The sequence below is a fragment of the Dechloromonas sp. ZS-1 genome (genome assembly GCF_039649255.1).
Classification (GTDB): Bacteria; Pseudomonadota; Gammaproteobacteria; order Burkholderiales; family Rhodocyclaceae; genus Azonexus.
In genome coordinates this window covers 504,055-556,143 of sequence record NZ_JBDIYD010000001.1, presented here as the reverse complement: position 1 = coordinate 556,143, position 52,089 = coordinate 504,055, and the positions used below count along the sequence as shown (strand labels likewise).

Annotated in this window: 55 protein-coding genes, 1 tRNA gene, 1 pseudogene and 1 riboswitch (1 of these 58 only partly in view); of the genes and pseudogenes, 37 read left to right on the top strand and 20 right to left on the bottom strand. The window is 61.8% G+C overall.

Going from position 1 to position 52,089, the window contains the following annotated elements; genetic code table 11:
• Nucleotides 1-78, bottom strand: a pseudogene (locus tag AACO21_RS02805) (electron transfer flavoprotein subunit beta/FixA family protein); the annotation flags it as partial.
• A 204-nt stretch (nucleotides 79-282) separates the two neighbouring features.
• On the opposite strand from AACO21_RS02805, the gene AACO21_RS02800 reads away from it, so the two are divergent.
• Entirely contained in the window at nucleotides 283-2,307 is a 2,025-nt protein-coding gene (locus AACO21_RS02800) for a PAS-domain containing protein (protein ID WP_346190958.1), read from the top strand.
• Nucleotides 2,304-3,038, top strand: a complete 735-nt coding sequence (locus tag AACO21_RS02795; RefSeq protein ID WP_346190957.1) for a response regulator transcription factor — start codon at nucleotides 2,304-2,306, stop codon at nucleotides 3,036-3,038. The genes AACO21_RS02800 and AACO21_RS02795 overlap by 4 nt, the downstream gene beginning before the upstream one ends.
• Nucleotides 3,039-3,050: 12 nt before the next feature.
• Here the strand turns inward: AACO21_RS02795 and AACO21_RS02790 are convergent, their stop codons facing one another.
• The 14 genes from AACO21_RS02790 to AACO21_RS02725 form a co-directional block, all read right to left on the bottom strand.
• Nucleotides 3,051-3,947: an AEC family transporter gene (locus tag AACO21_RS02790; RefSeq protein WP_346190956.1), complete on the bottom strand. Its 897-nt coding sequence runs from the start codon at nucleotides 3,945-3,947 to the stop codon at nucleotides 3,051-3,053.
• Between the two features lie 81 nt (nucleotides 3,948-4,028).
• On the bottom strand, nucleotides 4,029-5,360 hold the full coding sequence (gene hslU, locus AACO21_RS02785; protein WP_346190970.1) for an ATP-dependent protease ATPase subunit HslU: 1,332 nt from the start codon (nucleotides 5,358-5,360) through the stop codon (nucleotides 4,029-4,031).
• Nucleotides 5,361-5,371: 11 nt separating this feature from the next.
• Nucleotides 5,372-5,908 (bottom strand): ATP-dependent protease subunit HslV, encoded by a 537-nt coding sequence (hslV, locus tag AACO21_RS02780; RefSeq protein ID WP_346190955.1) that lies wholly within the window; start codon nucleotides 5,906-5,908, stop codon nucleotides 5,372-5,374.
• Nucleotides 5,909-5,916: 8 nt separating this feature from the next.
• Entirely contained in the window at nucleotides 5,917-6,999 is a 1,083-nt protein-coding gene (locus tag AACO21_RS02775; RefSeq protein WP_346190954.1) for an STAS domain-containing protein, read from the bottom strand.
• Between the two features lie 119 nt (nucleotides 7,000-7,118).
• Nucleotides 7,119-9,209 (bottom strand): TonB-dependent receptor, encoded by a 2,091-nt coding sequence (locus AACO21_RS02770; RefSeq protein ID WP_346190953.1) that lies wholly within the window; start codon nucleotides 9,207-9,209, stop codon nucleotides 7,119-7,121.
• 70 nt (nucleotides 9,210-9,279) lie between these two features.
• Nucleotides 9,280-9,582: a hypothetical protein gene (locus tag AACO21_RS02765; protein WP_346190952.1), complete on the bottom strand. Its 303-nt coding sequence runs from the start codon at nucleotides 9,580-9,582 to the stop codon at nucleotides 9,280-9,282.
• A gap of 5 nt (nucleotides 9,583-9,587) precedes the next feature.
• Nucleotides 9,588-10,781 carry a class I SAM-dependent rRNA methyltransferase gene (locus AACO21_RS02760; RefSeq protein WP_346190951.1) on the bottom strand — a complete coding sequence of 398 codons (1,194 nt, stop codon included), beginning with the start codon at nucleotides 10,779-10,781 and terminating at the stop codon, nucleotides 9,588-9,590.
• Nucleotides 10,782-10,850: 69 nt separating this feature from the next.
• On the bottom strand, nucleotides 10,851-11,003 hold the full coding sequence (locus tag AACO21_RS02755) for a hypothetical protein (protein ID WP_346190950.1): 153 nt from the start codon (nucleotides 11,001-11,003) through the stop codon (nucleotides 10,851-10,853).
• 176 nt (nucleotides 11,004-11,179) lie between these two features.
• Nucleotides 11,180-12,085, bottom strand: coding sequence for a tyrosine recombinase XerC (gene xerC, locus AACO21_RS02750; RefSeq protein WP_346190949.1), 906 nt, complete (start codon nucleotides 12,083-12,085; stop codon nucleotides 11,180-11,182).
• A complete protein-coding gene (locus tag AACO21_RS02745; protein ID WP_346190948.1) occupies nucleotides 12,082-12,753 on the bottom strand; it encodes a DUF484 family protein in 672 nt (223 codons plus the stop codon). The genes xerC and AACO21_RS02745 overlap by 4 nt, the downstream gene beginning before the upstream one ends.
• On the bottom strand, nucleotides 12,750-13,580 hold the full coding sequence (dapF, locus tag AACO21_RS02740; RefSeq protein ID WP_346190947.1) for a diaminopimelate epimerase: 831 nt from the start codon (nucleotides 13,578-13,580) through the stop codon (nucleotides 12,750-12,752). The genes AACO21_RS02745 and dapF overlap by 4 nt, the downstream gene beginning before the upstream one ends.
• Nucleotides 13,581-13,640: 60 nt before the next feature.
• On the bottom strand, nucleotides 13,641-14,147 hold the full coding sequence (locus tag AACO21_RS02735) for an N-acetyltransferase (protein ID WP_346190946.1): 507 nt from the start codon (nucleotides 14,145-14,147) through the stop codon (nucleotides 13,641-13,643).
• A complete protein-coding gene (locus AACO21_RS02730) occupies nucleotides 14,144-15,022 on the bottom strand; it encodes a lysophospholipid acyltransferase family protein (protein WP_346190945.1) in 879 nt (292 codons plus the stop codon). The genes AACO21_RS02735 and AACO21_RS02730 overlap by 4 nt, the downstream gene beginning before the upstream one ends.
• Nucleotides 15,016-15,867 (bottom strand): lysophospholipid acyltransferase family protein, encoded by an 852-nt coding sequence (locus AACO21_RS02725; RefSeq protein ID WP_346190944.1) that lies wholly within the window; start codon nucleotides 15,865-15,867, stop codon nucleotides 15,016-15,018. The genes AACO21_RS02730 and AACO21_RS02725 overlap by 7 nt, the downstream gene beginning before the upstream one ends.
• Before the next feature lie 158 nt (nucleotides 15,868-16,025).
• On the opposite strand from AACO21_RS02725, the gene metK reads away from it, so the two are divergent.
• The 5 genes from metK (at nucleotide 16,026) to metF (ending at nucleotide 21,737) form a co-directional block, all read left to right on the top strand.
• Nucleotides 16,026-17,189: a methionine adenosyltransferase gene (metK, locus tag AACO21_RS02720; protein WP_346190943.1), complete on the top strand. Its 1,164-nt coding sequence runs from the start codon at nucleotides 16,026-16,028 to the stop codon at nucleotides 17,187-17,189.
• Between the two features lie 75 nt (nucleotides 17,190-17,264).
• Complete coding sequence (locus AACO21_RS02715) at nucleotides 17,265-18,491, top strand: HD-GYP domain-containing protein (protein ID WP_346190942.1); 1,227 nt, start codon at nucleotides 17,265-17,267, stop codon at nucleotides 18,489-18,491.
• A 33-nt stretch (nucleotides 18,492-18,524) separates the two neighbouring features.
• A riboswitch (S-adenosyl-L-homocysteine riboswitch) is annotated at nucleotides 18,525-18,588 on the top strand.
• 77 nt (nucleotides 18,589-18,665) lie between these two features.
• On the top strand, nucleotides 18,666-20,066 hold the full coding sequence (gene ahcY / locus AACO21_RS02710; RefSeq protein ID WP_346190941.1) for an adenosylhomocysteinase: 1,401 nt from the start codon (nucleotides 18,666-18,668) through the stop codon (nucleotides 20,064-20,066).
• 22 nt (nucleotides 20,067-20,088) lie between these two features.
• Nucleotides 20,089-20,916 (top strand): TlyA family RNA methyltransferase, encoded by an 828-nt coding sequence (locus AACO21_RS02705; RefSeq protein ID WP_346190940.1) that lies wholly within the window; start codon nucleotides 20,089-20,091, stop codon nucleotides 20,914-20,916.
• On the top strand, nucleotides 20,913-21,737 hold the full coding sequence (gene metF / locus AACO21_RS02700) for a methylenetetrahydrofolate reductase [NAD(P)H] (RefSeq protein WP_346190939.1): 825 nt from the start codon (nucleotides 20,913-20,915) through the stop codon (nucleotides 21,735-21,737). Before AACO21_RS02705 ends, metF begins: the two co-directional genes overlap by 4 nt.
• A gap of 101 nt (nucleotides 21,738-21,838) precedes the next feature.
• Here the strand turns inward: metF and AACO21_RS02695 are convergent, their stop codons facing one another.
• Nucleotides 21,839-22,663 carry a mechanosensitive ion channel family protein gene (locus AACO21_RS02695; RefSeq protein ID WP_346190938.1) on the bottom strand — a complete coding sequence of 275 codons (825 nt, stop codon included), beginning with the start codon at nucleotides 22,661-22,663 and terminating at the stop codon, nucleotides 21,839-21,841.
• Between the two features lie 172 nt (nucleotides 22,664-22,835).
• On the opposite strand from AACO21_RS02695, the gene AACO21_RS02690 reads away from it, so the two are divergent.
• The 4 genes from AACO21_RS02690 (at nucleotide 22,836) to AACO21_RS02675 (ending at nucleotide 26,880) form a co-directional block, all read left to right on the top strand.
• Nucleotides 22,836-22,911, top strand: a tRNA-Lys gene (locus AACO21_RS02690).
• 441 nt (nucleotides 22,912-23,352) lie between these two features.
• Entirely contained in the window at nucleotides 23,353-24,996 is a 1,644-nt protein-coding gene (locus AACO21_RS02685) for a tetrathionate reductase family octaheme c-type cytochrome (protein WP_346190937.1), read from the top strand.
• Nucleotides 24,993-25,601 (top strand): cytochrome b/b6 domain-containing protein, encoded by a 609-nt coding sequence (locus tag AACO21_RS02680; RefSeq protein ID WP_346190936.1) that lies wholly within the window; start codon nucleotides 24,993-24,995, stop codon nucleotides 25,599-25,601. Before AACO21_RS02685 ends, AACO21_RS02680 begins: the two co-directional genes overlap by 4 nt.
• A 151-nt stretch (nucleotides 25,602-25,752) precedes the next feature.
• On the top strand, nucleotides 25,753-26,880 hold the full coding sequence (locus tag AACO21_RS02675; protein WP_346190935.1) for an NrdH-redoxin: 1,128 nt from the start codon (nucleotides 25,753-25,755) through the stop codon (nucleotides 26,878-26,880).
• 14 nt (nucleotides 26,881-26,894) lie between these two features.
• Here the strand turns inward: AACO21_RS02675 and AACO21_RS02670 are convergent, their stop codons facing one another.
• Entirely contained in the window at nucleotides 26,895-28,217 is a 1,323-nt protein-coding gene (locus tag AACO21_RS02670) for a sigma-54-dependent Fis family transcriptional regulator (RefSeq protein WP_346190934.1), read from the bottom strand.
• A gap of 112 nt (nucleotides 28,218-28,329) precedes the next feature.
• Between AACO21_RS02670 and cydP the strand changes: the two genes are divergently transcribed.
• From cydP to AACO21_RS02615, 11 genes are read left to right on the top strand one after another with little or no spacing between them, the layout of a single operon-like run.
• A complete protein-coding gene (gene cydP, locus AACO21_RS02665) occupies nucleotides 28,330-28,605 on the top strand; it encodes a cytochrome oxidase putative small subunit CydP (RefSeq protein ID WP_346190933.1) in 276 nt (91 codons plus the stop codon).
• Nucleotides 28,595-30,151: a cytochrome ubiquinol oxidase subunit I gene (locus AACO21_RS02660; protein ID WP_346190932.1), complete on the top strand. Its 1,557-nt coding sequence runs from the start codon at nucleotides 28,595-28,597 to the stop codon at nucleotides 30,149-30,151. The genes cydP and AACO21_RS02660 overlap by 11 nt, the downstream gene beginning before the upstream one ends.
• Before the next feature lie 9 nt (nucleotides 30,152-30,160).
• Nucleotides 30,161-30,628, top strand: a complete 468-nt coding sequence (locus tag AACO21_RS02655) for a hypothetical protein (RefSeq protein ID WP_346190931.1) — start codon at nucleotides 30,161-30,163, stop codon at nucleotides 30,626-30,628.
• A gap of 16 nt (nucleotides 30,629-30,644) precedes the next feature.
• Nucleotides 30,645-31,784: a cytochrome d ubiquinol oxidase subunit II gene (cydB, locus tag AACO21_RS02650; RefSeq protein WP_346190930.1), complete on the top strand. Its 1,140-nt coding sequence runs from the start codon at nucleotides 30,645-30,647 to the stop codon at nucleotides 31,782-31,784.
• 10 nt (nucleotides 31,785-31,794) lie between these two features.
• A complete protein-coding gene (gene petA / locus AACO21_RS02645; RefSeq protein WP_346190929.1) occupies nucleotides 31,795-32,415 on the top strand; it encodes a ubiquinol-cytochrome c reductase iron-sulfur subunit in 621 nt (206 codons plus the stop codon).
• Between the two features lie 12 nt (nucleotides 32,416-32,427).
• Entirely contained in the window at nucleotides 32,428-32,553 is a 126-nt protein-coding gene (gene cydX / locus AACO21_RS02640) for a cytochrome bd-I oxidase subunit CydX (RefSeq protein ID WP_346190928.1), read from the top strand.
• Complete coding sequence (locus AACO21_RS02635; RefSeq protein ID WP_346190927.1) at nucleotides 32,516-32,848, top strand: cyd operon YbgE family protein; 333 nt, start codon at nucleotides 32,516-32,518, stop codon at nucleotides 32,846-32,848. Before cydX ends, AACO21_RS02635 begins: the two co-directional genes overlap by 38 nt.
• Before the next feature lie 9 nt (nucleotides 32,849-32,857).
• Nucleotides 32,858-33,220: a NifB/NifX family molybdenum-iron cluster-binding protein gene (locus AACO21_RS02630; protein ID WP_346190926.1), complete on the top strand. Its 363-nt coding sequence runs from the start codon at nucleotides 32,858-32,860 to the stop codon at nucleotides 33,218-33,220.
• Entirely contained in the window at nucleotides 33,204-33,689 is a 486-nt protein-coding gene (locus AACO21_RS02625) for a DUF2141 domain-containing protein (protein ID WP_346190925.1), read from the top strand. Before AACO21_RS02630 ends, AACO21_RS02625 begins: the two co-directional genes overlap by 17 nt.
• Nucleotides 33,690-33,742: 53 nt before the next feature.
• Complete coding sequence (locus AACO21_RS02620; RefSeq protein WP_346190924.1) at nucleotides 33,743-34,159, top strand: hypothetical protein; 417 nt, start codon at nucleotides 33,743-33,745, stop codon at nucleotides 34,157-34,159.
• 11 nt (nucleotides 34,160-34,170) lie between these two features.
• Nucleotides 34,171-34,563 carry a DUF6858 family protein gene (locus AACO21_RS02615; RefSeq protein ID WP_346190923.1) on the top strand — a complete coding sequence of 131 codons (393 nt, stop codon included), beginning with the start codon at nucleotides 34,171-34,173 and terminating at the stop codon, nucleotides 34,561-34,563.
• Nucleotides 34,564-35,136: 573 nt separating this feature from the next.
• On the opposite strand, the gene AACO21_RS02610 is transcribed toward AACO21_RS02615, so the two are convergent.
• Nucleotides 35,137-35,760: a LysE family translocator gene (locus tag AACO21_RS02610; RefSeq protein WP_346190922.1), complete on the bottom strand. Its 624-nt coding sequence runs from the start codon at nucleotides 35,758-35,760 to the stop codon at nucleotides 35,137-35,139.
• Nucleotides 35,761-35,868: 108 nt separating this feature from the next.
• Between AACO21_RS02610 and AACO21_RS02605 the strand changes: the two genes are divergently transcribed.
• Nucleotides 35,869-36,360, top strand: coding sequence for an Lrp/AsnC family transcriptional regulator (locus AACO21_RS02605; protein ID WP_346190921.1), 492 nt, complete (start codon nucleotides 35,869-35,871; stop codon nucleotides 36,358-36,360).
• A gap of 119 nt (nucleotides 36,361-36,479) precedes the next feature.
• Here the strand turns inward: AACO21_RS02605 and AACO21_RS02600 are convergent, their stop codons facing one another.
• Entirely contained in the window at nucleotides 36,480-37,451 is a 972-nt protein-coding gene (locus AACO21_RS02600; RefSeq protein ID WP_346190920.1) for a bile acid:sodium symporter, read from the bottom strand.
• Between the two features lie 97 nt (nucleotides 37,452-37,548).
• Between AACO21_RS02600 and AACO21_RS02595 the strand changes: the two genes are divergently transcribed.
• The 9 genes from AACO21_RS02595 to AACO21_RS02555 all read left to right on the top strand — a co-directional run bounded on the left by AACO21_RS02595 (nucleotide 37,549) and on the right by AACO21_RS02555 (nucleotide 45,191).
• Nucleotides 37,549-38,766, top strand: coding sequence for an efflux RND transporter periplasmic adaptor subunit (locus AACO21_RS02595; protein WP_346190919.1), 1,218 nt, complete (start codon nucleotides 37,549-37,551; stop codon nucleotides 38,764-38,766).
• Nucleotides 38,763-40,001 (top strand): ABC transporter permease, encoded by a 1,239-nt coding sequence (locus AACO21_RS02590; RefSeq protein ID WP_346190918.1) that lies wholly within the window; start codon nucleotides 38,763-38,765, stop codon nucleotides 39,999-40,001. The genes AACO21_RS02595 and AACO21_RS02590 overlap by 4 nt, the downstream gene beginning before the upstream one ends.
• Nucleotides 39,994-40,725 (top strand): ABC transporter ATP-binding protein, encoded by a 732-nt coding sequence (locus tag AACO21_RS02585; RefSeq protein WP_346190917.1) that lies wholly within the window; start codon nucleotides 39,994-39,996, stop codon nucleotides 40,723-40,725. Before AACO21_RS02590 ends, AACO21_RS02585 begins: the two co-directional genes overlap by 8 nt.
• 591 nt (nucleotides 40,726-41,316) lie before the next feature.
• Entirely contained in the window at nucleotides 41,317-41,916 is a 600-nt protein-coding gene (locus AACO21_RS02580; RefSeq protein ID WP_346190969.1) for a JAB domain-containing protein, read from the top strand.
• Between the two features lie 94 nt (nucleotides 41,917-42,010).
• A complete protein-coding gene (locus tag AACO21_RS02575) occupies nucleotides 42,011-42,589 on the top strand; it encodes a hypothetical protein (protein ID WP_346190916.1) in 579 nt (192 codons plus the stop codon).
• The gene (locus AACO21_RS02570; RefSeq protein WP_346190915.1) at nucleotides 42,573-42,971 is read left to right on the top strand and encodes a hypothetical protein; all 399 of its coding nucleotides are present in this window, start codon (nucleotides 42,573-42,575) and stop codon (nucleotides 42,969-42,971) included. The genes AACO21_RS02575 and AACO21_RS02570 overlap by 17 nt, the downstream gene beginning before the upstream one ends.
• A gap of 88 nt (nucleotides 42,972-43,059) precedes the next feature.
• Nucleotides 43,060-43,401, top strand: a complete 342-nt coding sequence (locus AACO21_RS02565) for a hypothetical protein (protein ID WP_346190914.1) — start codon at nucleotides 43,060-43,062, stop codon at nucleotides 43,399-43,401.
• 3 nt (nucleotides 43,402-43,404) lie between these two features.
• The gene (locus AACO21_RS02560) at nucleotides 43,405-43,770 is read left to right on the top strand and encodes a hypothetical protein (protein WP_346190913.1); all 366 of its coding nucleotides are present in this window, start codon (nucleotides 43,405-43,407) and stop codon (nucleotides 43,768-43,770) included.
• Nucleotides 43,771-43,964: 194 nt separating this feature from the next.
• Nucleotides 43,965-45,191: a tyrosine-type recombinase/integrase gene (locus tag AACO21_RS02555; RefSeq protein ID WP_346190912.1), complete on the top strand. Its 1,227-nt coding sequence runs from the start codon at nucleotides 43,965-43,967 to the stop codon at nucleotides 45,189-45,191.
• A gap of 121 nt (nucleotides 45,192-45,312) precedes the next feature.
• On the opposite strand, the gene AACO21_RS02550 is transcribed toward AACO21_RS02555, so the two are convergent.
• On the bottom strand, nucleotides 45,313-45,678 hold the full coding sequence (locus tag AACO21_RS02550) for a hypothetical protein (RefSeq protein WP_346190911.1): 366 nt from the start codon (nucleotides 45,676-45,678) through the stop codon (nucleotides 45,313-45,315).
• A gap of 337 nt (nucleotides 45,679-46,015) precedes the next feature.
• Between AACO21_RS02550 and AACO21_RS02545 the strand changes: the two genes are divergently transcribed.
• From AACO21_RS02545 to AACO21_RS02525, 5 genes are all read left to right on the top strand, one after another.
• Nucleotides 46,016-46,948 (top strand): hypothetical protein, encoded by a 933-nt coding sequence (locus tag AACO21_RS02545; protein ID WP_346190910.1) that lies wholly within the window; start codon nucleotides 46,016-46,018, stop codon nucleotides 46,946-46,948.
• Between the two features lie 128 nt (nucleotides 46,949-47,076).
• A complete protein-coding gene (locus tag AACO21_RS02540) occupies nucleotides 47,077-48,429 on the top strand; it encodes a tyrosine-type recombinase/integrase (RefSeq protein ID WP_346190909.1) in 1,353 nt (450 codons plus the stop codon).
• A 154-nt stretch (nucleotides 48,430-48,583) separates the two neighbouring features.
• A complete protein-coding gene (locus AACO21_RS02535) occupies nucleotides 48,584-48,841 on the top strand; it encodes a hypothetical protein (protein ID WP_346190908.1) in 258 nt (85 codons plus the stop codon).
• 55 nt (nucleotides 48,842-48,896) lie between these two features.
• Nucleotides 48,897-51,656: a DNA polymerase gene (locus AACO21_RS02530; RefSeq protein ID WP_346190907.1), complete on the top strand. Its 2,760-nt coding sequence runs from the start codon at nucleotides 48,897-48,899 to the stop codon at nucleotides 51,654-51,656.
• A 273-nt stretch (nucleotides 51,657-51,929) separates the two neighbouring features.
• A protein-coding gene (locus AACO21_RS02525) for an ImmA/IrrE family metallo-endopeptidase (RefSeq protein WP_346190906.1) crosses the window boundary here: on the top strand, nucleotides 51,930-52,089 show its start. The gene runs 989 nt beyond the window's last position; 160 of the gene's 1,149 nt are visible here — the first part of the coding sequence; its start codon is at nucleotides 51,930-51,932; its stop codon lies beyond the right edge, outside the window.

The window sequence follows — 52,089 nt, the reverse complement described above, 5'->3', positions numbered from 1 at the left end:
GACGCCCGTCCCGTCCGCCTTCACGCGAACCTTTACGTTGTAATCCACTACCCGTTTCACGGGAACGAGAATCTTCATTACTCCGTCTCCTGCTGCTGAAATTTGAAAACAGGCCCCACCGGCGCTAAGCGCGGCAGGGCCCGGACCACGTGCTGTTCTCTTTTCGATGGTCTTTTTTTGTGTGACGAAGCATCGCAGAACACCCTTGCATAACTATGCATCGAATGTAACGAATCGTTACACACTCGAAGGCATTGATTCGACTGCACTAAAATCGCCGCCATGGACCTCTCCCCGATCATCGACGCTCCCCTTGCCGAACTCGCCCAGCGCCATGAGATGCTGCAGGCCGGTCTCGATCTGCTGGACCAGGGCATCACGGTGTTCGACGGCGATCTGCGTCTGGTCGCCTGGAACCGCCCCTTCCTGACGCTGCTCGATTTTCCCGAGCAGTTGGCCTATGTCGGCGCCCCCTTCGAGAGCTTCATCCGCTACAACGCCGGACGCGGTGAATACGGCCCAGGCGATGCCGAAGAGCAGATTCGTGAGCGCGTCCAGGCGGCCCGGCATTTCACGGCCCATGTCACCGAGCGACAGCGTCCGAACGGGCGCGTCCTGCTGCTGCGCGGCGAACCCTTGCTGCACAAGGGCTTCGTGACGCTCTACAGCGACATCACCGAACAGCGTTACATTGAACAACTGACCGAGCATCAGAACATCCAGCTCGAAGAGCGCGTGCGGCGACGCACGGCCCAGCTGGAAAACGCTAACGCCAACCTGCGCCGCGCCAGCGAGGAAAACGCCCGCATTGCCGCCGCCTTGCGGCGCAACGAAGCGCGTCTGCACCTGATCAACGACACCATCCCCATCCTGATCGGCTACGTGGACAAGAACGAGGTCTACCAGTACGCCAACAAGGGCTATGCCGACTGGTTCTCACGGCACGAAGGCGTCATCGGGCGTCGGGTCATCGACGTGATCGGGCAGCATGTCTATAGCCAGGTCCGCGACTCGATCCGCAAGGCGCTTTCCGGCCAGCAAGTCAGCTATGAATACCAGATGGAGCGCGACGGACGGACCGTCTTCGCGCGCAGCACGCTGGTTCCGGAAAACTCCCCGGAAGGCGAAACCCTGGGCTTCTTCGTCTTCGCCATTGAAACCACCGAACAGCGACGCATGCAGTCGGCCCTGGTTCAGGCGCAGAAAATGGAGGCCGTCGGGCAGTTGACCGGCGGTCTGGCCCACGACTTCAATAATCTGCTCACGGTCATCATCGGCAACCTGGCCGCCTTGCAGGATCATCGCGGCACGGACCCCGGCCTCAACGAATTCATCGAACCCGCCCTGCAGTCGGCCCGCCGGGGTGTCCAGCTGATCAAGCGCCTGCTCACGTTCTCACGCCAGCAGCCGCTGGCACCGGAAGCCGTCGACCTGAGCCGTCTGGTCAGCGGGCTGACCAAGCTCCTGCGCCGCTCGCTGCCCGAAAACATCCAGGTCAGCACCGACCTGCCCGGGCATGTGCATGCCTTGGCCGACCCCGGACAGCTTGAAAGCGCCATCCTCAATTTCGCGCTCAACGCCCGGGATGCGATGACCGAAGGCGGCTTCCTGCACATCACGGCGCGCGCCGTCGAACTGACCAGCGATGCCGCGCCCTTTGAAGTCGCCCCCGGCGCCTACGCCATGATCGAAGTTGCTGACAACGGCTGCGGCATGGATGCCGCCACCCTGGCCCGCGCCAGCGAACCCTTCTTCACGACCAAGCGACTGGGCCTGGGCACCGGACTGGGCCTCTCCATGGCCTACGGCTTTGCCCGGCAATCCGGCGGCGGCATCATGATCCAGAGCCAGCCCGGCCAGGGCACCACGGTCCAGATGGTGCTGCCGCTGACCCATCCCGAAGAGGATGAAGCCCTGCCACTCGACGAGGTGCCCGCGCTCGCTGCCGGCGAACTGGTGCTGCTGGTCGAGGATGATCCGAATGTCCGGCGCGTCGTCCGGCAGCAACTGGTCGATCTCGGCTACCCGGTTATCGAAGCGGAGAATGGCTCGCAGGGCCTGGAGATGATCGAACACATCCCCGACATCGCCATTCTGGTCAGCGACATCCTGATGCCGGGCGGCATCAATGGCCGCCAGCTGGCCGGCGCCGCCCGCACGCGCTACCCGCACATGCGCATCGTCCTGATGAGCGGCTATGCCGACGATGATGCCGAACCCAAGGGCGACCTACCCGTCCTCGCCAAGCCTTTCGTGCGCCAGGATCTGGCCCGCGCCCTGCAAAACACGCTTCAGGAAGCTTCATGAAAAAGACTGCCGACCCCGACAGCCAGAAACTGATTGCCATCGTCGAGGACGACCCCGATATCGCCCGCATCATCGAACAGATTTTCTCCGACTTTGGCTTCCGGACCGTCTGGTGTCGCAGCGCGGGCGATCTGCTGCGCCGTCTGCGCAGCTTGCAACCGGATCTCTGCATCATCGACCTCGGCCTGCCCGACATGGATGGCCTCGATGTCATGCAGCGCGTGCGCGGCCAGTCTGCCTGCGGCATTGTCATCCTGACCGGGCGTGCCCATGTCAGCGACCGGGTCATGGGGCTCGAACTGGGGGCCGACGACTACATCCTCAAACCCTTTGAACCACGAGAACTCGTGGCCCGCGTGCGCAGCATCCTGCGCCGGCGCGAATCAGCCCTGAGTCAGGGCGTGCGCGATGTCGCCCAATTCGGCGGCTGGCGCTTCAATCTCGGCAACAACACGCTGGTCACGCCGGGCGGCGAAGAACATCTGCTCAGCACGTCGGAGGCTGAGTTGCTCAAGGTTTTCGTCACCAACCCGAACCGCATCCTGCAACGCGAACAGCTGATGGGCACGCGCGACCTTGCGCCCACCGACCGCGCCATCGACGTCCGCGTCTCCCGCCTGCGCCGCAAACTGGAACCGGACCCGCAAAGCCCGGCCTTCATCAAGACTGTGTATGGCGCCGGCTACCTCTTTCTGGCCGCGGTCGAGTGGCAGGGCAACGAGTCGGCCTGAGCCGCCCCCGGCTCAGGGCCGGGTGAGCACCAGGCCCAAGGCCAGCGGCAGAAAGACCAAGGCCGCCAGATTGCCGATCAGGACGATGGAAGCCACCCGCTGAGGTTCCTGGCGGTAGCGTTCGGCAAACAGAAAATTGAGCACGGCCGGCGGGAAGGCCCCAAAGACGAACAGCATCGCTGCGTCCCGCCCTTCCAGCCCCAGCAACTGGATGACCACCCAGGCAATGCCCATCCCCGCCACTGGACGCAGCACTGCGCTGCCGACGGCCAGCTTCCATTCGCCAAAACTCACGTCGGTCATGCGCACGCCGAGTGAAAACAGCAGCAAGGGAACGGACACATCGCCCAGCATTTTGATGGCAATCAGCGCCGGCCCCCAGATCGGGAGTTTGACCAGGGCGACGGTCAACCCTGCGATGGCGGCAAAAACCACGGGGATGCGCCACAGGGTGAGCAAACGGGTCGAGGGGTCCAGGAGCCGTGCGCCGAATGAGAAATGCAGCGTGTTTTCGACCATGAACAGGATCACCGCCGCCGGCAGCGCCTGCTCACCCCAGGCCAGCACGGCCAGCGGCAGGCCGATGTTGCCCGAGTTGTTGAAGAGCATCGGCGGCACCAGCGTCTTGGGCTGCACGCCGCACAGACGGGCCAGCGGCCAGGCCAGCAGACCGCAGGTCGCCAGCACGAGAAAGCCACCGAGGGCGAGCGGCGTATAGGCGACCAGATCGAAGGATTTGCCAGCCATTGCGGCAAAAACCAGCGCCGGCACAAAAACATCCATGTTCAGCCGATTGGCCACGGCCATTTCCGGCTTGTGCTTGCGGCCGTAAAAATAACCGGCAGCCACGATGCCGAAAATCGGAAACAGGATCGCCAGCAGGCGATAACTCAGACTGCTCTCGTCCACAGGCCCTCCAGCAGGCACAGGCCCCGCACGCAGACGGGGCGCAAAAAGCGGGGCGGAAGGTCCGCCCCCGGTTCAGCAGGCTTACAGCACGTAGCGCGAGAGATCCTCGTCGGCCGCCACTTCGCCCAGCTTTTCATTGACGTAGGCAGCGTCGACCGTCAGCCGCTCGAGACCGATGCGGCCCGCCTCGAAGGACACCTCCTCGAGGAGTTTTTCCATCACGGTATGCAGACGACGAGCACCGATGTTCTCGGTTTTCTCGTTCACCTGGAAGGCGATTTCTGCCATGCGGCGAATGCCATCCTCTGCGAAGTCGAGCGCGACGTCCTCGGTCGCCAGCAGCGCCTGGTACTGCTTGGTCAGGCAGGCATCGGTCTGGGTCAGGATGCATTCGAAATCGGCGACCGACAGCGAATCCAGCTCGACCCGGATCGGAAAACGGCCCTGCAGTTCCGGAATCAGATCAGACGGCTTCGAGAGATGAAAGGCGCCGGAGGCGATGAACAGGATGTGGTCGGTCTTGATCATGCCGTACTTGGTGGAGACCGTCGTGCCTTCAACCAGCGGCAACAGGTCACGCTGCACGCCCTGACGGGAAACATCCGCCCCCTGCATGTCCGAACGGCTGGCGACCTTGTCGATTTCGTCAATGAAGACGATGCCGTTTTGCTCGACCGATTTCACGGCATCAAGCTTGAGTTCCTCATCATTGACCAGCTTGGCGGCCTCTTCATCCGTCAGCAGCTTCAAGGCTTCCTTGATCTTGAGCTTGCGCGCCTTTTTCTTGCCGCCGCCCATGTTCTGGAACATCCCCTGAATCTGCTGGGTCAGCTCCTCCATGCCCGGCGGGGCGAAGATTTCAGCCTGCATGCTCGGCGCGGCGAGTTCGATATCGATTTCCTTGTCGTCGAGTTCGCCTTCGCGCAGCTTTTTGCGGAATTTCTGACGCGTGGCGTTCTCTTCGCCGGTCGACGCCGCATTTTCGGCAAAAAAGCCCGGGCTGCGCGCCGGCGGCAGCAGCACGTCGAGAATGCGCTCCTCGGCCGCATCTTCGGCCCGCGCCCGATTGGCCTTGATGGCCCGCTCGCGCTGGGTCTTGATCGCCATCTCGACGAGATCGCGGATGATGGTTTCGACGTCGCGGCCAACATAGCCGACTTCCGTGAACTTGGTCGCCTCGACCTTGATGAAAGGGGCATTGGCCAGACGGGCCAGGCGACGGGCGATTTCGGTCTTGCCGACGCCGGTCGGACCGATCATCAGGATGTTCTTCGGCGTGATTTCCTGACGCAGCGGATCGGCCACCTGCGCGCGCCGCCAGCGGTTGCGCAGGGCAATCGCCACCGCTTTCTTGGCCGCATTCTGGCCGACGATGTGCTTGTCGAGTTCGGAGACGATCTCCTTCGGGGTCATCGTGGCGCCACTCATGCCAGCGTCTCCAGGGTGAAATTGCGATTGGTGTAGATGCAAAGATCGCCGGCGATCTCCAGCGACTTGGTGACGATCTCAAGCGGGCTCAGTTCGGTATTTTCCAGCAGCGCCCGTGCGGCGCTCTGCGCATAAGCGCCGCCCGAACCGATGGCGACGATGCCGTGCTCCGGCTCCAGCACATCGCCGTTACCGGTGATGACCAGCGAAGATTCCCGATCCGCCACCGACAGCATGGCTTCCAGGCGACGCAGCGCACGGTCCGTGCGCCATTCCTTGGCGAGTTCGACAGCGGAACGCACCAGATTACCCTGATGCTTTTCCAGCTTGGCTTCAAAGCGCTCGAACAGCGTGAAGGCGTCGGCCGTGCCGCCGGCAAAGCCCGCCAGAATCTTGCCCTGATAGAGGCGACGGACCTTCTTGGCCGTACCCTTGATGACGATATTGCCCAACGTGACCTGGCCATCGCCGCCCATGGCAACCGAATTGCCACGGCGCACGGACAGGATGGTCGTGCCGTGATATTGCTCCATTTAAAACCTCAGGATTTGGGAACGATGATACGTGCCAGCTTGTTCAGGCCAACCACGGCCATCAGCTCGGCAACAAGATGATTCGGGCTGCGGAAGAGCACTTCCTTGCCGGCCGCATGCAGCGGCGCGACACAATTGACGAGTTGCCCCGCCGAAAAGAAATCGAGCCGACGCAGGCCGGCGCAATCAATCAGCGGCGTGCGGGCCTCGGCAAGATAGGCTGCCAGATCGGCAAAACGGGCATTGCGGATCTCACCGCTCAATTCAAAATGCGCCGGCGGGTGCGCGGCAGCCGCCACGGCGACCGGCACCGGCGGGGTTTCCCAGGAAGGCGGTGATTTTTCGAAGGTGACAGCGTAGTCCAGCGCACGGGCGTCGAATGCGGCCTCGACACCCCGGTATTGCAGGAGCTCCAGCAGCAGGCACCAGGCCGGTTCATTGGCGGGCGTGCCGGTCACCAGGCGCTTGTCCAACCGCTCCAGAAAACCCTCGATACCGGACAGACGGGGCGCTTTGCCCTGACGACGGGCGGCGCGCAGCAAGGCTGCCCAGAGGCCGGCCATCTCATCGTCACATCCGATGACACGGCCGCAGTCAATGAGTACCGGCACGGGTCCGGCCAGCGCCAGCGCCAAGGTGTCCATGGCCTGCGGCTGATCCGAGGTCAGCAGGCCCTGCAACAAAACACTGCGCTGATTGGCGGCTGGGGCTTTGGGCGGCGGGGCGACGGTCGACCAGCTGGGGGGCGACAATTCGAAACGCTCGGCAAAGCGCAGCCCCAGTTGGTCAAAGGCGTCGCGTGCCTGCTGCAATTGCAGCAGATCGAAAAGCAGGTACCAGAACCGGATGCCGTCTGGTTCAGGATAGGCATCGACAAAGTGTTCAAGCAACTGACGGGCGGCCTGGTCGTGCCCGTTGGCAAAGAGCACGACCGCCTGCTCGACATCGGACTGCAGCGGATCGCTGCCATCGCCGACGTCGATGGCCATGACCTGGGAATCCGTGAATTCGATCTCTTCTGCCGGGTCGACCGCCAGCGGGCTGGACGCCGTTTGCGCCGGACGAGACTGCTTGAGGATCGAAAAATTCATGCCTGCTCCGTATCGAGAGAGAGCGTTTTAGCACGCCCTTCCCCCACATGCAATGCACGTTCGAAACTCAAGTGCCATGCGGCTTGCGGGCGCCACCCGAAGTGCTGCGCCCGTCATATTCAGAAGCTGGCGCGCAGTCCGAGCTGAATCCCGCGCCCCGGCAAGGGGGCCACATCCTTCAGGTAGGAGGTGTGCACACGGGCTTCCCGGTCGAGCAGGTTTTGCGCCTGCAGGAAGGTTTCCACCGTCGCCCCCTGCCAGGGCACCTGATAGGTCAGAGCCAGATTGACGAGGGTATAGGCATCCGTCGGCAACTCGCCGCTGGCAACGCGATTTTGGGCAAAGGCATGGATCACATCGACCCGCGCCCCGAACGCAGCCAGACGATAGTCCGCCCCCACGCCGAGACGCAGCGGCGAAATGCGCGGCAGTGCTGCGCCCGTCTCGCGGTTGGTCGCGCGGACGTAATCGGCACGCAGACGCAGGTCGAGAGAATCGGCCCGATCGAACAGGCGGAATTTGCCTTCCGCCTCCATCCCCTTGAACTCAGCCTTGACGGCCGTGAAGCGATGTTCCGCCACCGGATCCTCCCCTCCGCAGGAGCCCGCGCCGGCACCGGCGGCACCATCGGCACAACGCTCGCTGCCGGTCGAAGACAAGCCAATGTAGTTGTCAAAGCGGGTCAGGTAGCCACCCAGGCTGGCCGAGTGGCGCCCCTGCCGCCAGCGCAGCTGCGCATCCAGGCTCTTCGATTTTTCCAGTTCCAGCTGGGCATTGCCCACTTCGTACAGGTTGGTCGCCGCATGCACGCCGTTGGCGTACAACTCGGCGTAGGTCGGGGCGCGCTCGGTATGGGAGAGATTCGCCGCCACGGAGAAACCGCTGGCCAGCGGCTGAACCAGACCGATGGCGCCGCTCTTGCCGGTAAAGCTGTGCGCATTGGCCGAGCCAAAGCGCGGCTGGCCGGTCGAGGCATCGTCGGTGCCGCCGCCGGACGACTGATAACGGGTCTGCTCAACCCGACCACCGACGGTCAGCTTGGCATTTCCGAGCGAGGCCTCTTCGAACAGGAAAACAGCCTTGCTGCGGGCGTCGACCGTCGGCAGGAAGGCTTCGTCGCCGGCGGCCGAAAAATCGAGATTCCCGAACTGCACGCCGAAGGCACCGCGCAATCCAGCCACCGGACGATGCGTCGCCTCGACGCGGGTTTCCCGCCCCTTGGTCCTGAAGCGCGTGGCAGGCGTCCCGTTGTCCAACTCGTCATGCGCATAGTCGGTATAACTGGACTTGAACTTGATGCTGTCGATGAAGCCGCTCAAATTGCGTTTTTCGCCGGCCAGGTCGTAACGGGTATTTTCCATGCCGATGCGCACGTTGGGCTCGGCCACCGTCCCGTAGTTGCTGGTGTAGCGGCTGAAAGCAGCCCCCAGATAGCCATCGTCGAAGGTCAGGCTGGCGCCCACCGTGCCGCTGTCAGCCCGGCCATTGCTGTTGCGCAAGCTGCCGCGGGCTTCCTCGGCCTGTGGATCGGCCGCACGCTTGCGCGCCGAACGCGCATAGTCGGGAATCGAGAGATCGCCGGTCTTGCGCGATGCGGTATCGACGTGCAGGGCGAACTGCCCGTTACCGGCTTCGAGCAATGCAGCACCGCTGCGCTCGTTATCGACACTGCCGCCCCGCACTTCCGCACGCCCGCTCACGCCCTGCACCGGCGCCGTCGGAATGCGCCCATCGAGCACATTCACCACGCCCCCCACGGCATTGCCGCCATACAGCAAGGCCGCCGGACCGCGCACGACTTCCACGCGCTCGATGGTCAGCGGATCGACCGCCGTCGCATGATCGGGGCTCAGTGATGAAACGTCCTGCATGCCGGTGCCATTCTGGAGGATGCGAATGCGGTCGCCATCCAGGCCGCGGATCATCGGCCGGCTGGCATTCGGGCCGAAGTAGCTGCTGCTGACACCCGGCAGCTGGCTGACCGTTTCACCCAGCGTCGACTCCCGACGCAAATTGAGGTCACGGCCTTCCAGCACGGACACCGGCGAGACCAGATCGAACAGGGCGCTGCCGAGAGGATTACCGGTCACGACGACCGTGGACAGCTCGGTCGGTGCGTTGGAATTAGCCGCATTGGCCTGAGCGAATGCGCCGGCAGGTGCAACAAAACAGAGGGCGACCGCGAGCGCGGTCCGCTTGTGAGCAAACATGATTTCTCCAAAGACATGAGGGCGCACGCGGCCCGGGAGGCCGGTGCGCAACAATCAGAAAGACAACGGGTCAGTGGAGAACAGCAGGCGGTGCGCCCTGGCGCGCCGTGGGCACGGCAGCCGGACAGGAAACCGGCAAGGCCACGCTGGGACATACCTCGCCCAAGACCGGGACAACCGGCAGCAGCGGGATGGTCGGCAGCGCGTGGCCGAGATTTTGTCCAAGCAGGCAACGCTCGCAATGCGCGGAAGCCTGCAGGCCCTCTTCACCATCCGCCGCGTGGTCGACCGCATGCGCCACGAGCAGCAGCTGGGCAATCGCCAGCAGCAGCGCGAAGAGCGCATGACGGAAAACGGACGGGCGGACAGACATGGGGCTTAATCGACCTGGACGAGGAGTCCTTTGAGGTATTCGCCTTCCGGAAAGTTCAGCGCAACCGGATGATCGGCCGTCCCGGAGAGACGTCGCACGATGCGGGCCTCACGCCCGGCGTCATGGGCGGCGCCGGCAACGATTTTCTGAAACAGCTCGAGGCCGATCCCGCCGGAGCAGGAATAGGTCATGAGCAGCCCGCCCGGACGCAGCAGCTTGAAGCCGAGGATGTTGATGTCCTTGTAGGCACGGGCGGCCCGGTCGGCATGGGCCGCGGACGGCGCGAACTTCGGCGGATCGAGCACGATCAGGTCGAAGGTGCGGCCGTCGCGGCGGAATTCACGCAGCGCAGCAAAAACATCGGCTTCCAGCCACTCGGCGCGCTCGGCCGGCAGCTGCGGGTTCAAGGCCAGATTGGCGCGTGCCTGCGCCAGCGCCGGGCCGGACGAGTCGATGGAAAGCACCGAACGGGCACCGCCCGCCAAGGCCTGCAGCGAAAAGCCGCCGGTGTAGCAGAAACAGTTCAGGATGTCCTTGTCTGCCGCCACGCTGCGCAGCCAGGCGCGGTTATCGCGCTGGTCGAGGTAAAAGCCGGTTTTATGCCCGCCCACCACGTCGACCGCCAGCTTGACGCCGTTTTCATCGATGGCCAGGCCCTCATCGGACGGCTCGCCATGGAGCCAGCCGACGGTCGGTTCCAGGCCTTCCAGGGCGCGCACTTCCGAATCGGAACGCTCGTAAATGCGGGCGCAGCCGGTAGCCAGCACCAGGCCATTCACGATGGCCTTGCGCCACTTGTCGGCACCGGCCGAGGTCAGCTGCACGACCACGGTGTCACCGTACTGATCAGCCACGATGCCCGGCAAGCCATCCGATTCGGCGTGAATCAGGCGCAGACCTTGCTGGCCCTTGAGTTCCGGCAGGGCCTGACGGCGCGCCACAGCCTGGGCGATGCGACGCTTGAAGAAGGCGTCGTCGATCGACTCATCCGGATCGAAGGTCCAGAAACGGGCGCGGATCTGGGACTGCGGGCTGTAGGCCGCACGGCCCAGCGGACGCAGATTGTCGGCCAGCACCTCGACCGTATCACCCGGCCGGGCACGCCCTTCCAGACGACCGACGGAACCGGCAAAAAGCCAGGGATGGCGGTGCTTGAAGGCGGCCCGCTCCTTGCCCGGCATGAGAATCAACTGCGCCATTTTCTGCCCCTCAAATGCAAGAAGCCCCGGCTGCCTTGCGACAACCGGGGCCGGATGAAACTCGGCGAATTACTGACCCAGACCCTTACGGTTACGGGCGTGGCATTCGGCAGCGTAGATGACCTTGAACATGGTCTTGCCGTCGCCCTTGAACAGGCGCTTGGACGACTTGGAAACACAGCGACGCTCGAGGGAGGAACGACGGTTACGGTTGATGGCCATGATAACTCCTGGAATTCCGGCTAGTTTTTTCGAAACCGCTAATCTTAGAGGGTCCACGCAGAAAGGTCAATTGGCGCTTGATTTTGCGGGTTTTCTTGCAGTCGACCGTCGGCCGGCAGCACTTTTCCCCGGTCTGCGAGATTGCGCGACCAAGCGCTCGATGGCGCCACCCCTGCCTATTTCCGGCGCGCCCGCGGATGGGCCTGATCGTACACCCGGGCGAGGTGTTGGAAATCGAGGTGGGTGTACACCTGCGTCGAGGCGATGCTGGCATGGCCGAGCATCTCTTGCACCGCACGCAGGTCGCCGGAGGACTGCAGCACATGCGACGCAAAGGAGTGGCGCAGCATGTGCGGATGCACATGGGTCGGCAAACCAAGCGCGGCAGCCCGCTGCGCCAATCGCATTTCAATCACGCGCGGGCTGATGCGCCGACCACGCACGCCAACGAACAGCGCGGGTTCATCCGGCGAGGCCAGCCGCCCCCGTTGTTCGCCCCAGGCGGCCAGGGCCGCACAGGCCCGACTACCGACGGGCACCAGGCGGAGTTTGCTGCGCTTGCCCAGAACGCGGACTTCGCCGTCGCTCAGGATGCCCGGCAAGGCGGCGGCATCGAGCGCCACCAGTTCGGCCAGACGCAAGCCCGAGGAGTAAAACAGTTCGAACATCGCCGCATCACGGAGCGCTTCGATATCATCCGGATCAACCGGCGCATCGAGCAGCTGCGCAGCCGCATCCACTGAAACGGCTTTGGGCAGGCGCTTGGGGGATTTCGGCGGACGAATGCCATCGCAGGGATTGGCCCGGATCAGGCCACGCTCGCCCAGCCAGGTGAAGAAACCCCGCCAGGCGGAGAGCAGGCGCCCCAGAGAGCGCCCGGAAAGACCGCGCCCATGGTGCTGGGCGACAAAGCGCCGAACGTGATGGCCGAGCACGTCGGCGAGCGGCAGGTCGCCTGCCGCCACCAGGTCATGGCGCAATTTGTCGAGATCTCGCCGGTAACCGGCCAGGGTATGGGCAGCCAGGCGGCGCTGGGTGGCCAGTTCGGCCAGCCAGGCATCGATGGCTGCCGCCGGGGTCACAGTACGCTCTTGGTCACACGCGCCAAGGCTGCCGACACCATTTCACCCAGGCGCTCGAGGTAGAGCGTGCCCATGTCGGCATAGAAACGCTGCGATTCTTCACTGCCCAGCGCGATCATGCCGATGGTGCCGCCGCCGTTACGCAGCGCGATCAAGGCCTGGGAGCGAATATGCGAGGCGTGCTCGCCGAACCAGGAGGCCGTGCCGAAGCCGGCCGTCGAGCCGCAGTAGGGACGCCCCAGCGTTTCGGCAAAGACCTGCAGTTCCTCTGAAACCGCCGCGAACTCCGGCAGATCCTGCACATTGTCCGGCTTGTGCCAGAGACGGAGCGCCACATGCGGCACGGCAAAGTCATCGCGCAGGTGGAAATTCAGCAGGTGAATGACGGCCTGAAAGGTCTCCGCCGCCACCAGGCCAACCGCCAGCCGATGCACCTTTTCGGAGATCTGGTCGTTTTCCTCGCCGAACGCGATCAACTCGGCCAGCTTGCTCTCCGACTGCCGGTTTTTCTCGCGCAGGGTGAGCATCTGACGTTCGGCCAGCGACACAGCACGCCCGCCATGCGGATGCGGCACGAAAATCTGCGCCATCAGGTCGGCATATTGCTCGAAGAAGGCAGGATTGTCCTTCAGGTAGTCGGCAACGTCTTCGGGAAACAGGGCGCTCATAGTTCGATTTCTCCGCTAAATACGGTCACGGCCGGGCCGGTCATCAGGACCGGGCGACCCGGCCCGCCCCAGGCGATGGTCAGGTCGCCGCCACGCGTCGTCACGCGCACCGGCGATGCAAGCAGGCCGCGCCGGATACCGGCCACGGCAGCGGCACAGGCCCCGGTCCCGCAGGCCAGGGTTTCGCCCGAACCGCGTTCAAAGACACGCAGCTTGATTGCGTGCTGATCCACAATCTGCATGAAACCGGCATTGACGCGCTGCGGGAAGCGCGCATGGCGCTCGATCAACGGCCCGTGCTCGGCCACCGGTGCCGTGTCCACGCTGTCGACCACCTGCACGGCATGCGGGTTGCCCATCGAGACCACGCTGATCTCGAGGGTTTCGTCGGCCACATCGAGCAAATGGATGATCACATCCTCATCGTGCAGGAAGGGAATGTCCGCCGGCAAAAAACGGGGTTCGCCCATGTCGACCGTCACCAGGCCATTCGCCTCCAGACGCGGCGTGATCAGGCCCTTTTTGGTCTCTACGCGGATCTCGCGCTTCTCGGTCAGCCCCTGCTCGTGCACAAAACGCACGAAGCAGCGGGCACCGTTGCCACATTGCTCGACTTCACTGCCATCGGCATTGAAGATGCGGTAACGGAAATCGACCCCCTCCTGGCTGGCTTTTTCAACCAGCAGGATCTGGTCGCAGCCCACGCCAAAGTTGCGATCGGCGAGGTAGCGCAGTTGTTCCGGGGTGAGGGAAACGGTCTGGCGAATGCCGTCCAGGACGACAAAATCGTTGCCCAGACCGTGCATCTTGGCAAATTTGAGCTTCACGTACTGCTCCGCAGATAAAGTGAAAAAAGCATAGCAGAGACAGCGACTTGCCTCAAATTACTAAAGCTTTTTCTCCATCACGTAGTCATCCATGACATAGCCGCGGCCAATGTCATCGACCACGGTTTCACGCACGACGAAACCGTATTTCTTGTAGGAGGCAATCGCCTTTTCGTTGCGCTTGTTCACCGCCAACACCAGGCAGGGATAGCCTTCGCGACGTGCCCGTGCGGCCACATGCTCGATCATCTGACCGCCCACGCCCTGACGTTGCACATCGGGGTGAATGTAGAGCTTGTCCAGCTTGAACTCGCCCTTGTGGATTTCGCTGAAGGCGAAGCCGACGCGGCGACCTTCGTAGAAGGCCTGATCCAGCCATTTGTGCAGGTCTTCCAGGTCGTCGTAAAGACGCTCGTGGCCGTAACGCTGCTCCAGCATGAAATCGATCTGTTCCTGCGTGATGATACCGGGATAGGAAGCCAGCCAGATTTCACGGGCCAGGGCCGAAATCGCCGGCACCTCGGGCGGCGTGATCGGGCGGATTTCAATAGTCAACGCGCTGCTCATTTGTAAAACCTCTGTTCTCCGGGTGGCCGGGTCTTGAAGCGTTTGTGCAACCAGAAATACTGCTCCGGCATACGCAGTACCTGTGTTTCGATGAAGCGGTTCATGAAGGCGGTATCGGCCTCGACGCTCTCGCCGGGGAAATCCTCCCAGGGCGGCTGAACCTCGATTTCATAGCCATCGGGCACCTGCCGGCAAATCACCGGCACGACCCGTGCATTCGTCAGACGCACCAGACGTGACAGCGCCGGGATGGTGGCCGCCTGCACGCCAAAGAAGGGGGCGAAAATCGATTCCTTCGGCCCGAAATCCATGTCCGGCAGGTAGTAAAACTGATGCCCATCCTTCATTGCCTTGACGATCTTGCGCATCCCATCCTGGCGCGACAACAGCACAGCCGGGTTGAAGCGCATGCGACCATCGTAGAGGAGCTTGTTGAGCACCGGATTTTTCTGCGACGAGAACACGCTGCAGCCGACGATGTGCATCGATACTGCGGTACCGCCCGCATCCAATCCGACAAAATGCGGCGTCAGCAGCACGACGGGACGACCATCGCGAACCATCATGTGCTCGACACCGGAAATCCGGATCAGGCGCTCGATACGCTCGCGGGAAGCCCACCAGCCCAGCGTGCGGTCCAGCACGGCCTGCGCAAACACCACGAAATGACGACGGGCAATCTGTTCGCGCTCTGCCTCGGTTTTATCCGGAAAACACAAGCGCAGATTGGTCAACGCGACATGGCGCCGCTCCCGCCCCAGGCGATAGAGCAAACGCCCCAAGCCAGCCCCCAAGAAGCGCAGGACAGGCAAAGGCAGCCAATGGAGGCACCAGAGGAAGCCCACCAGAACATAGGTTGGAAACAGTTTCAGCATGCAGTGTCAGACGGCGGCGCATCGGCACCGCCCGGTCGTTTATAACGGTTATAGCCCCAGAGATACTGCTCGGGGCACGCACGAATCAAGGCCTCAACCTCGATATTGATCTGTTGGGCACGGTCGACCGTCGAGCCGGAAAAAGGCTGCTGCGGCGGCAGGAAATGAATGCGATAACCGCGCCCGTCCGGCAAGCGTTCTCCCCAGGTCAGCAAAGACACGGCACCGGTTTCCGTCAGCCGTGCCGCCAGCGTCATTGTGTAGGCATAGCGCCCGAAGAACTTCAGCCACACCCCTTCCCCGGTCTTCGGCGCCTGGTCGGGCAACATCCCGACCATCTCGCCTTTCTTCAGGGCTTTGATCAGCGCCCGCACCCCCGACAAATCGGCCGGTGCAAGATGCAGCTTTTCGCGCTTGCGTCCTGTCAGGATCAATTCCTGGGCAGCGGCCGACTTGGGCGGGCGGTACAGGACCGTGATGTCGCCAAAGGACGACAGATATTGCGCCGTGATCTCGAAACAGCCGAGATGCGGCGTCAGGAACACAATCCCTTTACCAGCGGCACGCGCCGCCTCGACATGCTCCCAGCCCACCACCTCGGCCACCTGCGCATTGGCTTCATCCAGCGTACGCATCCAGATACGGGACAATTCGAGCATCTGCCGCCCCGCTGCCGCGGCGGCAGGACCCTGCAAGCTTGCCGGCAAGCCGGCCTGCGCGATGTTCTCCTGCAAGTGGCGACGATAGGTCGGCGACAGCCAGTAGGCCAATCGCCCCAGACCGCCGCCCAACATGTGGAGGAGCGACAAAGGCAGATAACTGAGAAGACGAAACAGAAAGACCATGGTGCCCCGGGGGTTGAAACCCGGAAGAAAAACGCTAATATTACAAGATCGCCGAGTTAAAGAGACAACTTGCGGGGCGAATACAAATACCGCTAAAGCGTCGCCCGCTCCTGGTCCGAAGCCGGTTACGCTGTACCGAAGGACCGCTGGAGCCCGCCATGAGCGAATACTTCTTCACCTCGGAATCCGTTTCCGAAGGCCACCCGGACAAGGTTGCCGACCAGATTTCCGACGCCATCCTCGACGCCATCCTGGCGCAGGACAAGCATGCCCGCGTCGCCGCTGAAACCCTCTGCAACACCGGCCTCGTCGTCCTCGCCGGCGAAATCACCACGCACGCCAACGTCGATTACATTCAAGTTGCCCGCGACACGATCAAGCGCATCGGTTACGACAACACCGACTACGGCATCGACTACAAGGGCTGCGCCGTGCTCGTCGCTTACGACAAGCAGAGCCCGGACATCGCCCAGGGCGTGGACAAGGCCTACGACGACAACCTGAACCAGGGTGCCGGCGACCAGGGTCTGATGTTTGGTTACGCCTGCGACGAAACCCCGTCGCTGATGCCGCTGCCGATCTACCTGTCGCACCGCCTCGTCGAGCGCCAGGCCCTGCTGCGCAAGGATGGCCGTCTGGCCTGGGCACGCCCGGATGCCAAGTCCCAGGTCACCATCAAGTACGTTGATGGCAAGCCCTACTGCATCGACACCGTGGTCCTGTCCACCCAGCATTCGCCGGACATCAGCCTGGAAGACCTGCGCGAACAGACCATCGAAGAGATCATCAAGCCGGTACTTCCGAAGGAATTGATCAAGGGCGACATCAAGTATCTGGTCAACCCGACCGGCCGCTTCGTCGTCGGCGGTCCGCAGGGTGACTGCGGCCTGACCGGCCGCAAGATCATCGTCGACACCTACGGCGGTGCTGCACCGCACGGTGGCGGTGCCTTCTCCGGCAAGGATCCTTCCAAGGTCGACCGTTCCGCTGCCTACGCCGGCCGCTATGTGGCCAAGAACATCGTCGCCGCCGGTCTGGCCTCGCGCTGCCTGGTTCAGGTTTCCTATGCCATCGGCGTCGCCGAACCGACCTCCGTGATGGTCGACACCTTCGGTACGGGCAAGGTCAGCAACGAGACCCTGACTGCGCTGATCAAGAAGCACTTCGACCTCCGCCCGAAGGGCATCGTCAACATGCTCGATCTGCTCCGCCCGATTTACCAGAAGTCTGCCGCCTACGGCCATTTTGGCCGCGACGAGCCGGAATTCACCTGGGAAGCCACCGACCGCGCTGCCTTGCTGCGTAACGACGCCGGCTTGTAAGCCGCTGAGCGAGCAGCTCAAAATGGACAGGGAGCCCATCGCCGGCTCCCTTTTTTATCGCTAGAATCAGCAAATATGCTGAAAAAGATCCCCGTCGAACAACTGCGTCTCGGCATGCACTTGCAGGCCTTCTGCGGCGCCTGGCTGGAGCACCCGTTCTGGCGGACGAAATTCGTCCTGACGGACCCCCGCGATCTGGCCCTGGTCCGCGAGAGCGCCATCCGAGAAGTCTGGATCGACATTGCCAAAGGTAAGGATGTAGACACGCCGGAATCGGCACATTCACCTGATGCCGCCCCTTCTGCCGACGACTTCCCGCAGCCAGAGATCGAGCAGGAACCCGATCCTGCCGCCACGGTGCCCTCCAGCTTCTCCGACGAAGTCAAACGCGCCTCCCGCATTGTTTCGAAAGGCCGCGAGGCCGTCGTGTCGATGTTCCAGGAAGCCCGCATGGGCAAGGCCATTGAGGCGGAAGCCGCCGCCCCGCTGGTCGAGGAAATCTCGAATTCGGTGATGCGCAACCCGGGCGCACTGATCAGCCTGGCCCGCCTCAAAACGGCGGACGACTACACCTTCATGCACTCGGTCGCCGTCTGCGCCCTGATGATCGCCCTCGCCCGTCAACTCGGCCTCGACGAGAAACAGACGCGCGATGCCGGGATGGCAGGCTTGCTGCACGACCTCGGCAAAGCCATGATCCCGCTGGAGGTCCTCAACAAGCCCGGCAAACTGACCGACGCGGAATTCGATCTGGTGAAAACGCACCCTGAGGAAGGCTACAAGCTCCTCCTTGAGGGTAAGGATGTCAGCGAGGTGGTCAAGGACGTGTGCCTGCACCACCATGAAAAAGTCGATGGCAGCGGCTACCCGAAGCGCCTGAATGGCGAGACGATGAGCCTTTTCGCCAAGATGGGCGCTGTCTGCGACGTCTATGATGCGATCACCTCAAACCGCCCCTACAAGGCCGGCTGGGACCCTGCCGAATCCATCAAGCGCATGGCGGAATGGAAGGGACACTTCGATCCGATGGTATTCCAGGCCTTCGTCAAAAGCCTCGGCATTTATCCGATCGGCTCGCTGGTGCGCCTGGAGTCGGGAAAGCTCGGCGTTGTCATCGAGCAAGGCGAGCAGTCCCTGCTCAAACCCAAGGTCAAGGTCTTTTTCTCGACCCGCGCCCAGGCCTACATCACCCCGGAAGTCATCGATCTTGCACGCAGCCCCGAGAAAATTGCCGCGCGGGAAGATGCAGCAAAATGGGGAATCAAGGACGTCGACCGCTGGTGGGTTGGCGACAAGACCTGAACACCCCGGCAAAAACCGGTTTATAATCCGTCACCTACCGAGGGGCGCTGCAGGGGACATTTCCCTCAGGCTCGGTTCATAACGGCGCTCACTGTCCATCCCTGCCGGGCGCAGGGGCAACGGTGAGCCTGAAAACCGTACCCCGCCCCGGCCACAGTTACTAAGGAGCTTGCTGTGGCTGAATTCAAAGATTACGTCATCGCCGACATCAACCTTGCCGACTGGGGTCGCAAGGAAATCAAGATCGCCGAAACCGAAATGCCGGGCCTGATGGCCATTCGCGAAGAATTCGCGAAGACCCAACCCCTGAAGGGCGCCCGCATCACCGGTTCGCTGCACATGACCATCCAGACCGCCGTCCTGATCGAGACGCTGACCGCGCTCGGCGCCGACGTCCGCTGGGCTTCGTGCAACATCTTCTCGACGCAGGACCACGCCGCTGCCGCCATCGCCGCTGCCAACATCCCGGTCTTTGCGGTCAAAGGCGAAACCCTGGTCGATTACTGGGATTACACCCACCGCATCTTCGAGTGGGCCGACGGCGGCTACTCCAACATGATCCTCGACGACGGCGGCGATGCCACCCTGCTGCTGCACCTCGGCGCCAAGGCCGAAAAGGACATTTCCGTGCTGGCCAACCCGGGCTCGGAAGAAGAAACCATCCTCTTCGCCGCCATTAAGGCCAAGCTGGCTGTCGATCCGACCTGGTACTCCGTGCGCCTGGCCGAAATCAAGGGCGTGACGGAAGAAACCACCACCGGCGTCCATCGCCTGTACCAGATGCATGCCCGCGGCGACCTCAAGTTCCCGGCCATCAACGTCAATGACTCGGTCACCAAGTCCAAGTTCGACAACCTCTACGGCTGCCGCGAATCGCTGGTCGATGGCATCAAGCGCGCCACCGACGTGATGGTTGCCGGCAAGATCGCCGTCGTCTGCGGTTATGGCGACGTGGGCAAGGGTTCCGCCCAGGCCCTGCGCGCCCTGTCAGCCCAAGTGTGGGTCACCGAAATCGACCCGATCTGTGCCCTGCAGGCCGCGATGGAAGGCTACCGCGTCGTGACCATGGAATACGCCGCCGACAAGGCCGACATCTTCGTCACCACCACCGGCAACTTCCATGTGATTCAGCACGACCACATGGTCAAGATGAAGAACAACGCCATCGTCTGCAACATCGGCCACTTCGACAACGAAATCGATGTCGCCTCGCTGGAACAGTACCAGTGGGAAGAAATCAAGCCGCAGGTCGATCACGTCATCTTCCCGGATGGCAAGCGCATCATCCTGCTCGCCAAGGGCCGCCTGGTGAACCTCGGCTGCGCCACCGGTCACCCGTCCTACGTGATGTCGTCCTCCTTCGCCAACCAGACCATCGCCCAGATCGAGCTGTTCACCAAGACCGCCGATTACCCGGTCGGTGTGTACACGCTGCCCAAGCATCTGGATGAGAAGGTCGCCCGTCTGCAGCTGAAGACGCTCAACGTGCAACTGACCACGCTGACGCAGCAACAAGCCGACTACATCGGTGTTCCGGTCGAAGGCCCGTACAAGGCCGACCACTACCGCTACTAAGCGGCGCACAAGCTGACCGTCCATGAGCATGAACTCCTTCCATGCCCGTCAGGGCGGTCGGCCGCGTGATGAAAAACCGGCCAAATCGCCGGTTGACCGGGGGGGCCTGCAGCGCGCCGATGCGCTGCTGGTCCAGCTCGGCCTGGCGACTTCCCGCACCCAGGCACAAAAGCTGATTGCAGCCGGTCGCGTTTTCGCCGATGGCGCCCCCATCGCTAAACCCTCACTGGAATTGCTGCCCGAAGTCACGTTGACCGTCAGCAGCGACGATAGCGACCGCTACGTCTCGCGCGGCGGCCTCAAACTGGCCGGCGCCCTGGAAAAAACCGGGGTCGATGTCCGCGACAGCGTGTGTCTCGATGTCGGCCAATCTACCGGTGGCTTTTCCGACTGTCTGCTGCAGGCCGGTGCGCACCACGTCGTCGGCGTCGACGTCGGTCACGGTCAACTGCACCCCAGGCTCAAAAATGATCCGCGCATCACAATGCGCGAGGGCATCAACTGCCGTGCGCTGTGTGCAGCCGATCTCGGCGACGCCATGCCGGCGGGCGGCTTCGATCTCATCGTCGGCGACGTCTCCTTCATCTCGATGTCGCTGATCCTGCCGCAACTTCCCGCCCTGCTGGCCGCCGACGGCCAGCTCGTCCTGCTCATCAAACCGCAGTTCGAAGTCGGCCCCGGCAATATCGGCAAGGGCGGCATCGTGCGTGACACGACGCTGTATCGCGAACTCGAACTGCGTTTTCTCGACCTCGCCCGCACGCTCGGCCTCACTGCCAAAGGCTGGTTCGACAGCCCCATCACCGGCGGCGATGGCAACCGCGAATTCTTCATCTGGTTAAGCAAATGAAACCTGAAATCTCCATCGAATTCTTCCCGCCGCAGACGCCCGAAGGCATCGACAAGCTGCGCGCGACCCGCCAGAAACTGGCCGAACTCAAGCCGGAATTCTTCTCGGTCACCTACGGCGCCGGCGGCTCGACCCGCGAGCGCACCTTCGCCGTCGTCAAGGAAATCGCCGCCGAAGGCTTCGACGCCGCACCGCACCTCTCCTGCATCGGCTCCAGCCGCGATTCGATTCGCGAAATCCTGGCCGAATACAAAGAGGCCGGCATCCGCCGCATCGTCGCCCTGCGCGGCGACCTGCCGTCCGGCATGGCCGAAACCGGCGAGTTCCGCTACGCCAATGAGCTGGTCGAATTCATCCGTGCCGAAACCGGCGATCACTTCAGCCTCGAAGTCGCCGCCTACCCGGAATGGCATCCGCAGGCCAAGAGTCCGAAGGACGATCTCGAGGCCTTTGCACGCAAGGTGAAGGCCGGCGCCAATTCGGCCATTACGCAGTACTTCTACAACGCCGATGCCTATTTCCACTTCGTCGATGAAGCCAAGGCCCTGGGCGTCGATATCCCGATCATCCCCGGCATCATGCCCATCGTCGGCTTCAGCAAACTGGCCCGCTTTTCGGATGCCTGCGGTGCCGAGCTGCCGCGCTGGATGCGCAAGAAGTTCGAAAGCTTCGGCGACGACAGCGACAGCATCAAGGCGTTCGGCCTCGATGTGGTCACCGAACTGTGCGAACGCCTGCTCAAGGGCGGCGCCCCCGGGCTGCACTTCTACTGCATGAACCAGGCGGCCCTGACCACCGAAATCTGCCGCCGCCTCGGCTAAACGATTCCCCGACGGTCGACCGGTTTGCACCGGCCAAAATCAAAAAGCCCGCATTGGCGCGAACCGCCAGGCGGGCTTTTCTGTATGTGTCTGCCCGGGGATCAGGCCGATTGCGTCACGATCACGTTCTGCGCCGGCATGGGGGCCGGGAACCCGGCTTCGGCCAAAGCCTCACGGATCGTCTTGTTGGTGTCGAAATAGACCTGCCAGTAATGGTCGTTATGGCAATAAGGACGTACCGCCAACACCGGCCCGACCAGCGTGAATTCCAGAATCTCGACATCGACAGCCGGTGTCGTCAGCACATTCGGCAGCGCCCCGACCTTTTCACGCAGCAAGGCCATCGCTGCCTGATGATCGGCCGCCCCCGAAAGCTGGCACTTCAAATCCACGCGTCGAAACGGGTTGTGCGTGAAATTCTGGATGTTGTCGCCAAAGATCTTGTTGTTACCGACCACCGTGGAGACGTTATCCGGCGTATTGATCGTCGTGGCGAACAGACCGATCTCAGTCACCGTCCCCACCACGCCCGCCGCCGAAATGAAGTCCCCCACCTTGAAGGGCCGCAGCACGATCAGGAAGGCGCCCGCCGCAAAGTTTGCCAGCAGCCCCGCCCAGGCGGCACCAATCGCAATCCCCGCGCCGGCAATCAAAGCCGCAAAGGTGGTGGTCTGAATCCCGAAGTAGCCCAGAATGCCGATCACCAGCAGCACATTCAGGGTCACGGTGACAATCGAGCCGACATAGCGCAGGACCGTCGGATCCACCTTCTGCTTCTCCAACGCGGCCCGGACCATGCCCAACGCCACCCCGATCAGCCAGCGACCAATCACCCAAAATGCAATCGCCGCCAGGATCTTGACGCCAATGTCGGTCGCCGTGGCGACGATCAAATCCTGATAACGGGAAATATCCTGTTCCGTCATGACACGCTCCTATCAAGGTTGAACCACCCCCTGCCCAAGCACTCAGGCAGTGCTCCGCAGTGTAGAAGGCATGCCCCGTCAGTGCTCACCCGGGCACATTTCTTCACAATTTTCATCCAAGAGCGTTGACGCCCACCCGGAGCATCTCTATAATTCGCGCTTCCTTTTGAGCGGGTCGGTAGCTCAGTCGGTAGAGCAGCGGACTTTTAATCCGTTGGTCGCGAGTTCGAATCTCGCCCGACCCACCAAAATCCTGAGGAAACTCAAGCAGCTAAGCCAACCAACCGGTTGGCTTTTTTGTTTTCTGGTTACCGTCTGGTCCATTTCTGGTTGGAACCTTAGACACCCCACTGTCTCTTCGTCGGCCAAAGCCGACCTTGAGGCTGTGGCCGGTATCAGACGGCAAAACGTCTGTAAGCCGCCTTTCAGGCGGTGTTGGTGGTTAATAGCCGCTTTCGCTTGCGGCGTAGGACGGCACCCGACCTCTTGCCAAACTTCGCACTTTGGACGGCAGCAGCGGCTTCCGTCTGTGGGTGTGTCAAAACTGCCAGTGTGCGTTGATATTGGCAGTAGTGGCGCTGCCACATGAGGTTCAATTATTACCAAATCGTTGCAGGTAGTGGAATTGGGCGATTTCTTCCGCGTGGCACGGTAATTGATAAGAAGCCTCTAATATGCAAGGGGGCCTTATGTACAAGAAAATTTGGCGAATGTTCACCGGGGGGTGCATGGTGGCTGCCGTCAGCCTGGCAGCGCAGGCATCACCAGCGCCGGCATCGGGAGTTGTCGCACCTGCCGTAGTGCCGGCGGCAAAGGAAAAATCGACCACCGACCACAGTCAGCTTGAAGCACTCAAGGGACCGTTCAAGTCCGGGCCGGAGGTCACCAAGGCCTGCCTGACCTGCCACAACAAGGCTGGCCATCAGGTGATGAAGAGCATCCACTGGACCTGGGAGGCGACCAACACCAAGACCGGCAAAAAGCTGGGCAAGCAGCACGCTGCCAACAATTTCTGTGGCTCGATTACCTCCAACGAGCCGCGCTGCACCAGTTGCCACGCCGGCTACGGCTGGAAGGACAAGAACTTTGACTTTGCCGATCAGAGCAATGTCGACTGCCTCGCCTGCCATGACACCACCGGAACCTATCGCAAGTTCGGCACCGATGCCGGCCACCCGCTGTATGCCGACCGCGAGTTCGAGCCGATGGAAGGCCCGCCGGGCAAAAAGCAGTTCAAGGCGCCAGACCTGACTAAAATCGCGCAGCACGTGGGCAGCCCCGGCCGCAAGAATTGCGGCAACTGCCATTTCAACGGCGGTGGCGGCGATGCGGTCAAACACGGCGACCTCGATTCCTCGCTGCTCAAGCCCAAGCGCGAACTCGATGTGCACATGGCCTCGGACGGCGCCAACATGGTCTGCGCCGACTGCCACACCTTCAATGCCCACCAGCCTTCCGGCAGCCGCTATGCGCCGACGGCCAAGGACAGCCATGGCATGGACCTGCCCAAGGACGACCACAACCGGGCGACCTGCGAATCCTGCCATGGCGTGAAGCCGCACAAGGAGGCGAAGATCAACAACCACGCCAACAAGGTGGCCTGCCAGACCTGCCATATTCCCGAGTACGCTCGCGGCGGTGTCGCCACCAAGATGCTCTGGGACTGGTCAACCGCCGGCAAGAAGGACGCCGATGGCAAGCCGCTGTTCATCAAGGATGAGCACGGCCACCTGACCTACTCGGCCGCAAAGGGTGATTTCAAGCTCGGCGAGAACGTCCGCCCCGAGTACAAGTGGTACAACGGCGTTGTTCACCAGATGGCGATCACCGACAAGTTCGACGACACCAAGGTGCTCGAAATGAACCGCGTCGAAGGCTCGGCCAGCGACCCCAACGCCCGCATCTGGCCGTTCAAGGTCATGCATGGCAAGCAGGCCTACGACAAGGTCAACAAGACGCTGGTGGTAAACCACGTCTGGGGCGACGACGACACCGCCTTCTGGAAGCACTACGACTACGCCAAGTCGATCAAGTCCGGCATGGAAACCGCCGGGCTGCCCTACAGCGGGGAATTCGGCTTCATCGAAACGCGCATGAACTGGTTCATCACCCACATGGTTGCGCCCAAGGAAAAGGCCGTGCCGTGTCAGGAGTGCCACACCCGCTCGGCTGATGGCCGGCTGGCGGCGATTACCGACATCTACCTGCCCGGCCGCGATACCAAGGACTGGGTCGATCTGCTCGGTGGTTTGATGATTGCCGGCGCCATTGGCGGCGGCCTGCTGCACGGCGCCATCCGCTTCGCCACCCGTCGCAAGGAGAAGGCAAAATGAGCGAACGCATCTACATCTACAAGCGTTACGAACGGTTCTGGCACTGGTCGCAGGCGCTGTTGATCATCATCATGATGATCACCGGCTTTGAAGTGCACGGCAGCTATACCCTGATCGGCTTCCAGAAAGCGGTGCAGCTGCACACCCTAGCGGCCTGGGCGCTACTGACGCTGTGGGCCTTCACCATCTTCTGGCAATTCACTACCGGCGAGTGGCGGCAATACCTGCCCTCGATCAAGAATGTCGGGGCGATGATCAAGTACTACACCATTGGCATCTTCATCAACTCGCCGCATCCCTTCAAAAAGACGGTGCTGCAGAAGCACAACCCGCTGCAACGCCTGGCCTACCTCGCACTGCTCGCCTTCATCTCGCCACTGATCTGGGGCACCGGCATTTTCTACCTGTTCTACGGTGACTGGGCGCAGCTCGGCATTGACCAGAATCTGTCGCTGGAATGGGTTGCCACCCTGCACGTACTCGGCGCCTACATGATTACCGCATTCTTCTTCATCCACGTCTACCTCACCACCACCGGTCACACCATCTTCGCCCACATCAAGGCGATGATCACCGGCTGGGAGGAAGTCGACGAACACCACTGATTTTGCGATCGTAGTTACTCCTTGCGTGACTTTTTTTGGCGGGGCTAGACTGAAGTGAACCCGAAAAACAAAGCATCAGGATCATGCGTCGTTTTCTCCTCTTTATTGGGTTGATCTGCTTTGCCGCTGCGCTGCGCTGCGCGCTGAGGTGGTGCTGGAGGTCTATTGGTCCTTGAAGTGCCCGCATTGCCTGGAGGCCTTGCCGCAGATCGAGGCGATGGCGAAAGAGAACCCCTGGCTACGGATCGAAACGAGGGAGATCACCCGTTCGCCGGATAACCTGCAGCGCTTTGTGGCTCGCGCCGAGGCGCTGGGCGGCACAGCACAGGCGGTACCAACCCTGATTTACTGTGGGCAAATGGCAGTTGGCTGGGATGACAGCGCCGCTGGCCGGGAGTCCTTGATCGGGCGCCTGCTGGCCTGCGAGTCGGGCGAACCGGCATCAGGCGGGACGGCTGAACCTTCACGCATCGCCGTACCCTTGCTGGGCGAAGTCGATCCGGCGGCACTCTCATTGCCGCTGCTCACCGTGCTGCTTGCCGGGCTGGATGCCTTCAATCCCTGCGCGTTTTTCGTCCTGCTCTTCCTGCTCTCGCTACTTGCCCATCAGCACCAACGTCGGCGGATGCTGCTGATTGGCGGGGTTTTCGTCAGCGTTTCCGGACTCATGTACTTCGCCTTCATGGCGGCCTGGCTCAATCTCTTCGTCGTCATCGGCAGCCTGCCGTGGATCACCGCCGCGGCCGGCCTGCTGGCCCTGACGGTGGCAGGGATCAATATCAAGGACTTCTTCGCTTTCAAGCAGGGTGTGTCGCTGTCAATCAGCGAGCGCGGCAAGGCGGGCATCTTCCAGCGGGTAAGAACGCTGATGCAGGCCGACAGTCTGCTGGCCATGCTGGCCTCGACTGTGCTGCTGGCGATGGCCGCCAACTTTTATGAATTGCTGTGCACGGCCGGTTTTCCGATGGTGTTCACCCGTGTGCTGACCTTGCATGAGACCGATCCCGCCACGCATTACCTCTATCTGGCGCTTTACAACCTGATCTACGTGCTGCCGCTGTTGCTGATCGTCATTGGTTTTGTCCGCACGCTTGGGGCGCGCAAGCTGAGCGAGCGCGAGGGGCGCCTGCTCAAGCTGCTCTCCGGGCTGATGATGCTCGGTCTCGGCATCCTGCTACTGCTGATGCCGGAACGCCTCGACAGCCCATTGATCGCCGTCTTGCTGCCAGCCGCTGCGACCTTTTTCACCTGGCTGGCCGCCCGGCTGACGAGCACCTAGCGGAATACGCCCGGCTACGCGTCGCCGCTGTTTTCGTGACGGCCGAGGCGCCGGTAAAGCGTGCGCTCCGACATGCCGAGATGGCGCGCCAGTTCCTTGCGGCTGCCGGGAAAACCGGCGGCAATGTCGGCCAGTTCGCGGTCGCTGAGCTTGCTGGCGGACTTGCGGTTTTGGGCACTTATTGGCGTTGACCGCAGCAGGGGGGGCGATGCGCCGGCCGGAAGATGGCGCAGGTCGATGTCGTCGCTGTCGCAGAGCAGGCAGGCGCGCTCCAGCAGGTTGCGCAACTCGCGGACATTGCCGGGGAAGCTGTAATCGCGCAGCCAGCGGATCGCTTCGTCGCTCAGGCGAAGCTTGCGGCCGTTGCTGACGCGCGGCAGCAAGGCTTCGGCCAGCACGGCAATGTCTTCGCGGCGTTCGCGCAGCGGCGGCAAAAACACGGGAAAGACGTTGAGACGGTAGAAAAGATCCTGACGGAAGCTGCCGGCCTCGACCATCTCGGCCAGCGGCCGGTGGGTGGCGGAAACAACGCGGATATCGGCTTGCAGCACCTCGGTCGAGCCGACACGGCGGAAGGTGCCGGTTTCGAGGAGGCGCAGCAGCTTGACCTGGATCGACAGCGGAATGTCACCCACCTCGTCAAGAAACAGCGTGCCGCCCGAGGCAGCCTCGATCAGACCGATCTTGCGCGTGACAGCGCCGGTAAAGGCGCCGCGCTCGTGGCCAAACAGTTCGCTTTCGAACAGGGTTTCCGCCAGCCCGGAGCAGTCGACCGCGACAAAGGGTTTTTCCGTCCGCCGGCTCATCTGGTGGATGGCGCTGGCGACCAGCTCCTTGCCGGTGCCCGACTCCCCCTGTAGCAGCACGGCGGCATCGGAAGGGGCGACGCGCGCCACCATGTCCATCATCGCCATGAAGGTCGGCGAGCGACCGATCAGGCCGCGGGCGTGTTCGTCGGTGCGCGGGACCGGCAGCGGGTCGATCTTTTCGATGAAATAGGCAATCTCGCCGCTGGCATCGCGGATCGGTGACAGTTCGATGTTCTCGAAACGCTCGCCGTGCGGCGTATGGTGCAGATGCACAACCCGCTCACGTTGGCCGGAGCGCAGGCTGCGCTGCAGCGGGCAGGATTCGCCGGCCTGATCGCAAGGCAGCTTGTAGCGGTGCGATACCTCGTAACAGGTGCGGCCGACGATGCGCTGCTGCCCCTCCCACTTGTCGCGGTAGGCCTTGTTGGCGGCCAGAATCCGGTAGTCGCGGTCGCACAGGATATGCGGCTCGCTGAGCGATTCGAGAAAGGACACCAGTTCGACGGGGGCGTTGGCGGCTACTGTCATTTGTCTGCCATGGCATGTATATGGACTGTCAAATACTGCCACATTGCCATCGCTTCTGCCATGGAAGCCCTGCGGCAATTTGTAGCAGGGTTTTTAATCAATTGTTTTTAAATTGAAAAATATCCATGAATCGGCTGGCACGAAGATTGATAAGCAAGTACTGATATTAATCCTAACCTCGCTGCCGATGTCACAGGGAAAAACCCGCCTTCGCCGAGAAATCTACGCCATCGTGATCATCAAGCTGCTGATCATTGTTGGCCTGTGGTGGGCATTCATTCGCGACGCCCGGGTCGAGGTCGATGGCCAGCGCCTTGCCGAACATCTGGCCCAACCGGCAAGTGCGGCCACCCAACGTCTTCATTCAGGAGAACCCCATGCTCAGTGAGCAACTCGTCGATCTCTCGCGCCTGCAGTTCGCCGTGACCGCGATGTATCACTTCCTCTTCGTGCCTCTGACCATCGGCATGACCTGGATACTGGTCATCATGGAGTCGGTCTATGTAATGACCGGCAAAACCATCTACAAGGACATGACCCGCTTCTGGGGCAAGCTCTTCGGCATCAACTTCGCGCTCGGCGTGACCACCGGCATCACCATGGAGTTCCAGTTTGGTACCAACTGGGCCTACTACTCCCACTACGTCGGCGACATTTTTGGTGCGCCGCTGGCCATCGAGGGCCTGATGGCCTTCTTCCTCGAATCGACCTTCATCGGCCTGTTCTTCTTCGGCTGGGATCGCCTGTCGCGCCGCCAGCACCTGCTGGTAACCATCCTCATGGCCGTCGGCACCAATCTCTCGGCCCTGTGGATTCTGATCGCCAACGGCTGGATGCAGAACCCGGTCGGCGCCGAATTCAGCTACGTGACAATGCGCATGGAAATGGTCGACTTCTGGGCCGTGCTGTTCAACCCGGATGCCCAGGCCAAGTTCGTCCATACCGTCTCAGCCGGCTATGTCACCGGCGCCATGTTTGTCCTCTCGATCTCAGCCTTCTACCTGTTGCGTGGTCGTGATGTCGAGTTCGCCAAAAAGAGCTTCCGCATTGCCGCCGCCTTTGGCTTTGCCTCGATCTGCTCGGTGATCGTCCTCGGCGACGAATCCGGCTACACCGTCGGCGAAGCCCAGCAGACCAAGCTAGCCGCCATGGAAGCGATGTGGGAGACCGAACCGGCACCGGCCGGCTTCAACCTGATCGCCATCCCCAACGAAAAAGAGATGAAGAACGACTTTGCCATCGAGATTCCCTGGGTCATGGGCATCATCGGTACCCGTTCGCTCGACAAGCAGATTCCCGGCATCAAGGAGATTCGCGAGAAGAACCGCGAGCGCATCCTGTCCGGCATGGAAGCGGTCGTTGCCCTCGAAGCGCTGCGCAAGAACCCGGCCGACGCCGCGATGAAGGCCGAATTCGAGGAACACAAGGCCGACCTCGGCTTTGGCCTGCTACTCAAGAAATATCTGGTTGATGTCCGTCAGGTCACCCCGGAAATTCTTGAAAAGGCGGTCGCCGACACCATCCCGCGCGTCACGCCGCTGTTCTGGAGCTTCCGCCTGATGGTCGCCTTCGGCTTCCTGATGCTCGGCCTGTTCGGTGCGGCGCTGGTCTATTCACTGAAAGGCAACTTCGCCGACAAACCCTGGCTCCTGCGTTCTGCCCTGTGGATGCTGCCGGTGCCCTGGCTGTCCTGCGAACTGGGCTGGTTCGTTGCCGAGTACGGTCGGCAGCCCTGGACCATCTACGGCGTGCTGCCTACCCATATGTCAGTGTCGACGCTGTCGGTGAACAGCCTGTACGGCTCGCTGGCCGGCTTCATTGGCTTTTACACCCTGCTCCTGATCGTCGAAATGTATCTGATGGTCAAGTTTGCCAAGCAGGGGCCGGGCAGTCTTGGCACCGGCCGCTACGACAACGAACTTGCTCACGCCTGAGGTCACCTGATGAACGGAAAAAACCTGATCCCTCTGATTGCCCTGTCCGCCCTGCTTGCCGGGCCGGTGCATGCCGAAAAAGGCCATGAGCGCCACCTGTTGCCGGAAACCACCGACTACGCACTCATCCTGCCGGCCAATCTGCCCCACGTCCTGAAGGTTGCCCAGGTTCAGGCTGGCAGGCTGGGACTCGATGAAGCGCAGAAAACGCTCATTCGCGAGTTGATGGCCGAGGCGCCGATGAAAGTATTTGCCCGCTTGAAGCAGGCGGAGGTGCTGGAGAAGGCCATCGCGCAGGACGTCCTCGGCGGCGGTTTGTCTGCGGCCGAGTTGCAGTCCCGGCTCGACAGCCTGGCAAGTGCCAAGCGCGAAGCGACCGAGGCGCAGATTGCCACCATTGGCCGTATCCGCGCGTCGCTTTCCGAAGTTCAGTTCAAGCAGTTGTTGAAGCTGGCGAGTAGCGCCGGCAGCCATTGATAGAAAAGGACATGTCATGCTCGATTATCCAAGCCTGAAAATCATCTGGTGGCTGCTGGTGGGGGTCCTGCTCGTCGGCTTCGCCATCATGGACGGCCACGACATGGGCGTCGGCACCTTGCTTCCCTTTGTCGGCAAGAATGATGTCGAACGCCGGGTTGTCATCAATACCGTTGGTCCCCACTGGGACGGCAACCAGGTCTGGTTCATCACTGGTGGCGGCGCCATCTTCGCCGCCTGGCCGCTGGTTTATGCCACCGCTTTCTCCGGTTTTTACTGGGCGATGCTGGCGGTGCTCTGGGCACTCTTTTTCCGTCCGGTCGGCTTTGACTACCGTAGCAAGATTGACAACCCGACCTGGCGCAAGACCTGGGACTGGGGCCTCTTTATCGGCGGCGCCGTGCCGCCGCTGATCTTCGGTGTTGCCTTCGGCAATCTCTTTCTCGGCGTGCCCTTCCAGTTTGCCGACAATCTGATGTCCACCTACACCGGCACGTTCTGGGCGCTGCTCAATCCCTTTGCCCTGCTCTGTGGCGTGGTGTCTGCGGCGATGATCACCTTCCACGGTGCGATTTATCTGATGCACCGCACCGATGGGGCGGTCTACGCCCGCAGCCGCACCGCCATGATGCTTTTCGGCGGCCTGCTGTTGCTTACATTCTCTGTGGCAGGCCTCTGGTTGTGGCAGGGCATCGACGGTTACGCCATTACCTCTGCGGTGAACCCGGAGTCCTTGCCCAATCCGCTCGATAAAACCGTGGTCCGGAAGGCGGGTGCCTGGCTTGCCAATTACGAACGCTACCCGGCAACGATGGCGCTGCCAGCCATCGCCTACGCCGGCATCCTGATCGCCATGCTGCTGGCCGCACAAGGGGCGACGCTCGCTGCCTTCGTCGCCTCCTCGCTGGCCATTCTCGGCATCATCGGCACTGCCGGTGCGTCGCTGTTCCCGTTCATCATGCCGTCGTCGTCCGATCCGCGTGCCAGCCTGACGGTCTGGGACAGCGTTTCCAGCCAGCTGACGCTCAACATCATGCTCTGGGCGACGGTAATTTTCATGCCCATCATCATTGCCTACACCAGCTGGGCCTACAAGGTCATGGCCGGCAAGGTGACTGCTGCCTACATCCGCGAAAACGAACATGCGGCCTACTGAGGAGAATCTCATGTCTGAATGTACATGCCAGGGGCCATCCTTCACCGTCTGCGATAGTCCCGCCCGCCGTCAGTGGCTGATGGCAACGGTCGCAGCCGGGGGGGTGTTGGGCGCCACGACCGTGATCCCCTTCGTTGCCAGCTTGACGCCCTCTGATCGGGCCAAGGCGGCCGGTGCACCGGTTGAAGTCGATATCGGGAAACTGCAGCCGGGCGACATGATGGTTGTCGAATGGCGAGGGAAACCGGTCTGGATTCTCAATCGCACGCCGGAAATGCTGGCCGCGCTGAAAAAAGCCGAGCCCATGCTCGCCGACCCGGCATCGAACAAACCGCAGCAACCGGCCTATGCCACCAATGAAACCCGTTCGCGCACGCCGGAGGTGCTGGTCGCGGTCGGCATCTGTACCCACCTCGGCTGTTCACCTTCAGCCGCATTTACCCCGGGTGAGGCGGCGTTGGGTGCCGATTGGCCCGGGGGCTTTCTCTGCCCCTGCCACGGCTCGACCTTCGATTTTGCCGGCCGTGTCTTCAAGAACAAGCCGGCACCAAGCAACCTCGAAGTGCCGCCGCATCAATATCTCTCGGATACCCGCCTGATTATCGGCGCCGACGAGTTCGACAAGACCTGAAAGGAAGACATCATGTGGTACTTCGCCTGGGTTCTCGGTATCGGCTTTGCCGTGCTGCTGGCCATCCTGAATGCCCTCTGGGGTGAAAACGAGGCCGCCCGTGCCGCTGCTCAAGGCCATGAACACGACCGTCACTGAGTACGACCCCAAGCTGTCGGCCGGTATCGGCTGGCTGCCCTTGCTGATCGCGATCGCCATTCTTGTGGTCATGACCATCCTGCCGGGCATCGCCACCGACCTCGCCGGTCGGGCAGATCATCCGCTGGCCGTGCTGCTTTTTGCTGCGATGAGTGCCGGCTTCGTGCGCGGGGTCGGCTTCATCCCGCACAACCGGGTTCTACGTCTGATGTTTTCCACGCCCGCCCCCCTGCTTTTTCTGGCGCTGGCGATCTGGCGAATGATGACACTCGGGCGTACTTTTATTACATATTAGGAGATGCTTATGCATATTGCCGTGACCAGCCAGAACCGCCACAGCATTACCGGGCACGCCGGAAAGTGCCGCAAATTCTGGTTGTACGAGATCGAGCAGGGCAGCGTGAAGGGCAAGCAACTGCTGGAACTGCCTCTCAAGACTACGCTGCACGCGCAACACCACGCCTTGCCTGAACCGCTCGCCGGGATCAACGTCCTGATCAGCGGCGGGATGGGGGCGGGGCTGTATCACCGCCTGATGCAGCGCGGCATCCTGCCGGTCATCACTGTCGAGGAGAGCCCCGATCAGGCGATCGCTGCCTTCCTCGCCAATGCGCTGGAGCGTTTTCCGCCGCAAAGCGATCACCAATGTCATGACCATGCCCACTGAAAACATCCTGCAGTCTCCGCCTGTTACCCGCCCGACGCCGCCGCGCCTGCCTATCCGCCCGTGGTTGCTCGCCTGCATGCTGGCGGGCGGCAATGCCCTGGCCGATGGCGGCAAGCTGATCGTTGAACTGCAGAGTGTTCGCGACAGCGCCGGCAATATCCGCGCCTCGCTCTACCGCGAGCCGGACAGCTTCCGCAAGGAAGACAAGGCGCTCAAAATCGTTTCATTGCCAGCCAGGCCGGGCACGCTGACGCTGAGCTTTGACGGCCTGGCACCTGGCCGCTACGCGGTGATGGTGTACCACGATGCCAACGACGACCAGAAGCTCAACCTGCGCCTCGGCATGTTCCCCGTCGAGGGCTACGGCCTCTCCAACAATCCCAAGGTGATGGGACCACCCGGCTTCGACGACAGCGCCATCGAAGTCAACGCGCCCGAAAGCCGCATCGCCATCCGCCTGACCTACTGAATCACCGCGCCCTCCCGCGCATTCGCACTTACCTACACCCTCTGGAGTTTCCCATGAAAAAATCGCTGCTCGCCCTTTCCCTCTTTGCCGCAGTCGGTGCCGCCCAGGCCGAAGGCCAACCGGTGACCGTGATCGTCACCTCTGCCAGCACCATGACCCAAGGCGTTGCCCTGGTTCTCACCAACCAGATGCAGGCACAGGGCGGGCAGGTGCATGTGCTGCTGTGCGACAAGGCCGGCGACCTCGCACTCAAGGGCGCCGGTGGTGAGAAGCTCAAGCCGCAGGACGTTACCCCGGCGCAACTGCTCGATTCCGCCATGAAGAAAGGCGCTACCGCCTCCGTCTGCGCCCTCTACCTGCCCAACACCGGCCACACCCCGGACCAGCTGAAGGACGGCATCAGCGCAGCCAAGCCAGACGTGCAAGGCCGCGCCCTGCTCGAACCGCAACGCAAGGTCATGGCTTTCTGAGGGCAGCCGAGATGAAACAGACCCTGTTGCAGGAAAAGTATCCAATCTTCGTTGCTGAAATCGGCAAGGATGAAACCGACTGCCGCAACATCGACGACCTGGTTGCCTACTACCAGGCGAAGATTGCCGAGAACCCCAAGGTTCAGTTCATCGGCGTGTTCGACCACTACGCCCACACGCAGAAAATCGGCGGGCCGATTGTCGAAGGCATGACCGGCGCCGTCGATGTCATCTTCTGCTTCGGCTTCGCCATCCCGACGCCGCAAATGCTCGCCGTCCGCCCACGCTCCATCGGCATTGCCGACATGGACGACAAGTTCGTCATCAGCTTCATGGAGGCGCCAATGCAGCCCGCCAACGAGGCGATGGAGGCCTGGACACGCGGGCTGCGAAAAGCGGCCTGAGCGAGGTAGAGCGATGATCCCGGCCTCCGGCCGGGGTCTTTTGACCATTGTTGCGCCCCTTGCGCGGTCGCTGCGGTCAACCCGGAAATTGGGTAAAAATCAGGTGTAGTCGTGCAGGCAAGTGGCAGGAAGCGGCGAGGCTGGCTAGAGCATTACTGGGGCCGATACGGCGGCATTACCCAAAATACGCTCTCGGCCAAATTCGACCGTGGGCCATGTCAACTACAATCGCGTCCATTGCATTCGGGGTGGCAAAACGTTTGAGGCGCGGCGGCTCGGGGCTGCCTAGCCCGGCGTCTGATAGCTCGGCGTTTCATCCATCCATTCACCAAGGCTAAGCACATGTTCTTTGTACTCATTTTCTTGATGCTGGCAGCGACAACGTCTTACCTGTTCCCGGATTGGTCGTGGGCAGCCGTCTTGTTGGTGTCGTTCGGGTGTGTGGCGATGTTGCGACTCCTGTTGGTGGTGACTTCACGTACAGGAAGTACACCGAGGAGCACTGATTAGCTGAGTTCGTGGCCAGCCAAGTTGGGCAACGGCTGCTTACTCATTTACCGATGCCACCGCCAATCAGTTGCCGCCGATTGCCAAGCGGATTGCTGCAAACCCAAAGATGGTCGAGAACATCAGCTTCGTGGCCTTTTGCATCGTGCCGGAACCAGAAAAGCGCTTCGCGAGGCGCGAAGCCGTGAGGGCATAGAGCGCATCGAACGCAAATCCCAGTCCGACCAGAATGGCGCCAAGCGTCAGATACTGCGCTGTCAGGTCGTGCTCAGTGGATATGAACTGCGGCAACAACAGCGCACAAAACATCAGCGCTTTCGGGTTGAGCAAATTGGTCATCACCCCACTGCGGATGGCCTCCAAGCCTTTACCGGTGGTATTGGCGCTTGCAAATCCCTCTGTTTTTTCGACTTGCAGCATTTTCCATGCGAGAAACAGCAGGTATGCGGCGCCAAACCATCGAACAACATCGAACAAAACGGGATGCGTGTGAAACAGCGCCGCCAAGCCCAGAGCGGAGAGTGCGACATGGACTGTTCGTGAAATCGCCAATCCCACAGCCGCCATCAAGCCGCTCCTTGGCCCGCGGAACGCCGATGTGGATAGAACCAGGGCCATGTCAGGGCCGGGCAGAAGATAGACAGCAGTCAGCGCAGCAACAAACACCAACAGGTCGGGCAAGGTAATCATCAAAGTGCTCGTGAGGCTGTTTTCGGAAGGCAGATATTCCCATGTGCTGCCCGAAATTGACTTGCTATTTCTTCATGGGTCGCCGTAGTATTTGGCGGATTCTTTCAATTGAAAGCCATTTGCAACATGAATCCACTTCCTGGGCAGCTTGACCTGACCGACTTGGCAATATTGCGGGCGCTACAAGGCGACGGCCGGCTGTCGAATGCCAAGCTGGCCGAGAAACTCTCTCTGAGTGAAACACCCTGCTGGCGACGCATCAAGCGTCTTGAGGTCGATGGATTCATTGAGGGTTACCAGGCAAATCTGAATCGGAAGAAGCTTGGCTATGGCGTTGTGGCATTCGTACAGGTCACCCTGGGCAATCATGCCGGCGAAGCGCCATTGCAATTTGAGAAGCTCGTGGCCAGCATGCCCGAGATTCTCTCTTGCCATAACGTCACTGGTGATTGCGACTACATGCTGCAAATCGTAGCCAGCGATCTGGATGCCTATGGCGTGTTCGTTCGTGACGAACTGCGCAAGCTGCCTGGAGTGACTTCGATTCGCTCCAATCTTTCCCTGCGGGAAGTGAAGTCCTCTACCGCAATACCGGTTTGAGAGAGAAAAGGGCGTGGCGGCTTGGGGCCGGGATGCAAACTGAACACGTCCAAGAATAGAGACATTCAGGATGATACCCACCCACAAAAGCTGCGGTGAACCCGGAAAACCGGCAAAAATCAGGTGTTTTGTTTGGCGCCGAAGAGGCGGTCGGTGAGCTTGACGTACCACGCAGCGGATTGCACCTGGATGATGTAGGCCAGCGTGATCACCAGCGCGGCGTCGGAGCTGGCGCTGCCAAAGGCGTTCATTGCCAGGGCCAGGGCAATCGACAGGTTGCGCATGACGGTGCCGTAAACCAAGGCGATGGCGTCGCTGCGGGGGAGCAGCAGGCGGGCGACGGCGGTGCTGAGCAGGTAGTTGATGCCATAGAGGGCGAGCAGGGGGAGCAGCAGTTTCGGCAGTTCGTCGGGCTGGGCGACCAGTTGCGGTGCCTTGAGGGCCATGGCGACAAACACGATGCCGAGCACCCCCAGCGTCGAGAAGGGCGGGAAGCGTGGCGCCCAGTCGCTCTGGAAGGTCTTCTGGCCATACTTCGCGATCAGCCGTGACTGGGTGAGGTGGCCGGCCACCATGGGCAGAAAGACGATGAAGACGATCTGCATGAACACCGCCGGCAGATCGACGCTGACATGCGCGCCCATCAGCCACTGCACGTAGAAGGGCGTGGCCAGCGAGCCGAGGATCAGGCCGAGCACAGTCATCTTGACTGCGGCGCCGAGGTTGCCGCCGGCAAAACCGGTCCAGGAAATGGTCATGCCCGAGGTTGGCAGCAGGGCAGCGAGCAGCAGGCCCATGGCGTAAAAGGGCTGTTCGGGGAAAAACAGGCGGCCGAGGCCGAAGGCGACGAAGGGGATGATGGCAAAGTTGATCAGCTGCGCCAGGCCTTGCGCCTTGCCATCGCCGCCTTCCAGCACTTTGGCCAGTTTCAGGCTGACCATCATGGGATAAACCATCAGGAAGGTGAGGGGCACAATGAGCGACTTCAGCCAGCCTGCGGGTGTCAGTAGCCCGAACATGAAGCCGAGCAGCATGGCGACAGGAATCGCCAGGAGCAGATTTTTGGTGATCCGCGATAAGAGTTTCAGCATTACATTCTCCAGGGGCCCCGCAGCCAGCCTAAGTGTCAGGGCGCAATTATAGCGCCGATCAAAGCCTAAATTAGAATTTTCTAATATAATTTACCCCATGCTTCCACTCCCCAAGTCCCGGCCTCTGCGTTACCTCCTGCCGGCTGCTGTTGTGCTGGCCATCGGCCTCGTTGCCCGCCAGCCGCTGCTTGGTGAATCCCTGCCGGCCTGGCCGGTGGTGGAGGGCGAATTGCGCCAGTCCATCGTCGCCAGCGGCCGGGTGCGCACGCCGCAGCGCATCGAAATGTCGGCGCAGCTTGCCGGGCGCGTCGTGGCGGTGGCCATTCGCGAAGGCGATGCCGTGACGCCGGGGCAGGTGCTGCTGCGGCTGGATGATGCCGAACTCAAGGCGGCGCGGGCGCAGGCCCAGGCCGGGCTGGCCCAGAGCGAGGCGCGCCTGCGGCAGGTGGCCGAACTGGCGCGGCCGGTGGCCGAGCAGGGGCGGCTGCAGGCCGAGGCCAACTGGCAGCAGGCAAAAAAGCACTTTGAACGCACCAGCGAGTTGGTCAATCGCGGTTTTTACAGCCCGGCGCAACTCGATGAAGCCGGCCGGGCGCTGGCCGTGGCCGAAAGCCAGTTGAAGAGTGGCGAGGCGCAAGTGGCGAGCAACCGACCCGAGGGGGCCGACGCACAGGCCATCCGCGCCGCGCTCGATCAGGCGCGGGCGACGCTGGCGCTGGCCGAAGCCCGGCTGGCCTATGCCAGCCTGAGCGCACCGCTGGCCGGCCGGGTGCTGACGCGCAACGTCGAGCCGGGCGATACGGTGCAGCCGGGCAAGGTGCTGCTGGTGCTGGCACCGGATGCGGAAACAGAGCTGACGGTGCAGATCGACGAAAAAAATATCGGCCTGCTGGCAATGGGTCAGACGGCGCGGGTATCGGCCGACGCCTACCCGCAGCAGAACTTTGCCGCCACCGTTGCCTACATCGCACCGGCGGTCGATGCCCAGCGCGGCTCGGTGGAGGTACGTCTGCGCGTTGCCGAGCCGCCGGCCTACCTGAAGAATGAAATGACCGTCTCCATCGACATAGACACCGCCCGCCGCGCTTCGGCGCTGCAGATTCCCGCCGAGGCCTTGCGGGATGCCAGCAGCGCCGCGCCATGGGTCATGGTTGTGCGAGAGGGCGTGGCGCAGAAGCAGGCGCTGCGCCTGGGGGTGCGCGGCAAAGGCCGGGTCGAGGTGGTTGAGGGGTTGGCTGCCGGCGATCTGGTCTTGCCGGCATCGGTGGCCGTGGCCGAAGGCCGTCTGCGACCTGTGGTGAACCAGGAAAAATGACGAAAATCGCCCGTTTTCACTGGCGGCAGCCTTTCGAGTGGATCGCCGCGCTGCGCTTCCTGCGTGAAGGGCGCACGCAGTCGCTGCTGATCATCGTCGGCGTCGGGGTTGGCGTTGCCGTCATCGTCTTCATGTCAGCCCTGCTTTCCGGGCTGCAGGCCAACCTGATCAAGCGCACCCTCAGTTCGCAGGCGCACATCGTGCTGCTGCCGCCGGAGGAAGTCGCACGGCCGCAGTCGGGTGATCTGGCCACTGCCCTCAATCTGCAAAAGCAGGGCCAACGTCTGCGTTCCATCGACCAGTGGCAGCCGCTGCGCGAGCGGCTGGCGGCGTGGCCGGAAGTCGCTGCCGTGTCGCCCGTAGCCGCCGGCCCGGCCTTTGCAGTGCGCGGCGATGCGACCAAGGCGGTGACCCTGCTTGGCATCGAGCCTGATCTGTACAACCGGGTGGTTTCGCTGGCCGACCGGCTGATTGCCGGGCAACTGCGCGTCGGTGCCGGCGAGGTGGTCATCGGCAGCGAATTGGCGCGTGATCTCGGCGCCGAACTCGGCGACAAGCTGCGCGTCTCCACCGCCGGCGGTGCCGGCGAAACGCTGACCGTGACCGGTATTTTCGATCTCGGCAACAAGGGCGTGAATGCCCGCAATGTCTATGTCGGGCTGCGTACCGGCCAGAGCCTGCTCGATCTGGTCGGTGGTGTGTCGAGCATGGATCTGGCGCTGCGCGATCTCGACGAGGCCGAGCGGCTGGCGGCGCGTATCGCCGCCGAGACCGGGCTGGTGGCCGATAGCTGGATACGCAGCAACGCCCAGTTTGTTAACGCGCTGACCTCGCAGCGGGTGTCGTCCAACGTCATCCGCTTTTTCATCGGCCTCTCGGTCGCCTTCGGCATCGCCAGCGTGCTGGTGGTATCGGTGATCCAGCGCAGCAAGGAAATCGGCATCCTGCGCGCCATGGGTGCGACACAGGCGCAGATGTTGCGCATCTTCCTGCTTCAGGGGGGCATCGTCGGCTTTCTCGGTTCGCTGCTCGGTTCGGCGCTGGCCGGTGCTTTTCTTTTGCTCTGGCAAACGCTGGCGCGCAACCCGGATGGCACGCCGATGTTTGTCATCGGCGTCGAACCGGGTCTGGTGATGATCGCGGCCGGCGGCGCCAGTCTGGTCGGGATTCTGGCGGCTATGCTGCCGGCACGACGGGCGGCGCGCCTTGATCCGGTGGTGGCCATCCGTGGCTGATTCGGTGACTGAGTCGGTGACTGCCAAGCCGCCCGTGCTGCAACTTGCGGGCGTGCGCAAATCCTACGGCAGCGGCGAAACCGAGACCGAGATCCTGCACGGCATCGACCTCACGCTGCAGCCCGGCGAGTTCGCGGCGCTGATCGGGCCATCCGGCTCGGGCAAAAGCACGCTGCTCAACCTGATCGGCCTGCTCGACCGTCCCGGCAGTGGCCGCCTGAGCATCGCTGGTGAAGAAACCACCGGCCTCGACGACAACAACCTGACCCGCCTGCGCGGGCGCAGCATCGGTTTCGTCTTTCAGCATCACCACCTGATTCCCGCCTTTACCGCCCTCGAAAACGTCGCCATGCCGCTGCTCGTCGCCCGCGGCCGGCCAGACGAAGAAATGTACGAACGAGCGGGCCGGCTGCTTGATCAGGTGGGCCTGGGCGAGCGCAAGCAGCATCTTGCCAACCGCCTTTCCGGCGGCCAGCAGCAGCGCGTCGCCATCGCCCGAGCGCTGTGTATGGAGCCGCAACTGGTGCTGGCCGACGAGCCGACCGGCAACCTCGATACCCACTCGGCTGACGATGTTTTTGCCTTGCTCCGCCAGATCAACCGGCAGGCCGGTACCAGCTTCCTCATCGTCACCCACGATCCGCGCCTAGCGGCGCGCTGCGACCGGATCATTGAACTGGTCGACGGCGCCATCGTCTCCGATCACGCCAACGCCATCCGCTAGAGAAAGTCTCCAAGCTGCTCACCTCCAACAACAAGGCCGCCCGTTTTTTCGACAAGCGGGACTCTCTACACAACGCTGAGCAGGACGAGGGAGAAGGCTGCTAGAAGCGAAAGGTTAATAGAGACATGCATGCCCCGATTCATCTGTTTCTTTTTGAGCATGAATTTTGACTGTCGATCTGAAGGGCTGGTAACCGGCAGATTACCGCCTGATTTTGCCCGGAGGCCCAAGGTCCGCTCAGGCCGAACAGCTGAACTCGTAGCGAAATAGCTGCCCATCCTGTCTGCATATCATTCTCCTGACCCCGGTTGGCGCAAGGTACCCGGGGTTTCACTTTTCTAACCCCGGAAAAAAAGGAGAATGTCCGTGCTACCCGTCGTTTTTGTCCCCGTCGTTGAAGCGCTTGTCACCGCGCTCACCACCGTTGCCGTCCAGAAGTTGATCGACGACCACCACCGGTCGCGTTTCTAGTCCGCGCCACCTATCTCTCACCGCCATCAAGCCCCGATGACCGCGCTGGTCATCGGGGCTTTTGCTTTTCTGGCGAAAGGATTCTGAACCATGACCCGACCCACCGAACACCACGGCGGCATGCCCGCCGTTCAGCATCTGTCTGACGATGAACTGCTGCGACTGTTGCTGGGCGAGGACGCCGATGCCCTGCTGTCCCGGCACTCGCTGCCTGATCTCTTCGCGCTGCACGCCCAACCGCCCGTTGTTCAGGAGCATCGCGTGAGCTACGGCGCCTGCCGCACCCTGGCGGTCGCCAAGGAACTGCTCGCCCGGGCACTACGCGAGCAGGTCTGCCCCGGCGATGTCTACGCTTACCCCACCCACGTCCGCGACTACCTGCGCTTACGCCTCGCCGATCTGCCGCATGAGGTCTTCAGGGTGATGCTGCTCGATGACCAGCATCACCTGATTGATGACGTCGAGCTGTTCCGAGGCACCCTGACCCAGACGGCGGTGTATCCCCGTGAGATCGTCAAGCTGACCCTGGAGCGCAACGCGGCGGCCGTCATCTTCGCCCACAACCATCCCTCCGGCGTGGCGGAACCCAGCCGGGCCGACGAGCAACTGACCCACACCCTGAAGGCTGCTCTGGCACTGGTCGATGTGAAGGTACTCGACCATTTCATCGTCGCCGGCAACGCGCCTCCCGTCTCCTTTGCCGAGCGGGGGCTGCTGTGAGGGGGTGCCGCCTGCTGCAAGTTGCTGTGTTTCGTGCCCCGATGACCTCGCTGGTCATCGGGGGCTTCTACTTTTCTGAATGAGGATCCTGATCATGACCCAATCGTTTGTCCCCACTTATCTCTGCCTCAAGACCGCCACCGCCCAGAAACTCGGTCGCAACGGCGGGGGTATCACCTACAAGATTCTCTGCGATGCCGAACGCCAGCAGCTGTACCTGACCCTGGTCGCGAATGAGGGCGGCGGTTATTACTCGCGTGAAGTGTTTTCAGTGGCGGGGGTGGAAGCCTGCTTGCCGACAGACCCCGCCCAGGCGTTTGCCGCCAAGTGTCTGGCGCCGGCGATGCGAGGCAAGTCCTCGAACCACCCTGGCTTTCTGGCGGCCATTTTGCGTGCCGAAGGGCTGGTGCTGCCGGTCGACGGGCAAGCGCATCTGCATCAGCTGACCGAGACGTGGGACGCCTGGAAAGCCGGCCTGCTGGCGCAAGACGGTGAGCCCTATGTTCCACCCGCCAAGGAAACCCAGGTTGCCGATGCAACGCCCGACCTGACCCGGCAGGAGCTTCCCGGCGATGCCGCCACCGAATCTCATCCTGGCCGGCGCAAGGGCAAGCGGCTTCGGAGTGCGCAACCCGCCGACAGTGAAGGAGGCGAGCATGCGCATCCTGCGTGATGAAGCCGCCATCGCCGCTTTGCCGGATGCCGGGTTGCGCCAGCTGATCGAGACCCGCATCAGCCAGATCAACGAGTGCTGCCCGTGGGATGCCGACGAGCTCGGTCCCTTCATCGTGGTGGAGCCCGGCGATACCGCCGACATGCTGGAGGCCGAAATGGGCTTCTCGGTGCTGCGCAACCTCTTCGATGACACGCGCTTTCCGCATCCGGACTTTGCTCCTGCCTTTGAATGGGCGGAAGCCCATCCGGAAGGATACTTTGAGGTCGTCTTCGTCGTCAGCGATGGCGGTTACGGCTACGACGTCTTCGTCGCCGATCAGCCCGGTGTCGATCCTGATCTGCTGGCTTTCTGCCGGACCTACGCCACACCCGCTACCTGACCACTACCGCGTTTCTCTCACATTCCCTTCATCCGACGCCGTCCCGTGCCAGCGCACCGACGGCGTTTTGTCATTCTGGAGATTCACCATGAACACAACCCATGAAACCTCGCCGGCCTCATCGCCGGCAGGCCAACCCAAACCCGGCCATGCCCGCTTCCCCCTCGGCCAACTGGCCGCCACACCCGGCGTGCTTGAGCTGCTGGAGCAGCATCAGGCCAACCTCTTCGACCTCCTGGCCCGTCATGCCAGCGGGGATTGGGGCGATGTCGGTGCTGAGGATGCCCATACCAACGATCAAGCCTTGATCCACGGCTATCGCGTGCTCTCTTGCTACACATTGGTGCCCGGCGACCCGGATACCCGCGTATGGATCATCACCGAGCGTGACAGGTCGGTGACGACCGCCTTACTGCCTTCGGAGTATTGACCCGTGGATACTCAAAAATGTGACCCGGTTTTGCGGCCGTTTGCCGGTGATGTGCTGGATCGCTGCGATGCCGGACAGGTGGAAGAACGGGCGGCCATCCTGGAGTTTGAAGCCGGCATCCAGCCCCGGGCCTTGGCCGAAGCGCTGGCTGTCCTGGATCTGCTGCGTCAGTGCCCCTGGCTACTCACCGGCTTGTCGGTGCTTCAGGTTGAGCTTGATGGCGCAACGCAGTGGCTGCTGACGGCTAACTTGGTACTTGCCCGCCAGTATCTGGCTGACATCGGCGGAAACGAGATTGCCGTTCTCGATCCCGCCGAGGTTGTCCGGGCGCAATACGGTGGCCTAGCCCTGCTCGGCACGCTCGGCTGATACCCAGAAACCCTTCACAAAAACCAGAGATGGACCGGAACAGCTGACGCGGGCTTGGCGCTGGCCGGCCTGTCGTCCGCCTTCCCGCGTCCTTGTTCAATCCATGGACGGTGCCGGCCGGTGTCTCACCCCTGTGCGGCGGATACCTAGTTCTTCGCTCGCGCCGGCACCGTCTTTCTCACTGAGGAAATCTTATGCAACGACGTATCCGTTTCACGCGGAAGGTCATCGATGCCTTGCCGCCGTGCCCGGCTGATCACGGTGGGAAGGAGATCGAGTACACCTCCGAGGAAGCCCCGCCGGGATTACGCCTGGTGGTCACCAAACGCGGCATGAAGAGCTGGCTGTTCCGCTACGTGATGTCCAGGGCTTCCGGCCCCGGCATCAAGCGGGCAATCAAGATCGGCGTCTATCCCGGCATCGACCCGGCAGATGCCTGTCGTATCGCCCTTGAGCTCCGCGCTCAGATCGCCCAAGGGATTGATCCCCAGGAGGCAAAGCAGGAAGAAGAACGGGAGATCACCCTCGATGACTTCTTCCAGACCGAGTACTGGCCGAACGCCAAACACCTGCGTAGCGCCGCTGATGTGGAATCACGTTGGCGCTTACATCTTCGTCCCGCCTTCGGTCATCTCCGCTTCAAGGAATTGAAGACGGCCGACATCATCCGCTTTCACGATGCCAAGAAGGCTGAGCTCTGCGCGGCGACGGCCAACCGACTGCTTCAGCTTCTCAAAAGGGTGCTGAATGTCAGTCAGATGCTCGACTACTGTGACCGGAATCCTTGTCGCGGTATTCGCATGCATGCCGAGCAGAACATCCGGAGCAGGACGCTGGCGGGATCGGAGTTGAAGCGTTTCCTGGCTGCCTTGGAAGATGAGCCCAACCGGGTCGCGGCGGACTTCTTCCTGTTCGCCTTGGCTACTGGCGCACGCCGTGAAGAGGGTCTAGGGCTGACGGTCGGGGAGATTTTCATCGAGGAAGGCGTCTGGCGCTTGCCGGCCTGTCGCGCCAAGAGCGGGAAGTCCCGGGTCATCCCCTTGAATGCCATTGCCCGACAGGTGCTTGAGCGGCGATTGGCCGAAAGCAAGTCGCAGTACGTTTTTCCGGGCAAGCTGGGCGGCCACTTGGTGTCGCCGGAGAAGGCCTGGAAGCGGGTACTGAACCGGGCGGGCATTGTTGATCTCAAAATCCATGATTTGCGAAGGTCCGCCGCGACGCTGATCTTGAATGAGGGCGGAAGCATGACCCAGGCAGGCACACTACTTGGTCATGCCCCCGGCTCTACCCTAACAGCGACACGCTATGCCTTCCTCGCCGATCAGCAACTGATTGATGCCAGTCAGCGTCTGGCGAGTGTCCTGGCGCAGGCCAGCGCGCCGGCAGCGTACCTGGAGGAGGAAATGGCCTTGACCCCCTGATCGTCTGTAGATACTCCATCGGCAATTTTGCCGATGGAGTATCTGGGACATCATTTTTTTCGAGAGCATACCCATCGACGTGGTGACGTCGCGGTATCCGCCAGAAACGCCCGTCGGCGTGTCAGCGGTGATCCTGCGGGTGGATCACAAGTGGCGTGGTTTTGCCGGGCTCCAGCAGGCAGACCATCGAAGCCCGCCCCGGCAGACGCCAGACCTTGACCAGGCCGGCATCCTCCAGGCGGCGCAAGGCTGGGCCGGCCGCCTCACGGCTGACATTGACCCGGGCCATGGTTCGCCTTGTGAGCGGCACAGTCGGTGCTCCTCTGACGAGTACCAGCAACATCAGGCCGATGAGCAGTTGGCAGGCTTTGCCCGCGACATGGGTACTGGCTTCGAGGACATCCATCCGGACCAGCTTGGGTATCTTCGGATTGGCCCGGATCAGCGGGCGTCGAACTGTGGCAGCACCAGGAACGTGTATATTCATCGGCGGGACTCCCTCAGGTTGGCTATCCGTCTGTTTGCCACCCAAACGCCAGGGGCGACGCAAAGTCGCCGCTAGGAGAGACACGGTATCGCTACCCGCTAGCACCCCCTCCAACTTTCCATGTTGGGGTATATAGCGCTGAAAGTTGGAGCTCCTTCAACATCGACCACTGCTACTAGGGTGCTCGCTCACCCCGCCACAGCCTCTAACCCAGGCCTCAGCCATCGCAGCCCGGGGCAGCACGGTGTGCTGAACCGGGCGATCCACCACGATTCGGTTTGGGCGCGTCGCCAGAAGAGGACAAACCGAATCCCGGGCCCCCGTCGAGCTTTGCTCGATGGGGATGTCACTGGCGACGCCGCGTGGTAAGTTGATTGCAACTAATCACGACAACGCCCGGCGCATGGACACGGAAGATCTCAAACAGGATGCTCGACTGAAGCGCGAGCGCGAGTATCACAGCTTTCTCGGGCTGTTTCGGGAGTACCGGGATGTACTGAATCCGCCCCTGCCTGCCGAGGGGAGCGAGTTCGCCAGCATAGCGATCAACCCGGAGTGGTCGCATCGAATCGAGAAGCTGCACCGGGAGGTTTATGCCTCACCGTACTTTCGTCGCTTCGATCGTCCTGCCCTGAGTACGGCGTTCAAGGCCCTCGAAACGCTGCTCGCAGCCACTCCGGGCATTCCGGTCAGCCTCGATGAGTTAGGCAGAAAACGTCGCGAGCTTTGCTTCATGCATCGCTTCGCCCAAATCGTGAAGTGGCAGGATTACGAGCGCAGCCCGCCCGACCAGGAGGCGCTGGGCAAGGCCCGCAAACGGGTTTCACGCGTGTGTCAGGAGCTCGAAGAGCTGCTGCTCGACCAACTGGAGGATCAGCATCTGCTCAGAAAACTCCACAAGGACGACCTAGCGACGCTGCCTGGTCTGATCAAGGACTTGGGTCGATTGGGTGAGGTTTTCGAGACCATCAAGCCCGACTTGCCCTACGACCGTAACCGCAATCCAGCCAACTCCGTCATCCGTCTGGTTTTGGATGACGTGGCGGAATGCTGCTACCGCATCTACGAGGCGTGCGACTACGAGGTCGTACGCCAACTGCTGAGATCCTGCTGGCTACATCCTTATGCCGGCATCCGCAAAGGCGAGCTGGAGGAGATGATCAGTAACGCGCTGGAAAGAAAGCAGTCAGACTATCGCGAGCGGAACATCGCGCTAGATGACGACCGTGCTCCCCCCGAAATCTCGTGGACGCCGGTTCGTTCCCTGTAGCTGCGTAAGCAAAATGCGTTCTTCACACCCTCCGTTAAGAGGTCATTCCGAATCCCCCTTAACTTGCCCCCAGACTTCTGCCGTGTCACAAAATCCGTGCTCCTTCAGTTTTTTCTCAGGAGCAGGAGATGGTCGGCAAGCCCGGCACCGCAAGACAATCGATCGCCTCTTCAGCACGCGCTGAAGAGGGTTTGGTCGTTGTCGCGCCGGCTCCCGAAAGCAAGCCTTCTCGTCGCTCTGCCGAGATCATCGTACTGCCGAAAGACCAGATCGGCCGCAAGCGCATCCAGCGCGTCGATCCGCTGGCTCGTGCCTGTGGGAGCAATGCGACTGACCTGAAAGCTAAGGCTGCCAAGCAGACAGAGAAACGTGTTCCCGACCTACCTGGCGTCGTCGAAATCACCTACAGGACGGGTAAGCGCAAAGGCAAAAGCGTCTGGTTTCTCCGTTTCCGTGACCCTCTGACCGGGAAGAGAACCTCCATCAAGCTCGGTGAAGTGGGCGTGATGCCCTTCATCGAGATGGCTGCGCTGGCCAAGCGCTACCAGGACGACATCGCAGCCGGTCGCAGCCCGAAGTCGGGGTGTATGAGCTTCGCGACATTCATCACGGTCTGTTTCCACCAGTGGGTGATGGAAAACCAGCGCTCATGGAAAGACACGCTGGCGCGGTTGCGCTACGCAATCGCGCTGTTCGGCGATAAAGCGCTTGCCGACATAGACCACCGCGATGGCGAGCAACTGATCCAGCAGATGCTCGACGGTGACACCTCGATGCGGTTCGGCAAGGTGAACCCGGCAACGATCAATCGCGTGCTCATGGCGGCGCGTAGCGTATTCCGGCTTGCGATCGAGCTCGGTTACATCGTCGAGAACCCTTTCAAGCGTGTACGCCAGTTGAAGGAAACCCCGCCCAGCCCCAAGGCGTTGGAATCCGACGAACTCGATCACTTCCTCGCGGTATTGGCTGAAGAACCGGAGCTCTTCGTGCTCTTGATCAAGTTCCTGCTGGCCACGGCTGCCCGGATCAACGAAATCCTCGCGCTGCAGGCAGATGACATCGACTACGCCAACGGCGTCGTCCACCTGAGGATGACCAAGGCTGGCGAGGCGCAGACCTTGCCGCTGACCAGCACCGTGGCGGCGATCCTCGACGCCCTCAAGCCTTTGCGCCGGCCCGGAAACCCGCATCTTTTCCCGGCCAAAACTGGTGCTGGCCACATGGCCGCACCCTACAAATGGCTGCGGAAGGTTTTGGCGGCGGCCGGCCTGGATCGGGCGGGTTTCCACCTGTTCCGGAAGACCGTTGCCACCCAGGCCATGCAACTACCCGGAATGGACGTCCTGACCGTTTCAAAATTACTTCGTCATAAATCCATCCGCACCCTGGAGGTGCACTATCTCGCCACCCCGAAAAAGCGGCTACGCCAGGCGGCTCACGACATCGGCGAGCGCCTGCTCGGCGGTCAGGAAGGGGTTTGACGATGTGTTACCCCCGCGCTCCTCCGTACTTCCGTAACGGCTGACCGATACCGGCATCGGTCAGCGGCAGCTTCACCTCCCTCAACTCGCAACCCCTTGCACATCCTCTCGTCATGGAGGAAGGGCCCTTGCATCCTAAAGAAAGGACATCAACATGTCTTCTCAAAAAATCCCCGGCGTCGGCCGGATCGATGTTGGCCGTATTGCCGACTACACCTCGACCAAGACCGGCGTGCTGTGCCGTGACACCAACGGCAACGTCATCTGCCACGTTCCGTGTGCGCAGGAGTACCACGACCGCGTGATCGAAGACCTGTACCAAGCGCGGCACCGCAATGCGCCCCAGATCGACTTCAGTTACCTGGAGGAGAAAAAGGAACCCATCAAACAGGTAGCTACCAAGCCGCAGTAATCCAACCCCAGCCTTCCCGGTTTCCGCCGGGAAGGCGTCTGATTATGGAGCGCACATGAAGCGCAAACCCGAAATTGTCCGCCTGAACACTGCAAGCACCGAGGCTCCGCCGAAATGGTGTAAGTCCAAGGCGGGGGATATGGTACTGAACTGTTACACCGCTGATCCCGCTGACTACGACGCGGAGGCCGACCAGGCCCGACTGCTGGCCGTACATGCTGCTAAACTGTCGGAAGCAGCGACGGACCCCACACAGGTAACCATTGGCGATGGCCCCGACGTTCTGGTCGGTTGGGATACCGAATACTTCGATGACCCGGTGACCGGGCGCAAACGCATCCTCTCCAATCAACTCCACATGCTGGCCGAGGGTGGAGAGCTTTCTGACATCTACTACTCCCCGGATGGGGAGCGCATCTCGCTCATCGACCGCATCGTACGCCTGCTGCTGCAAGCGTACGACAAGAAGGTTATCCGCCTCTGGCCCCGCCGGGTCATCATCGGGGCCTACTTTCTTCGCGCCGACCTCGATTCGATCACCGAATTTCAGGAGATGAAATCCCAGCTGGACAGCGCCGGTGGTCGCATCTGTACGATCGGCCAGGCAATCAGCTATAGCATCCTGCCTCAAGGCTTCGGCACACCGTCCGAAGCCATGGACCCGGATGACGACAAGTTGCCGTCCGCGACACCCCGCCGTACCTCAACCTTGGTGCTGGAAAACGGCCGGATGCGCCTGCTCTCCCTGTTCTTCCGCGACATGGCAGCTTATACCGTGATGGGGACGCCTCTGGAAGCGGTTGGCGAGCAGATCGGCATCGAAAAGGTGGATATTGCCCCATACGCCAGAGACCGAATGGACTTGCTACTCGACGGTGACAAGCCCCTTTTCGAACGCTATGCCCTCACCGACCCGAAGATCGTGGTCAAATTCATGGCCGAAACCATGTTGCTGGCCAAGGAACTGACCGGTTCATCGGAGTTGCCGCCAACGGCCAGTTCGCTGGCGCAGAAGTTCTTCCTGAAAACCCTCAAGGACGCTGGCTTAGATCGCGCCGAATGCCTCGGCGTGCATACCGTCAAAACTGCCGTCTGGAGCGAGAAAGCGGATCAGGTCCGGACGGTCACGGAAGAACTACCGATTCCGCAACGGGAAGATCACCGCGCGTTCGTCACCCAGTGCTACCACGGCGGTCTCAACTCCGTGATGTGGGCAGGACCCAGCGAGATCGACGACTGGCGTGACTGGGATCTGAAGGCCGCCTATCCCTCGGCAATGTTGTCGATCCGCCAGCCCGACTTCGAGAACCCACGTGTTTCGACCAACCTGGACGACTTCATGGGCGATGTCATCGGCTTTGCCCACGTCGAATTCGAGTGCGATGCCGGCCAACCGTTTGGCCTCTTGGTCGATGGCGGCAACCGCGGTTTGCTGTCCCCTCGCTCCGGCCGTGCTCACTGCACCGCAGCAGAATTGGCCGTCGCCGTGCGTAATGGCGTCAAGATCACCAAGTTTTACCACGGTGTGATCTATCCCAGTAAAACGGATGCTGCGGGTCAGCCGGTAGAAACCCGGCTGTTCGAGCCCTGTATTGCCGAAGGACGGCGCCGCCGCGGGATGTATCCGAAAGGGTCTGTCAAAGAGCAGTTGATGAAGCTGATTTTGAATTCCCTCTACGGACGCACGGCGATGGGCTTGAAGGAGAAGAAAGTGTTTGACACACGTAGCGGGCAGTCGATGCCGCTGCCGAAATCAGCCATCACCAACGAGGTCATCGCGGCACACTCCACCGGCATCGTACGCGCCACCCTGATGGAAATCCTCTGCAACCTGCCGGCCGGCAAGCGGGCACTTTCCGTGACGACGGACGGTTTCATCTGCAATTGCAGCTTCGACGAACTGCCTCTCAATGGCGTCATGGCGCAGCGCTATATGGACTGGGCTGAACTCGCCACCGGCAAGCGCGAAATCCTGGAAGAGAAGCACCGCGCCCGCCAGGTCATCGTGATGAAGACCCGCGGCCAGATCACCGCCGAGTACCACGAAGAGGCCAATCCCGACCAGAAAACGATCCTGGCCAAGGTTGGCGTGTCACCGCCCCCGGCGATCCCAAAGTCGGGCCATAACGACTACATGCTGGACCTCTATCTGAACCGCCGCCCCGGCCAGAAAACGACAATCCGGCCCTTCGTATCCACGCGCGCCCAGTGGACAACCGATACCCGCTTCACCCGGCTGACCCGTGAACAGGCGCTGAACCTGGAACCGGACATGAAGAACCGCTTGATCAATCCACGGATGATTGCTGTGCGCGGTGTCGAGCACATCGCGTTCGATACAGAGCCCTGGCCGACGGCTGAGGACGGACTGATTGCCCGGGCAATCTTCGATGGCTGGATCAAGAAGAATTGCATGAAAACCCTGGCTGACTGGGGCAACTGGCAGCAGTACTACCAGCTGGGTCTAGCACGACGCGCCAAGCGCCGTGATGGCCGCGGCGGAATCGGTATCCACATGACCGATGAAGGAGCTGTCGGTCTGCTGCGTCGCCTGTTTCTGCGCGCCTGGAACCGCGAGCAGGTCGGGTTGCAAAAAACGATCTCTGGCCCCCAGTTGGCGGAGTGGCTGACCAGCATCGGACTGCAAACCAGTGCCAATGACGTCAAGAATGCCAGCCGCAAGACGTTGCGTTACGAGGAGGGGGTCGTGCCGCGTTCCGGCGAGGTAATGTCGGCGTTTGCACTGCTTCAGGCGCGTTTTCCTGAGGCTGAGCTGGACAAGCTTCTGGTCCCGCCGGAACTGTGTATTACTTGATGCAGTAGATAGGCCAAGGGTGCCCCGCACCCTTGGCCGTTTTCATGTCCGGCTGGCACCTGCCAGCCCGGTGTCAGCGCGAGCGAGGCGAGCGGTTCGGGTCACGCAATCTCGTCAAAGTAGGCAACGCATAGTTCTTGCCCCACCTCCTATCACCCGTCGTTCTGCAGTTTCACCAAGTTCCTGTCCGGGAATACTTGGCTGGTCATGTTGTCTCAATGGCAGTGGGCCACTGCTCACGAAGAGATTTCTTTAGCATGGCATAATTCATCTATGGAACGTATTGCGGGGATCAATCCGGACAGGTTTTTGTGGTGCTGCGCCGATCAAGGCGTCAGCGTGGAGGAATGCGCCTCCGCGAATGACGTCGCCATGGCCAACTTCGACAAGCTGCTGGCTGGCGAACCCAGCCTGACATTCAACCAGCTGAAGA

Coding starts and splice junctions, on each gene's coding strand:
- AACO21_RS02600 (WP_346190920.1), bottom strand. CDS start 37,451: ATGCTGAAACTCTTATCGCGGATCACCAAAAATCTGCTCCTGGCGATT.
- AACO21_RS02760 (WP_346190951.1), bottom strand. CDS start 10,781: ATGGCGCAGTTGATTCTCATGCCGGGCAAGGAGCGGGCCGCCTTCAAG.
- AACO21_RS02575 (WP_346190916.1), top strand. CDS start 42,011: ATGACCCAATCGTTTGTCCCCACTTATCTCTGCCTCAAGACCGCCACC.
- AACO21_RS02715 (WP_346190942.1), top strand. CDS start 17,265: ATGCTGAAAAAGATCCCCGTCGAACAACTGCGTCTCGGCATGCACTTG.
- AACO21_RS02705 (WP_346190940.1), top strand. CDS start 20,089: ATGAGCATGAACTCCTTCCATGCCCGTCAGGGCGGTCGGCCGCGTGAT.
- hslV (WP_346190955.1), bottom strand. CDS start 5,908: ATGGAGCAATATCACGGCACGACCATCCTGTCCGTGCGCCGTGGCAAT.
- AACO21_RS02775 (WP_346190954.1), bottom strand. CDS start 6,999: ATGAATTTTTCGATCCTCAAGCAGTCTCGTCCGGCGCAAACGGCGTCC.
- AACO21_RS02730 (WP_346190945.1), bottom strand. CDS start 15,022: ATGCTGAAACTGTTTCCAACCTATGTTCTGGTGGGCTTCCTCTGGTGC.
- AACO21_RS02580 (WP_346190969.1), top strand. CDS start 41,317: ATGCCCGCCGTTCAGCATCTGTCTGACGATGAACTGCTGCGACTGTTG.
- AACO21_RS02630 (WP_346190926.1), top strand. CDS start 32,858: ATGCATATTGCCGTGACCAGCCAGAACCGCCACAGCATTACCGGGCAC.
- petA (WP_346190929.1), top strand. CDS start 31,795: ATGTCTGAATGTACATGCCAGGGGCCATCCTTCACCGTCTGCGATAGT.
- AACO21_RS02770 (WP_346190953.1), bottom strand. CDS start 9,209: ATGTTTGCTCACAAGCGGACCGCGCTCGCGGTCGCCCTCTGTTTTGTT.
- hslU (WP_346190970.1), bottom strand. CDS start 5,360: ATGACCCCGAAGGAGATCGTCTCCGAACTCGACAAGCACATCGTCGGC.
- AACO21_RS02660 (WP_346190932.1), top strand. CDS start 28,595: ATGCTCAGTGAGCAACTCGTCGATCTCTCGCGCCTGCAGTTCGCCGTG.
- AACO21_RS02620 (WP_346190924.1), top strand. CDS start 33,743: ATGAAAAAATCGCTGCTCGCCCTTTCCCTCTTTGCCGCAGTCGGTGCC.
- AACO21_RS02755 (WP_346190950.1), bottom strand. CDS start 11,003: ATGGCCATCAACCGTAACCGTCGTTCCTCCCTCGAGCGTCGCTGTGTT.
- AACO21_RS02530 (WP_346190907.1), top strand. CDS start 48,897: ATGAAGCGCAAACCCGAAATTGTCCGCCTGAACACTGCAAGCACCGAG.
- AACO21_RS02765 (WP_346190952.1), bottom strand. CDS start 9,582: ATGTCTGTCCGCCCGTCCGTTTTCCGTCATGCGCTCTTCGCGCTGCTG.
- AACO21_RS02550 (WP_346190911.1), bottom strand. CDS start 45,678: ATGAATATACACGTTCCTGGTGCTGCCACAGTTCGACGCCCGCTGATC.
- AACO21_RS02610 (WP_346190922.1), bottom strand. CDS start 35,760: ATGATTACCTTGCCCGACCTGTTGGTGTTTGTTGCTGCGCTGACTGCT.
- AACO21_RS02595 (WP_346190919.1), top strand. CDS start 37,549: ATGCTTCCACTCCCCAAGTCCCGGCCTCTGCGTTACCTCCTGCCGGCT.
- AACO21_RS02745 (WP_346190948.1), bottom strand. CDS start 12,753: ATGAGCGCCCTGTTTCCCGAAGACGTTGCCGACTACCTGAAGGACAAT.
- AACO21_RS02795 (WP_346190957.1), top strand. CDS start 2,304: ATGAAAAAGACTGCCGACCCCGACAGCCAGAAACTGATTGCCATCGTC.
- AACO21_RS02545 (WP_346190910.1), top strand. CDS start 46,016: ATGGGGATGTCACTGGCGACGCCGCGTGGTAAGTTGATTGCAACTAAT.
- AACO21_RS02615 (WP_346190923.1), top strand. CDS start 34,171: ATGAAACAGACCCTGTTGCAGGAAAAGTATCCAATCTTCGTTGCTGAA.
- AACO21_RS02735 (WP_346190946.1), bottom strand. CDS start 14,147: ATGAGCAGCGCGTTGACTATTGAAATCCGCCCGATCACGCCGCCCGAG.
- AACO21_RS02695 (WP_346190938.1), bottom strand. CDS start 22,663: ATGACGGAACAGGATATTTCCCGTTATCAGGATTTGATCGTCGCCACG.
- metF (WP_346190939.1), top strand. CDS start 20,913: ATGAAACCTGAAATCTCCATCGAATTCTTCCCGCCGCAGACGCCCGAA.
- AACO21_RS02555 (WP_346190912.1), top strand. CDS start 43,965: ATGCAACGACGTATCCGTTTCACGCGGAAGGTCATCGATGCCTTGCCG.
- AACO21_RS02625 (WP_346190925.1), top strand. CDS start 33,204: ATGACCATGCCCACTGAAAACATCCTGCAGTCTCCGCCTGTTACCCGC.
- AACO21_RS02570 (WP_346190915.1), top strand. CDS start 42,573: ATGCGCATCCTGCGTGATGAAGCCGCCATCGCCGCTTTGCCGGATGCC.
- AACO21_RS02590 (WP_346190918.1), top strand. CDS start 38,763: ATGACGAAAATCGCCCGTTTTCACTGGCGGCAGCCTTTCGAGTGGATC.
- cydB (WP_346190930.1), top strand. CDS start 30,645: ATGCTCGATTATCCAAGCCTGAAAATCATCTGGTGGCTGCTGGTGGGG.
- AACO21_RS02725 (WP_346190944.1), bottom strand. CDS start 15,867: ATGGTCTTTCTGTTTCGTCTTCTCAGTTATCTGCCTTTGTCGCTCCTC.
- AACO21_RS02655 (WP_346190931.1), top strand. CDS start 30,161: ATGAACGGAAAAAACCTGATCCCTCTGATTGCCCTGTCCGCCCTGCTT.
- AACO21_RS02670 (WP_346190934.1), bottom strand. CDS start 28,217: ATGACAGTAGCCGCCAACGCCCCCGTCGAACTGGTGTCCTTTCTCGAA.
- AACO21_RS02680 (WP_346190936.1), top strand. CDS start 24,993: ATGAGCGAACGCATCTACATCTACAAGCGTTACGAACGGTTCTGGCAC.
- metK (WP_346190943.1), top strand. CDS start 16,026: ATGAGCGAATACTTCTTCACCTCGGAATCCGTTTCCGAAGGCCACCCG.
- AACO21_RS02800 (WP_346190958.1), top strand. CDS start 283: ATGGACCTCTCCCCGATCATCGACGCTCCCCTTGCCGAACTCGCCCAG.
- AACO21_RS02535 (WP_346190908.1), top strand. CDS start 48,584: ATGTCTTCTCAAAAAATCCCCGGCGTCGGCCGGATCGATGTTGGCCGT.
- AACO21_RS02565 (WP_346190914.1), top strand. CDS start 43,060: ATGAACACAACCCATGAAACCTCGCCGGCCTCATCGCCGGCAGGCCAA.
- cydX (WP_346190928.1), top strand. CDS start 32,428: ATGTGGTACTTCGCCTGGGTTCTCGGTATCGGCTTTGCCGTGCTGCTG.
- AACO21_RS02685 (WP_346190937.1), top strand. CDS start 23,353: ATGTACAAGAAAATTTGGCGAATGTTCACCGGGGGGTGCATGGTGGCT.
- AACO21_RS02540 (WP_346190909.1), top strand. CDS start 47,077: ATGGTCGGCAAGCCCGGCACCGCAAGACAATCGATCGCCTCTTCAGCA.